At 37.1% G+C, this 57,671-nt stretch carries 53 protein-coding genes (2 of these 53 only partly in view); 31 read left to right on the top strand and 22 right to left on the bottom strand.

Annotated features, from left to right (window positions below; genetic code table 11):
• Both R2Q70_RS17430 and topA read right to left on the bottom strand, forming a co-directional pair.
• Positions 1-71, bottom strand: the start of a protein-coding gene (locus R2Q70_RS17430) for a hypothetical protein (RefSeq protein WP_010602288.1). Its footprint begins 334 nt before the window's first position; 71 of the gene's 405 nt are visible here — the first part of the coding sequence; its start codon is at positions 69-71; its stop codon lies beyond the left edge, outside the window.
• Between the two features lie 95 nt (positions 72-166).
• Positions 167-2,731 carry a type I DNA topoisomerase gene (topA, locus tag R2Q70_RS17425; RefSeq protein ID WP_316808823.1) on the bottom strand — a complete coding sequence of 855 codons (2,565 nt, stop codon included), beginning with the start codon at positions 2,729-2,731 and terminating at the stop codon, positions 167-169.
• Positions 2,732-3,301: 570 nt separating this feature from the next.
• Here topA and R2Q70_RS17420 point away from each other — a divergent pair.
• On the top strand, positions 3,302-3,817 hold the full coding sequence (locus tag R2Q70_RS17420; RefSeq protein WP_316808822.1) for a glutathione peroxidase: 516 nt from the start codon (positions 3,302-3,304) through the stop codon (positions 3,815-3,817).
• Positions 3,818-4,006: 189 nt separating this feature from the next.
• On the opposite strand, the gene aqpZ is transcribed toward R2Q70_RS17420, so the two are convergent.
• From aqpZ to R2Q70_RS17405, 3 genes are all read right to left on the bottom strand, one after another.
• On the bottom strand, positions 4,007-4,714 hold the full coding sequence (gene aqpZ, locus R2Q70_RS17415; protein ID WP_316808821.1) for an aquaporin Z: 708 nt from the start codon (positions 4,712-4,714) through the stop codon (positions 4,007-4,009).
• A gap of 261 nt (positions 4,715-4,975) precedes the next feature.
• A complete protein-coding gene (locus tag R2Q70_RS17410; protein WP_316808820.1) occupies positions 4,976-5,812 on the bottom strand; it encodes an MBL fold metallo-hydrolase in 837 nt (278 codons plus the stop codon).
• A gap of 45 nt (positions 5,813-5,857) precedes the next feature.
• Complete coding sequence (locus R2Q70_RS17405; protein ID WP_316808819.1) at positions 5,858-6,301, bottom strand: MarR family winged helix-turn-helix transcriptional regulator; 444 nt, start codon at positions 6,299-6,301, stop codon at positions 5,858-5,860.
• A 171-nt stretch (positions 6,302-6,472) separates the two neighbouring features.
• On the opposite strand from R2Q70_RS17405, the gene R2Q70_RS17400 reads away from it, so the two are divergent.
• A complete protein-coding gene (locus R2Q70_RS17400) occupies positions 6,473-7,702 on the top strand; it encodes an MFS transporter (protein WP_316808818.1) in 1,230 nt (409 codons plus the stop codon).
• On the opposite strand, the gene R2Q70_RS17395 is transcribed toward R2Q70_RS17400, so the two are convergent.
• Complete coding sequence (locus R2Q70_RS17395) at positions 7,699-8,715, bottom strand: LacI family DNA-binding transcriptional regulator (RefSeq protein WP_316808817.1); 1,017 nt, start codon at positions 8,713-8,715, stop codon at positions 7,699-7,701. The two genes, R2Q70_RS17400 and R2Q70_RS17395, sit on opposite strands and share 4 nt — an antisense overlap.
• Positions 8,716-9,055: 340 nt before the next feature.
• Between R2Q70_RS17395 and R2Q70_RS17390 the strand changes: the two genes are divergently transcribed.
• From R2Q70_RS17390 to R2Q70_RS17370, 5 genes are all read left to right on the top strand, one after another.
• The gene (locus R2Q70_RS17390; protein ID WP_316808816.1) at positions 9,056-10,885 is read left to right on the top strand and encodes a glycoside hydrolase family 2 protein; all 1,830 of its coding nucleotides are present in this window, start codon (positions 9,056-9,058) and stop codon (positions 10,883-10,885) included.
• Between the two features lie 177 nt (positions 10,886-11,062).
• Positions 11,063-12,541 carry a glycoside hydrolase family 30 protein gene (locus R2Q70_RS17385; RefSeq protein WP_316808815.1) on the top strand — a complete coding sequence of 493 codons (1,479 nt, stop codon included), beginning with the start codon at positions 11,063-11,065 and terminating at the stop codon, positions 12,539-12,541.
• 21 nt (positions 12,542-12,562) lie between these two features.
• A complete protein-coding gene (locus R2Q70_RS17380) occupies positions 12,563-13,387 on the top strand; it encodes an SDR family oxidoreductase (protein ID WP_316808814.1) in 825 nt (274 codons plus the stop codon).
• Positions 13,388-13,413: 26 nt separating this feature from the next.
• Positions 13,414-14,583 carry a mannonate dehydratase gene (uxuA, locus tag R2Q70_RS17375; RefSeq protein ID WP_316808813.1) on the top strand — a complete coding sequence of 390 codons (1,170 nt, stop codon included), beginning with the start codon at positions 13,414-13,416 and terminating at the stop codon, positions 14,581-14,583.
• A gap of 81 nt (positions 14,584-14,664) precedes the next feature.
• Positions 14,665-14,901, top strand: a complete 237-nt coding sequence (locus R2Q70_RS17370; RefSeq protein ID WP_316808812.1) for a hypothetical protein — start codon at positions 14,665-14,667, stop codon at positions 14,899-14,901.
• On the opposite strand, the gene R2Q70_RS17365 is transcribed toward R2Q70_RS17370, so the two are convergent.
• The gene (locus R2Q70_RS17365) at positions 14,902-16,062 is read right to left on the bottom strand and encodes a DUF4185 domain-containing protein (protein WP_316808811.1); all 1,161 of its coding nucleotides are present in this window, start codon (positions 16,060-16,062) and stop codon (positions 14,902-14,904) included.
• Between the two features lie 173 nt (positions 16,063-16,235).
• On the opposite strand from R2Q70_RS17365, the gene R2Q70_RS17360 reads away from it, so the two are divergent.
• Entirely contained in the window at positions 16,236-17,321 is a 1,086-nt protein-coding gene (locus R2Q70_RS17360) for a metallophosphoesterase (protein ID WP_316808810.1), read from the top strand.
• Here R2Q70_RS17360 and R2Q70_RS17355 read toward each other — a convergent pair whose 3' ends face one another.
• Positions 17,322-18,464, bottom strand: a complete 1,143-nt coding sequence (locus R2Q70_RS17355) for a HAMP domain-containing sensor histidine kinase (protein ID WP_316808809.1) — start codon at positions 18,462-18,464, stop codon at positions 17,322-17,324.
• A gap of 157 nt (positions 18,465-18,621) precedes the next feature.
• Here R2Q70_RS17355 and R2Q70_RS17350 point away from each other — a divergent pair, with 157 nt between their 5' ends.
• A complete protein-coding gene (locus R2Q70_RS17350) occupies positions 18,622-20,094 on the top strand; it encodes a glycoside hydrolase family 130 protein (RefSeq protein WP_316808808.1) in 1,473 nt (490 codons plus the stop codon).
• A gap of 81 nt (positions 20,095-20,175) precedes the next feature.
• Here the strand turns inward: R2Q70_RS17350 and R2Q70_RS17345 are convergent, their stop codons facing one another.
• Positions 20,176-22,446, bottom strand: coding sequence for a glycosyltransferase (locus tag R2Q70_RS17345; protein WP_316808807.1), 2,271 nt, complete (start codon positions 22,444-22,446; stop codon positions 20,176-20,178).
• 136 nt (positions 22,447-22,582) lie between these two features.
• Between R2Q70_RS17345 and R2Q70_RS17340 the strand changes: the two genes are divergently transcribed.
• Positions 22,583-23,353, top strand: a complete 771-nt coding sequence (locus tag R2Q70_RS17340) for a Ku protein (RefSeq protein WP_316808806.1) — start codon at positions 22,583-22,585, stop codon at positions 23,351-23,353.
• A 135-nt stretch (positions 23,354-23,488) separates the two neighbouring features.
• On the opposite strand, the gene R2Q70_RS17335 is transcribed toward R2Q70_RS17340, so the two are convergent.
• On the bottom strand, positions 23,489-24,607 hold the full coding sequence (locus R2Q70_RS17335) for an alpha/beta hydrolase (RefSeq protein ID WP_316808805.1): 1,119 nt from the start codon (positions 24,605-24,607) through the stop codon (positions 23,489-23,491).
• A 146-nt stretch (positions 24,608-24,753) separates the two neighbouring features.
• Between R2Q70_RS17335 and R2Q70_RS17330 the strand changes: the two genes are divergently transcribed.
• Positions 24,754-25,122, top strand: a complete 369-nt coding sequence (locus tag R2Q70_RS17330; protein WP_316808804.1) for an STAS/SEC14 domain-containing protein — start codon at positions 24,754-24,756, stop codon at positions 25,120-25,122.
• Positions 25,123-25,139: 17 nt separating this feature from the next.
• Entirely contained in the window at positions 25,140-25,292 is a 153-nt protein-coding gene (locus tag R2Q70_RS17325; RefSeq protein WP_316808803.1) for a hypothetical protein, read from the top strand.
• Between the two features lie 194 nt (positions 25,293-25,486).
• Here R2Q70_RS17325 and R2Q70_RS17320 read toward each other — a convergent pair whose 3' ends face one another.
• Positions 25,487-25,852, bottom strand: coding sequence for a response regulator transcription factor (locus tag R2Q70_RS17320; RefSeq protein ID WP_316808802.1), 366 nt, complete (start codon positions 25,850-25,852; stop codon positions 25,487-25,489).
• A gap of 146 nt (positions 25,853-25,998) precedes the next feature.
• Here R2Q70_RS17320 and R2Q70_RS17315 point away from each other — a divergent pair, with 146 nt between their 5' ends.
• The 4 genes from R2Q70_RS17315 (at position 25,999) to R2Q70_RS17300 (ending at position 29,663) form a co-directional block, all read left to right on the top strand.
• Positions 25,999-28,209: an ATP-binding protein gene (locus R2Q70_RS17315; RefSeq protein WP_316808801.1), complete on the top strand. Its 2,211-nt coding sequence runs from the start codon at positions 25,999-26,001 to the stop codon at positions 28,207-28,209.
• Complete coding sequence (locus tag R2Q70_RS17310; RefSeq protein ID WP_316808800.1) at positions 28,210-28,629, top strand: response regulator; 420 nt, start codon at positions 28,210-28,212, stop codon at positions 28,627-28,629. It abuts the gene before it with no gap.
• Between the two features lie 86 nt (positions 28,630-28,715).
• Positions 28,716-29,300: a biliverdin-producing heme oxygenase gene (locus R2Q70_RS17305; RefSeq protein WP_316808799.1), complete on the top strand. Its 585-nt coding sequence runs from the start codon at positions 28,716-28,718 to the stop codon at positions 29,298-29,300.
• Positions 29,301-29,483: 183 nt separating this feature from the next.
• The gene (locus R2Q70_RS17300; RefSeq protein WP_010602585.1) at positions 29,484-29,663 is read left to right on the top strand and encodes a hypothetical protein; all 180 of its coding nucleotides are present in this window, start codon (positions 29,484-29,486) and stop codon (positions 29,661-29,663) included.
• A gap of 276 nt (positions 29,664-29,939) precedes the next feature.
• On the opposite strand, the gene R2Q70_RS17295 is transcribed toward R2Q70_RS17300, so the two are convergent.
• Positions 29,940-30,974 (bottom strand): HmuY family protein, encoded by a 1,035-nt coding sequence (locus R2Q70_RS17295; protein WP_316808798.1) that lies wholly within the window; start codon positions 30,972-30,974, stop codon positions 29,940-29,942.
• A 15-nt stretch (positions 30,975-30,989) separates the two neighbouring features.
• Positions 30,990-33,068, bottom strand: coding sequence for a TonB-dependent receptor (locus tag R2Q70_RS17290; protein ID WP_316808797.1), 2,079 nt, complete (start codon positions 33,066-33,068; stop codon positions 30,990-30,992).
• A gap of 101 nt (positions 33,069-33,169) precedes the next feature.
• Between R2Q70_RS17290 and R2Q70_RS17285 the strand changes: the two genes are divergently transcribed.
• A complete protein-coding gene (locus tag R2Q70_RS17285) occupies positions 33,170-34,102 on the top strand; it encodes an AraC family transcriptional regulator (RefSeq protein ID WP_316808796.1) in 933 nt (310 codons plus the stop codon).
• A gap of 27 nt (positions 34,103-34,129) precedes the next feature.
• Here R2Q70_RS17285 and R2Q70_RS17280 read toward each other — a convergent pair whose 3' ends face one another.
• On the bottom strand, positions 34,130-35,143 hold the full coding sequence (locus R2Q70_RS17280) for a LacI family DNA-binding transcriptional regulator (RefSeq protein ID WP_316808795.1): 1,014 nt from the start codon (positions 35,141-35,143) through the stop codon (positions 34,130-34,132).
• A 143-nt stretch (positions 35,144-35,286) separates the two neighbouring features.
• Between R2Q70_RS17280 and R2Q70_RS17275 the strand changes: the two genes are divergently transcribed.
• The 9 genes from R2Q70_RS17275 to R2Q70_RS17235 all read left to right on the top strand — a co-directional run bounded on the left by R2Q70_RS17275 (position 35,287) and on the right by R2Q70_RS17235 (position 43,421).
• A complete protein-coding gene (locus R2Q70_RS17275) occupies positions 35,287-36,639 on the top strand; it encodes a Gfo/Idh/MocA family protein (RefSeq protein ID WP_316808794.1) in 1,353 nt (450 codons plus the stop codon).
• A gap of 121 nt (positions 36,640-36,760) precedes the next feature.
• Positions 36,761-37,855: an MBL fold metallo-hydrolase gene (locus R2Q70_RS17270; protein WP_316808793.1), complete on the top strand. Its 1,095-nt coding sequence runs from the start codon at positions 36,761-36,763 to the stop codon at positions 37,853-37,855.
• Between the two features lie 53 nt (positions 37,856-37,908).
• Positions 37,909-38,271 (top strand): hypothetical protein, encoded by a 363-nt coding sequence (locus tag R2Q70_RS17265; protein WP_316808792.1) that lies wholly within the window; start codon positions 37,909-37,911, stop codon positions 38,269-38,271.
• A gap of 44 nt (positions 38,272-38,315) precedes the next feature.
• The gene (locus R2Q70_RS17260; RefSeq protein WP_316808791.1) at positions 38,316-39,113 is read left to right on the top strand and encodes a hypothetical protein; all 798 of its coding nucleotides are present in this window, start codon (positions 38,316-38,318) and stop codon (positions 39,111-39,113) included.
• Positions 39,106-40,026, top strand: coding sequence for a tRNA (adenosine(37)-N6)-dimethylallyltransferase MiaA (miaA, locus tag R2Q70_RS17255; RefSeq protein WP_316808790.1), 921 nt, complete (start codon positions 39,106-39,108; stop codon positions 40,024-40,026). The genes R2Q70_RS17260 and miaA overlap by 8 nt, the downstream gene beginning before the upstream one ends.
• Positions 40,027-40,147: 121 nt before the next feature.
• A complete protein-coding gene (locus R2Q70_RS17250) occupies positions 40,148-40,678 on the top strand; it encodes a hypothetical protein (protein WP_316808789.1) in 531 nt (176 codons plus the stop codon).
• Positions 40,679-40,829: 151 nt separating this feature from the next.
• Positions 40,830-41,372, top strand: a complete 543-nt coding sequence (locus R2Q70_RS17245) for a hypothetical protein (RefSeq protein WP_316808788.1) — start codon at positions 40,830-40,832, stop codon at positions 41,370-41,372.
• Between the two features lie 96 nt (positions 41,373-41,468).
• Positions 41,469-41,999 (top strand): DUF3347 domain-containing protein, encoded by a 531-nt coding sequence (locus R2Q70_RS17240; protein ID WP_316808787.1) that lies wholly within the window; start codon positions 41,469-41,471, stop codon positions 41,997-41,999.
• A gap of 132 nt (positions 42,000-42,131) precedes the next feature.
• Entirely contained in the window at positions 42,132-43,421 is a 1,290-nt protein-coding gene (locus tag R2Q70_RS17235; protein ID WP_316808786.1) for a citrate synthase, read from the top strand.
• 65 nt (positions 43,422-43,486) lie between these two features.
• Here the strand turns inward: R2Q70_RS17235 and R2Q70_RS17230 are convergent, their stop codons facing one another.
• The 5 genes from R2Q70_RS17230 to R2Q70_RS17210 form a co-directional block, all read right to left on the bottom strand.
• Complete coding sequence (locus R2Q70_RS17230; RefSeq protein WP_316808785.1) at positions 43,487-44,614, bottom strand: DUF3667 domain-containing protein; 1,128 nt, start codon at positions 44,612-44,614, stop codon at positions 43,487-43,489.
• Positions 44,615-44,631: 17 nt separating this feature from the next.
• Positions 44,632-46,017 carry a nucleoside permease gene (locus R2Q70_RS17225; protein WP_316808879.1) on the bottom strand — a complete coding sequence of 462 codons (1,386 nt, stop codon included), beginning with the start codon at positions 46,015-46,017 and terminating at the stop codon, positions 44,632-44,634.
• A 177-nt stretch (positions 46,018-46,194) separates the two neighbouring features.
• The gene (locus R2Q70_RS17220) at positions 46,195-46,809 is read right to left on the bottom strand and encodes a bifunctional nuclease family protein (protein ID WP_029204471.1); all 615 of its coding nucleotides are present in this window, start codon (positions 46,807-46,809) and stop codon (positions 46,195-46,197) included.
• Positions 46,810-46,877: 68 nt separating this feature from the next.
• Positions 46,878-47,846, bottom strand: coding sequence for an electron transfer flavoprotein subunit alpha/FixB family protein (locus R2Q70_RS17215; protein WP_316808784.1), 969 nt, complete (start codon positions 47,844-47,846; stop codon positions 46,878-46,880).
• An 83-nt stretch (positions 47,847-47,929) separates the two neighbouring features.
• On the bottom strand, positions 47,930-48,667 hold the full coding sequence (locus R2Q70_RS17210; RefSeq protein WP_316808783.1) for an electron transfer flavoprotein subunit beta/FixA family protein: 738 nt from the start codon (positions 48,665-48,667) through the stop codon (positions 47,930-47,932).
• Between the two features lie 131 nt (positions 48,668-48,798).
• On the opposite strand from R2Q70_RS17210, the gene R2Q70_RS17205 reads away from it, so the two are divergent.
• The gene (locus R2Q70_RS17205) at positions 48,799-49,134 is read left to right on the top strand and encodes a tetratricopeptide repeat protein (protein WP_316808782.1); all 336 of its coding nucleotides are present in this window, start codon (positions 48,799-48,801) and stop codon (positions 49,132-49,134) included.
• A 50-nt stretch (positions 49,135-49,184) separates the two neighbouring features.
• On the top strand, positions 49,185-50,402 hold the full coding sequence (chrA, locus tag R2Q70_RS17200; protein WP_316808781.1) for a chromate efflux transporter: 1,218 nt from the start codon (positions 49,185-49,187) through the stop codon (positions 50,400-50,402).
• Positions 50,403-50,470: 68 nt separating this feature from the next.
• Here chrA and dnaB read toward each other — a convergent pair whose 3' ends face one another.
• On the bottom strand, positions 50,471-52,036 hold the full coding sequence (gene dnaB / locus R2Q70_RS17195) for a replicative DNA helicase (RefSeq protein WP_316808780.1): 1,566 nt from the start codon (positions 52,034-52,036) through the stop codon (positions 50,471-50,473).
• A gap of 266 nt (positions 52,037-52,302) precedes the next feature.
• Between dnaB and rlmB the strand changes: the two genes are divergently transcribed.
• Complete coding sequence (gene rlmB / locus R2Q70_RS17190; RefSeq protein ID WP_316808779.1) at positions 52,303-53,076, top strand: 23S rRNA (guanosine(2251)-2'-O)-methyltransferase RlmB; 774 nt, start codon at positions 52,303-52,305, stop codon at positions 53,074-53,076.
• A 63-nt stretch (positions 53,077-53,139) separates the two neighbouring features.
• On the top strand, positions 53,140-53,889 hold the full coding sequence (locus tag R2Q70_RS17185; protein ID WP_316808778.1) for a DUF5995 family protein: 750 nt from the start codon (positions 53,140-53,142) through the stop codon (positions 53,887-53,889).
• Here the strand turns inward: R2Q70_RS17185 and R2Q70_RS17180 are convergent.
• The gene (locus tag R2Q70_RS17180; protein ID WP_316808777.1) at positions 53,886-54,977 is read right to left on the bottom strand and encodes a mannose-1-phosphate guanylyltransferase; all 1,092 of its coding nucleotides are present in this window, start codon (positions 54,975-54,977) and stop codon (positions 53,886-53,888) included. The genes R2Q70_RS17185 and R2Q70_RS17180 overlap by 4 nt on opposite strands.
• 14 nt (positions 54,978-54,991) lie before the next feature.
• Positions 54,992-55,960, bottom strand: coding sequence for a KpsF/GutQ family sugar-phosphate isomerase (locus tag R2Q70_RS17175; RefSeq protein WP_316808776.1), 969 nt, complete (start codon positions 55,958-55,960; stop codon positions 54,992-54,994).
• A gap of 91 nt (positions 55,961-56,051) precedes the next feature.
• On the opposite strand from R2Q70_RS17175, the gene recQ reads away from it, so the two are divergent.
• A protein-coding gene (gene recQ / locus R2Q70_RS17170) for a DNA helicase RecQ (RefSeq protein WP_316808878.1) crosses the window boundary here: on the top strand, positions 56,052-57,671 show its 5' portion. The gene runs 570 nt beyond the window's last position; 1,620 of the gene's 2,190 nt are visible here — the first part of the coding sequence; its start codon is at positions 56,052-56,054; the stop codon falls past the right edge of the window.

The following is a 57,671-nucleotide window of genomic DNA, read 5'->3' as shown; positions in this document are numbered from 1 at the left end:
GGAGTTTCGCTCATGAGCACAACAGCCATTGCAATATCTTCTACGGTATTTTCAGGTAAATCAGCTTTCATTTGGATAAAGGATAAAAGAGCAAAGCATAAAGACTGCGATTTTTAGGTTTAAAACAATTAATCTTTAATCTTTGTTCCTTACTCTTTGTTCAAAATTATTTCTTTTTCGCAACCGCTTTTTTCACTGCCGGCGCTTTCTTTTTTGCAGGGGCTTTTTTCTTTGTTTCAAAAGCATTTGGCACTTGCTCCACAATCATCTTTTTGATTACTTCCAAATCAACATCAGCCAACTCTTCAGCTGTATATTTTTGCTTTGTGGCCTCATTATTTCTTAACTTCAGCATTAATTTACCGAAACGAATAAAAGGTCCCCAGCGGCCATTTTCAATTGAAATTTTTTCAGCATCCCAAACTTTAATAAAGCGGTTAGCTTCTTTCTCCACTTTTTTACTGATCAGCGTCTCAATATCTGCTTGTGTTAAATTGTCGAAATCGTAACCTTTAGCCGGAATATTGATAAACAAATCGTTCCATTTAATAAACGGACCGAAACGGCCTTTGCCTTTCGTTACACCCAAGCCTTCGTAATAGGCAATAGGTGCATCCGCATCCATTTTCTCTTGTATAATCTGTACTGCTCTTTCATAAGTTACCGAAAGCGGCTCTTCGTTTTTAGGAAGTGAAATAAAAGCATCACCCCATTTCACATATGGGCCAAAACGGCCAACGCCAACCATTACTTCTTTGCCTTCAAAATCAGGTAGTTGCATTGGTAGTTTGAACAATTCCAAAGCATCACCTAACTGAATGGTAGCCACTGATTGATTACGCATTAAACTTGCATAACGTGGTTTTTCTTCTTCATCGAGCTCACCAATTTGAACCAGTGGTCCGAATTTACCAACCTTGGTATACACATTTTTACCGGAAGCAGGGTCAACACCAAGCAAACGTTCGCCCGTAGCACGTTCAGCTGTTTCCAGCGTCGTTTCTACTTCAGTGTGGAAAGGACTATAGAAAGAGTGTAGCATTTTAGTCCACTCTTGCAAACCTTGCGCAATCTCATCAAATTCTTTTTCAACCTTCGCCGTGAAATTAAAATCAACAATTCCTTTAAAGTGTTCAACCAGGAAATCGTTTACCACTTCACCAATATCAGTAGGAAAAAGCTTTTGTTTTTCTGCTCCGGTAATTTCAGATCTAGCATCTTTGTTTACTTTTCCGTCGGCTAAAATAATAGCAGTAAATTTACGCTGTTTACCATCCCGATCTTCCTTAACAACATAACCGCGGTTTTGAACCGTAGAAATTGTTGGGGCATAAGTAGAAGGGCGGCCAATGCCTAATTCTTCTAATTTTTTAACTAAACTGGCCTCTGTATATCTTGCCGGTGGACGAGAATAACGCTCTGTGGCCTGCATTTCTTTCAAAAATAATTCTTGTCCTTTGGCTAATGGAGGTAAAATCGAACCGCCTTCTTTTTCATCACCTTCTTCATCATCAGTAGATTCTAAGTAGACTTTTAAGAAGCCATCAAATTTTAATACTTCACCTTCAGCAACTAAATGTTCTTTGCGGGTTGAAGCTGTAATCTGTGCGGTAGTTTTTTCAAATAACGCCTCACTCATTTGTGAAGCAATGGAACGTTTCCATATTAAGTCATACAAACGTTTTTCCGAAATATCGCCATCAACCGTATGGCGATCAAAGTAAGTAGGGCGGATGGCTTCGTGTGCCTCCTGAGCACCTGCCGATTTTGTTCTGTACACCCTTTGATGGTGGTATTTATCGCCATAGGCCGATTTAATTTCAGCCGCCGCGGCGTTTAAAGCTGTTTCAGATAAGTTTACTGAATCCGTTCTCATGTAGGTGATCTTACCGGCTTCGTATAAACGTTGCGCAACCTGCATGGTTCTCGCTACCGGAAAACCCAATTTCCTCGAGGCTTCCTGTTGCAATGTAGAAGTGGTAAACGGCGCCGCCGGATTGCGTTTGGCAGGTTTGGTTTCTAAACTGTTGATGTCGAACTTAGCGTTTGCACAATCTTGCAAAAATTTCTCAGCATCAGCTTCGCTTTCAAAACGATGTGGTAATTCTGCTTTAACAATTTCTTTGCCTTTACCTGTAGAGAACTGAGCTGTGATTTTAAAGGCAGCAGCTGCATTAAAGTTTTGTACTTCTCTTTCCCGATCTACAATTAAGCGTACCGCAACAGATTGTACACGGCCTGCAGAAAGCGATGGTTTTACTTTTTTCCATAAAACAGGAGAAAGTTCGAAACCCACCAGTCGATCTAAAACCCGGCGAGCTTGCTGTGCATTTACCAGGTTATAATCAATATTGCGTGGACTATCAATTGCCTTTAGTATAGCAGGTTTGGTAATTTCGTGAAAAACAATACGTTTGGTTTTCTCTTGTTTTAGTCCAAGCGTTTCAAAGAGGTGCCAGGAAATGGCTTCTCCCTCGCGGTCTTCATCGGATGCTAACCAAACCATTTCGGCTTCCTTAGCAAGTTTCTTCAATTCAGCGACGAGTGCTTTTTTATCAGCCGGAACTTCGTATTTCTGTGCGAAATCATTCGCAATATCAATCGCCATATCGCCTTTGGCTAAATCCCGAATATGGCCGTAGCTCGATTTCACAAGGAAATCTTTGCCTAAATAGCCTTCTATAGTTTTAGCTTTTGCGGGTGACTCGACGATTAATAAATTTTTGGCCATGAAATAACGATTTTGTGCAAATAAAGCTATAATTAAAGCATAAATCCAAACATGAGCTAAATTTTATACAAATTATTTTCCAAAATCCCATCAAATTCAATTGATTTTTGAAATTTCATCAGCTTAAATTTTTAGTGGATCGTAATTTTTTGGAAAGCAATTTCAGTACAGTTTTCGCCAGGCTTTGTCCCGCCCTATGTTCCAAATCCTCAACCTCGTACCTCGGTTTCCGGGTTTTTCACGCGGTCGGGTTTAGGTGGCCAATGTAGTTTAGGTTACAACAGCTGCATGGCGTATACCTATTAACCGTTAATAATGAAAACACCTACTACGTTGCAAATTCGGTTGACTGGTTTTAAAAAACTGCAGGATGTAAACTAAACCCGATTGTACGGATGCCATTTTTCATGGCAGGAGGGAAAGCGGGGCGGTTATTGCCGATGGAAATATGACTTTCGTTTTCTAATATTAAAACTTAAAGTGCTATTATTCATTTTGGCATTTAATTTACAATCAAAACCTGTAACAAAAACTATTTGTGCCTATATTCGTATATAAAAAGAAAAAACGATGATCAGCACTATTTTAATTCTGTTAAATTTTTTGATGCCTACGCCACCAAAAAATGTTTACGATTTCAGCTTCAAAACCATTGACGGTAAAGAAGTAAAACTTTCTAAGTTTAAAGGAAAGAAAATTTTAATTGTAAATACCGCTTCGAAGTGTGGTTACACACCACAATATGAAGATTTAGAAAAACTTCAAAAACAATATGGTAAAAAGGTAGTGTTAATCGGATTTCCAGCCGGAAATTTTGGCGGACAGGAGTTTTCTACCAATGCCGAAATTAAAGAGTTTTGTACAGGAAAATATAACGTTTCATTTTTGATGGCTGAAAAAACCAGTGTTAAAGGCGATGATATCAGTCCGTTGTTTAAATACCTTACTACGCAAACCGGTACGGAAGAACAAGGTGATATTAAATGGAACTTTGAGAAGTTTTTAATAAACGAAAAAGGGGAGTTGGTTCACCGTTTTCGTTCTAAAACAAAGCCGACTGATGAGGCCATTGTAAAGAACCTATAAAAAGGTTGGAAGGTGTGAGGTGTAAAATGGAATGATTTTCTTTTGCATTTCGCAATAAAAAAGGTAAAATAAATTGGATCATATTCAATTCATTTTACCTTTTTTTTATAAATAAGATTTTGTAAATATAGATGCCTAAAGATTGTTAGGCTCATTATCCACTTCACATCATCCTCTTTACATCTTAAACTAGTTTTTTTCTAACACAGTTTTCCAAACTACTGCACTTAAAACTGCGCCAACAACCGGAGCTGCTACAAATAACCAGATTTGTTTGATGGCTTCACCGCCTGCTAAAACCGCAGGGCCAATACTACGTGCCGGGTTCACAGAAACACCTGTAACTTTAATGCCAACGATATGAATTAAAACCAATGAAAGCCCAATAGCTAAACCAGCGAAACCGCCATTAATGTTTTTAGTTGAAGTAGCACCGAAGATGACCAGTAAAAAGATAAATGTAAATACAGCTTCGGCAACAAATGCGGCTGTAGAATTGTATTCGGCTAAATAGCCTTTACCCCAACCGTTTGAACCCAATGCCCATTCTTTCATTTCGAAATTTGCCTGGTTGCTTACAATTAAGTAAAGTAGGCCAGCTCCCGCAATTGCTCCCAAAATCTGGGCTATAATATAATAAGCTGCTTCGCCGGCTTTCATTCTTCCGGCCACAACCATTCCAATTGAAATGGCTGGATTAATGTGGCAGCCCGAAATGTGGCCGATTGCATAAGCCATTGCCACAACAGATAAACCAAAGGCAAAAGAAATCCCCAGCAAACCTACACCAGTTGTGCCATCTGCACCGGCGATGACTGCGCTACCGCATCCCATTAAAACTAATACTAATGTGCCTAGAAATTCGGCACTGAATTTTGAGAATTTACTCGTCTCCATGTTATTTTTTTGTTAAAGGTTAAAAAAACAATAGGGGGAGATTTGCGGCAAATGTAAGTGAAATATTACAAATTTGAAAGTTAGTTCCCTTCAGGAAGGATTTAGCGTGGCTTGAAATTTTTATTAAAAAGAAAGGGGCTTAAAATTTAAGCCCCAAATAAACCAAACAAACTATTTATGAAGTATAGATATAACCCATAACCTTAAAAAATGTTTGTGAAAATATTTTTTTGTTATAATTTTTTTAGCGTTTCAAGAAAATTAAAAAAGATTCAGTTGATCTGGCTGGTAAGCCGCCGGATTAAATTGATAGGCAGGTATTGTTGATTTGCTTTTGCTTACATAAAATACTTCTGTTTCCTGGTATCGCGAAGCTACTTTTACAAAAGTATCACCTGCAACATCCCTGAATATATTTTCAACCAACATAGGGTCGTTGTTGTCTTTTGATAAATGACTCAGCAACAAATGACTCATAAATGCTGGTTTATGATTTTGAAAAAGTTCCAGCGCCTGCGTATTGCTCAAGTGTCCATGTCCGCTGGTTATTCTTCTTTTCAGAAAGTAAGGATAGCTACCGTTGGCTAACATTTGTGCACAGTAATTGGCTTCAAGAAATGCCGCATGGCAGGTTTTGAATTGACTGATTAAACGATCGCATACCGAGCCAATGTCTGTAAAAACACCAACCCGAACATCATTACATTCTATAGTAAAACTATAAGGATCTGCGGCATCATGAAATTTGGAAAAGGCAAATACGTTAAGGTTTCCTATTTTGATTTTTTGCAGGTGCGAAATCGGAAAAATGTTTTCTTCATTTAACAGGAGTCTGCTGCTTTTGTAAGTTGGTGTGCTAATGTAAACCGGTAAGTGATGTTTCTTTGCAAAAACGCTTAAACCCTTAATATGATCGCTATGTTCATGAGAAATGAAAATCGCTTTGATTTTCTCAAGGGATAAGCCTAAGCGGTTAATTCTCAGTTCGACTTCTTTGCAAGTTAATCCAACATCAATTAAAACAGCCTCGTTTTCGTTGCCAACATAGTAACAGTTGCCGTTACTTCCCGAATTTATTGATGTGAAATATAATGCCATTTTGAAACCGCAAGTTACGGCTAATTTGCATAACGATAAAGTAAATTAAACCTTAGTTCCGTTATATTCCACCAATCGAGAAAGTAAAGGTAGAAATGCCTGGATAAGTGTAATCTCTTCTGCTGAGAATATTTTTTCCATGGTTTGTACGAGCCATTCTTCTTTGATTTTTCTACTGGCTATAATATGTTTTTCTCCGAGTTTAGTTAAGCTGATAAAAACCTTTCTCTTATCGTCTTCGCTCGGTTGTCGCTCAACGCATTTTGCCTCAACTAACCGATTGATGATTTGAGAAATTGCCTGTTTGGAAACCCGCTCCATTTCGGCAAGTTCAGTGGAAAGCAGCATGCCGTGCTGTTCTAATAACGACATAGTAATTAATTCTGCGTTGCTAAATTCAGAGCTCACATTCTGTTTTCGCAATTGTCGGGTGAGGCGTGTAACAGTGCTCCTTAGTTTAGCAGCAATTTCCTGAGTGGGTGTTGGCATTTTTTTAGTAAATAAACTTTACAAATATAGTGTTATTTAAATTTAAAGTTCTTCATTTATTTATAGATTTATATGATTTTGTGATGTTTTAATGATAAAATTAGTTATTATTGGTTTTGTCAACTCAGTTGAAATTTATAATTTTGTAAAGTTACTTTACTACTTTGATATATGACAATTTTTCGTTCACTCAGACATTATAATTACAGGTTATTTTTTTCAGGTCAGGCCATTTCGTTAGTTGGTACCTGGATGCAACGTGTTGCAATTAGCTGGCTAGTTTACCGCTTAACAGGCTCAGCTTTTTTGCTTGGACTCATCACTTTCCTCAGTTTAATTCCATCATTGGTGCTGGCGCCTTATGCCGGCAGTTATGTAGACAGGCACAATAAATACAAGATATTAATCATAACACAAGTGATTTTGATGTTGCAGGCCGGTGCGTTAGCTTTGATGATTTGGTTTAAGGTTTACGATATATTTTGGATTGCTGCACTTTCTTTGGTGCAGGGTTTGGTAAATGCATTCGATGTAACGGCCAGGCAGTCGCTGATGGTTAACTTAATCGATGATAAGGAAGATTTGCCGAATGCCATTGCATTGAATTCATCTGTTTTTAATGCGGCAAGGCTAGTGGGGCCGGCATTGGCTGGTGTGATTTTGAGTACTTTGGGCGAGGATATCTGTTTTCTGATTAACTTCCTTAGTTTTATTGCTGTGCTTGGTTGTATGGTGATGATGAAATTAAAATTAACAGCCCATGTTAAATCAAAAGAAAATATCTGGATTGATCTTAAAAAAGGCTACGATTATTTGAAAGCATCTCCAGATTTGGCATCAATGATTTTAATGATGGCGGCATCGAGTCTTCTGGTGATTCCATTTACCACTTTATTGCCTGTTTTTGCGAAGGATGTTTTTAACGGAACGGCTACAACGTTTAGCTGGTTTGAAAGTGCTGCCGGTTTTGGTGCCTTTTTCGGAGCGATTTATATGGCCACCCTTAAAGTGAAACAAAATCTTCAGAAAATAGTGATGGTTTCAGGGGTGCTATTGGCTGTTTCTGTAGTGGCATTGGCTATTAGTCCGTCGCTTATCCTGGCTTTAATTTGTACCGGTTTGGCTGCACTTGGCTTAATGGCGCAAACGTCATCTATCAATACCTATTTGCAAACACATGCTGACGATTTAATGCGTGGAAGAACCTTGAGTTACTACATCATGGCTTATCAAGGAGTTTTGCCGCTTGGAAGTTTGCTTATGGGATATCTGGCACACCAGTTTGGGACACAAACCGTGGTAGCTTTTGAGGGGATAGCGGGTTTGCTCATTGTTGGCGCTTTTGTTTATAATGAAAAGCATCGTAATGAGATAAGAGGAAATGGGATTTCATTAACCTAATGAACCACCAGCTTGCAATCAACCATTACTTTTTGATAATTCTGGATTTCAATTTCATCGTTAATCAGCTGCAATAGCAGCCTCATCGCATTTTCTCCTACAGATTCAGGGTTTTCTTCAACAGATGCTATCGGAGGAAAATCCAGATAGCTGATAACAGATGTGTTTCCGAAACCGATACACTCGATTTTATCAAAGTTGGGATGTTCAATTGATTTTAAATACTTAATGGCATCAAATAATATTGGCTCCTTAAAAGCAACCAGTGCTGTGGGCGGGTTTTCTGAATTTGCAAAAAGGCTTTGAATGGCGGTAATTGTATTGTCCCGGTCGAAATCAGTGTAGGCAACCAGATCAGATGAAAATGAAACATGATTATTCTTTAAGGCATTGATGTAACCATTAAACCGGTCATGCGTAAAACTGATCATTTTCGGTCCACCTAAATACGCAATTCTTTGATGACCTCTATCAATTAAAAATTGTGTTGCCTCATAACATCCCTGAAAGGTATTTCCTAAAACTTTATGGCAGTTTAAGTTGAAACTTGGATTTCTGGTGTAATAAACAACAGGTGTGCCCATATTTTCAAACTGGTCAAAGTGTGAAAAGTTTTGAGTTTGCTTAGATATGGCTACGATCAATCCATCAACACGGCTCTTCAAAAGTCTGTTCGCAGATTGAATTTCCTTTGCCAAATCATCGTGGGTTTGACTGATGATGATATTATATCCGTTTTCTGTGGCAAATTGCTCAACCCCGTAAATGCTCCTCGTAAAAAAATGATCAAGCAGATTGGGCAGAATAACTCCTATAATCCGCGATTTTCTTTCTTTTAGATTTATAGCTGATTTATTTGGCGTAAAACGTAACTCCTTCGCCATCTCCTGAACACGTTTTTTGGTGTACTCATTTATGGTTGGATAATTATTTAGTGCTTTTGACACTGTTGAAACTGACATTTTTAGCTTTTCAGCAAGAAATTTCAGTGTTATAGGAGTATTTTGCTTCATCTTGTCCAATCGCTATTGCATAGATAAGGAAAATTTCTCAATTATTTCAAACGTTTGAAATGTCTGTACGACTCGATTTATTGCCCTCTTGCTACAGAATAAAGGATTTTTGATCTGTAGTTTTTATAGATTCGCCAGCTCAGGCAGGATGTATAATCAAGAACATACATACCGGAGTTTTAAAGTTTGAATCGGTTATGTACACGTAATGTTGTATATAAAACATTGATAATGAATTGTATCTAAATTTTGCTCAAATTTAGTCGGGCGGTGGAAACACCGTCCGTTAATTAATTGTTAGTTTTGAAAAGATCAATTAATTAACAAAACCAGATTATTTATGCTAAAATCAACCTATCGAATTATTTTAATCTGCTTATCGCTCTTCACATCAATGGGTTACGCCCAAGTTAGCACCATTCAAAATATTCAAGGTAGAAACATCCAAAGCCTGAATGGTAAATGGAATTATATTATCGATCCTTATGAAAACGGTTATTATGATTACCGGCATCAACCATTCGATCAAACTAAAACAGGAACAGGCGGCTTTTTTGATGACCGCGAGCAGAAAGATAAATCGGAACTGATTGAATATAGTTTCAATGGTTCACCACATATGAATGTGCCTGGTGACTGGAATTCACAGTCTGAAAAACTAGAGCTTTATGAAGGCACAGTTTGGTTACGTAAAAAATTTGATGCCAAGCCAGAAAAAGGGAAAAAATATTTTATCTATTTCGGTGCTGTAAATTATGAGGCTCATGTTTATCTAAACGGGAAAAAACTTGGCATACATAAGGGTGGTTTCACGCCATTTCAATTTGATGTAACCAATAAACTTAAAACTGGCGAAAATTCAGTTGTGGTAAAGGTAGATAATACCAGGAAGCCCGATGAAATTCCAACAACCAACACCGATTGGTGGAATTACGGTGGCATTACCAGAGATGTATACCTGGCAGAATTTCCTGATCATTTCATTAGTGATTACAAATTGCAGTTGGTTAAAGGCAATAATAACCTGCTTAATTTTTCTTTGAAATTAGCAGATCCAACTGCCGGTCAGGAAATTACCTTATCGATTCCGGAATTAAAGTTGGAGAAAAAATACAAAACTGATGGCGAAGGGAAAATAGATGATGAGTTTACATGGAATAACTTAAGTCTTTGGTCGCCAGAAAATCCGAAGCTTTATGAGGCAAATATCAAATCAGATAAAGAAAGCATTAATGATAAAATAGGTTTTCGTACCATCGAAGCAAAAGGCGACAGTATTTTGTTAAATAACAAATCGGTTTTTCTCCGCGGGATATCGCTTCACGACGAAAATCCATTAATCGCAGGTCGTTTACGCTCTAACGGTGATATGAGGATGATGCTGCAGTGGGCCAAAGACATGAACTGTAACTATGTTCGCCTGGCACATTATCCGCACAATGAAGAAATGATCCGTTTGGCGGATGAAATGGGCTTAATGGTTTGGGCAGAAGTACCGGTTTATTGGACCATTAACTGGACCAATCCAGCCACCTACGCAAATGCCAAGCAACAGTTAACAGATTTAATCGTTCGTGATAAAAATAGGGCAAGTGTAATCATCTGGTCTGTGGGTAATGAAACCCCTTTAAGTGATGCCCGTTTAAGTTTTATGAGCAATTTGGTAGAAACCGCACGCAGTTTGGACGATACCCGGCTAATTGCTGCTGCGCTTGAGGTGCATCGTGAAGGCAATACCATGATTTTGAATGATCCTTTAGGTGAAAAGATAGATCTGGTAAGTTTTAACGAATATGCCGGTTGGTATTTTGGTGGCGTTCCAAGTGAAATTACAAAGTATGATTTCAATATCAAATACAATAAACCTGTGGTGATTAGTGAATTTGGGGGCGATGCTTTAGCTGGATTTCACGCGGATGAAAATACCCGTTGGAGTGAAGAATACCAGGAAGCGCTGTACAAAAATCAAATTACGATGTTATCCAAAATTAAATCGCTCAAAGGAATTACGCCATGGATTTTGACAGATTTCAGATCGCCTCGCCGGCAACATCCGGTTTATCAAAATTTTTGGAACCGCAAGGGTTTAATTTCAGAAACCGGCGAAAAGAAGAAAGCCTATTTCGTTCTAAAAAATTTCTATAGGGAAATGCAGGAAAAATATAAATAAAGTTGAAATATGATTACAGATGATAGCTGCTGAATGATAAATAGTTAACTATGCTGTTTAGAAATGATACGTAATAATTATTATTTTGTGACTTTATTGAATGATTTATTCGGAAATTCGAAGTTCAAAATAAGATTTTGCGCCGCTGATTTGGCGTATAACGTAAATAAAATAATAATGAAACAAAATTTGAGCATTTTATTGATTTTGGCAACCGCACTTACTGCAACTGCACAAAACAAAAAAAACGTAAAAACAGTTGCGAAAACTGTTCAAACGTATGCTGTCGGCAATAAGAAAGTGATAGTTTACATTACTGCCGAAAAATCTGATTATCGATTGAGCAAAACAGAAACTTTGAATTTTGTTGAAAATAGGCAGCCTTTCGAAACCGAGCCAACCATCTTTGTTGATCCTACGATAAAATATCAAACATTAGTAGGTATTGGCGGTGCGTTAACCGATGCTTCTGCAGAAACTTTCGCCAAGCTTTCAAAAAAAAATCAACAGGAATTATTATCCGCTTATTACAATAAAGATAAGGGAATTGGTTATACGCTTGCCCGTACCAACATTGCAAGTTGCGATTTCTCAAGCGGAAGCTATACTTACGTTCAGGATAATGATAAAGATTTGAAAACCTTTAGTGTAGCACATGATGAGCAATTTAAAATTCCATTAATTAAACAAGCAACCGCTGCAGCTGGCGGTAAGCTTACGCTATATGTAAGTCCTTGGTCGCCACCAGCCTGGATGAAAGATAATAACAGCTTAATTAAAGGCGGACATTTATTACCTGAATATCGTCAAAGCTGGGCAAATCACTATGTTAAGTTCATTAAAACTTACGAAGCCATGGGCATGCCAATCTGGGGTTTGTCAGTTCAGAATGAACCGATGGCAAAACAGGTTTGGGAATCATGTGTGTACACGGCAGAGGAGGAACGCGATTTTATTAAAAACTTCTTAGGCCCAACGCTTCACAAATCAGGTTTAGCATCTAAAAAATTAATCGCATGGGATCACAACCGTGACCAGATCTTTCAGAGAGCAAGTACCATTTTAAACGATAAAGAAGCTGCAAAATATGTTTGGGGCATCGGTTTTCACTGGTACGAAACATGGACGGGCAGCGGAATGCAATTCGGAAATGTTCGCCAAACACATGAAGCCTATCCTGAAAAGGCCTTAATTTTTACTGAAGGATGTAAAGAAAAGTATGATGTTAAAAAGCTGGATGACTGGACATTGGGTGAGCGTTATGGATATTCAATGATAAATGATTTTAATGCGGGTACTGCAGCCTGGACAGATTGGAACATCCTCTTAGATGAAAATGGTGGACCAAATCATGTAGGTAACTTCTGTTTTGCACCCGTACATGCTGATGTTAAAAATGACAAGTTAATATATACCAATGCCTACTACTATATGGGGCATTTCTCAAAATTCATTCGTCCGGGTGCCAAGAGAATTGGTACAGCCTCTAGCCGCGATGTATTACAATCGACAGCTTTTTTAAATGCTGATGGTAAGTTGGTCGTTGTGGTAATGAATCAAACAGATGAAAAATTAAAGTATAGTTTATGGATTAAAGGGCAGGCTGCAACAACAACGAGCTTACCGCACTCCATTGCCACCTTAGTGGTGGATTAACCAAATAGAAAATCTAAACAAATGATAAAAAATGTCGAGAGCCTGTTTTCTCTAAAGGATAAAGTTGTGGTTGTAACCGGCGCAACTGGTGTTTTAGGAGAAGCATTTATTACCGGACTTACTGCCGCCCAGGCATCAATTGTAATTATTGGCAGAAATGAAGATGCAGCAAAACTTAGGGCTGAAACCGTGGCCCAGGCTGGTGGAAAAGCAATTTACATCATCGCCGATGTGCTAAACGAGCAAGATTTAATTGCTGCGAATGAGGAAATTATTAAAACCTTTGGCCGGATTGATGCACTGGTGAACGGTGCTGGTGGTAACATTGCCGAAGCCGTGGTTCAACCTACCAGTGGTATTTTCGACCTTAACATTTCTGCACTTAAACAAGCTTTCGATTTAAATCTTTTTGGAACATTGGTGCCTACGCAAATTTTCGGTAAAGAAATCGCTAAAAATGGCGGAAGCATTGTAAACATATCATCAGTTTCGGCTACCCAGGCAGTAACCCGGGTTTTAGGTTATTCTTTGGCTAAATCATCTATTGACAGTTATACCAAGTGGATGGCGGTTGAATTGGCCAACCGTTATGGCGATAAAGTAAGAATGAATGCAATTGTGCCTGGCTTTTTTATCACTAATCAGAACAGAGCTTTGCTTACCAATCAAGATGGTTCTTTAACCTCAAGAGGAGAGGCCATCATATCTAAAACACCGTTTAAAAGATTCGGTGATCCGGAGGAATTAATTGGCGCCTTAATTTACTTATTAAGCGATGCCTCAAAATTTGTAAATGGCGAAAACATTACCGTTGATGGCGGCTTCTGTGCTTTTTCCGGAGTTTAAAAATCAAAAAATCTGAATAACCACATATGAACTACAAAAAATTAGAGCAAACCTGGCGTTGGTATGGACCTATAGATCCGGTAAGCTTACAAGATGTTAAACAGGCTGGGGCAACAGGCATTGTAACTGCGCTTCACCACATTCCACATGGTGAAATTTGGCCTTTGGAAGATATTCAAGAACGAAAAGCCATTATTGAAGCTGCAGGTTTAACCTGGTCTGTGGTAGAGAGTGTGCCCGTTCATGAAGCCATTAAAACCCGCAGGGCGGATGCAGAACATTACCTGGAAAACTACAGAACCTCACTGCGTAACCTTGCTCAATGTGGCCTGAAAACGGTTTGTTACAACTTTATGCCAGTGTTAGATTGGACACGTACGCAGTTGGATCTGGAAATGACGGATGGGTCAAAGGCCTTATATTTCAATTGGATTGATTTAGCGATTTTTGATCTTCATATTTTAAAGAGAGAAAACGCAGAGGCAGATTATGCCGAATCTATTTTAAAAAGGGCAAATGAAAAATTTGCTACCCTTACTGAAGCCGAGTTGGCAGATTTGCGGGTAAACGTACTCATGGGTATTCCTAACGAAAAAGAAATTGAACTCGAAACGTTGAGAACAAGTATTAATGAATACGCCGCTATCGGAACGCAGGGTTTAAAAGAAAACTTAAAATATTTCCTTTCTTCAATTGCTGATGTATGTACCGAAGAAGGGATTAAAATGACCATTCATCCGGATGATCCGCCTTATCCTATTTTAGGTTTACCACGAATTGCAAGCACATTGGAAGATTTTGAGTACATCATTAAAGAGGTAGATAAACCATTCAATGGCGTTTGTTTCTGTACCGGATCTTTAGGAGCAGGAATGAAAAATGATGCTTTAGAAATATTTAACGCGGTGAAAGAGCGTGTTTATTTCGCACATTTACGCAACGTAACGAAAGATGAGGACGGAAGTTTTTATGAAGCTGATCATTTAGGCGGCGACGTAAATATGTACGAAATTATGAAAGCCTTGTCTGATGAAAATGCCAAACGCGATCAGGCAATTCCTTTCCGCCCGGATCATGGTCACCAAATGCTGGATGATTTGGCGAAACAAACCAATCCAGGTTATTCGGCAATAGGCCGATTACGTGGTCTGGCTGAGTTACGCGGCTTAGAAGTTGGAGTAACTGGAAATTACTAATTATATCAAACAAAACCTGTTCATCGAGCAGGTTTTGTCTTTTAGTTTAAGTTATGGCTTGAAATTTGATCATTCTATAATATGGATAACAAATCAACTCCCGGAAAACAAATTCTAAAACCTTCAGTAATTCATGATGATTTACCTGAAGTGAAGAAGCCCGAACATTTGCGGACGACTGTACCTGATCATGATGATTCGTTACCTGAAAATCCAGAAAGAAATTACCATCACGATGAGCTATTCAAATCATCCACATCCAGCCATGATGAAATCAAACATGCAGATGATGATGTGTGGAATGGGGAAGATGCATAATTATCTTAAGCCAATATCAGCTTTCATCAAATAAACATTATATGGTTCCCATTGCGACATGGTAAAGTATAATTGATCTTCACTGTTTCTCAGTGGATAAATATATGGACAGTATAAACCTTTAAATTGGTTCACATCTGCAAGTATTTTCAAATCACTCCATTTCCCGTTAATTTCTTTTGCATCGCGATAGGCCAGTGCATGAAACTTGCTTTTTGCTAATGGATTGTAAGCGGAATCGTAACTGTAAGCAATTATCCATTTCTTATATTTCTGATGGAAAATCAGTGATGCTTCCCCAATCGGTCCAGGAATAACAACCGTTGCCTTGCTTTCATCTCCTTTCACCCATTTATTGGTATTGTCGTTCCAATATTCATAATGGCTAAGATTTAGCATATCCTTTTCTTTGATTCTGGCAAGATAACCGGGCCCACCACGGCCAGATAAACTCCCGATCATGAAAACATAGCCGTCTTTTTTGGCATAACAAACTTGCGAAAATTTACTGTCACCTTTAAAATTTACCTCATTTTTTCTGGTCCAGGTTTTCCCATCATCATTAGAAGCATACAAGGATGAAAAATTGGTTAACCATCTGCCATTTCCGCCAGCCCAATCATAAATGTTCATGTAGTGCACATAATCAGTATTCTTAACTCTGATTGCAGCGGTAGGGATGGAGGTATTGTATTTTTGAGGATTGGTTTTTCCACCTGCACAAATCTCCCGGGCACTTCCGCTCTGATCAAGGGCCATCGAATCAATGGTAATTCCATCCTCGAGATGATCGTCGCTAGAAAATGCCAGAACATTCGATCGCCAGTTGGCACCATTGCCACCTCCTTTGCCATCTTTCTCAGCAATAAACGCTCTGCCATGGGTATCACCGAAAAAAATCCCAACTTTCGATCCTTTCATTTGCCAGAAAATACCCAAATCGGTTCCACCAACATCATAGGCCTTTGCGGTATTGTTCGGGCTGGGCAAATTTTCATCCTTTAGAGGTGTTCCCGTTAAACGAGCCACTTTTGTTACATTTGATAATTGTATGCCTTTTAATTGAGGTGTTTGTGCCAGACCAATAGAACTGAAACCTAAACATATTCCTATAAACAAGGTAAAAGGTTTTAGTAAATTAACTGATTGATTGTTTTTCATTTTAATTTATACTTGGTTAGTTTTCTAAAGTAGAAATATTTGAGGGAACAGAAACTTATATCAAGTAAATGTTACTTACTTGTGCTGTGGAGATAAAGGCGGGATCTCACCAATTATTTAAATGAAACGTTTGCTGATATTTTTTGTTATTTTACTCACATCATTGCAATTGAATGCGGAAACTTCTTCAAAAATTATTAGGTAAGTGGGTGATCAGGCTATCGAACAAATTTGGCTCAAGACCTAATCAAAAACGCATTCACGATGCTTTGACTAAGCTGTACGGTACAATTTCGAATTCGCCCGGTAAACGAGGTATTGTTTTCGAATTTAAAGAGGCTGATAAATTTATCATTTTTTCCGATCAGCATAAGAGAGGAAGAGATTACGCCGATGATTTTTCGCTTGCGGAACAAAATTATTTAGCTGCGCTGAATCATTATCGGAAAAATAATTTCCATTACATCAATTTGGGAGATAGTGAAGAACTGTGGGAAAACCTAATGGAGACGGTCATCAAGCATAATCAGGCAACGTTTGATGCAGAAAGAACTTTTATAGAAGCCGGCGCCTTCACAAAAATTTTCGGTAACCATGATTTGTATTGGGACAATGACCCGCTGGCCGGTTTCAACTTGAACCGGATTTATGGTCAAAAGGTTCCAATTTATGAGGGCGCTATTCTAAAAACTACCATTGATGATAAAACTTTAAATATTTTTCTTACTCACGGCCATCAGGGAGATTTACAAAGTGATGGGAATTGGTTCAGTAAGTGGTTTGTGAGTACCATCTGGGCGCCACTACAATCATTTTTGCGTATTAACCCAAATACACCTGCTTACGATAGCCAGCTAAAAACGGAGCATAATAGTATGATGTATAGCTGGCAAGCTGAGCAAACAAATACTTCTTTGATTACAGGGCATACCCATCAGCCGGTTTTTGCTTCTTTAACCCATTTAGAAAGAATTTATTTGAAGCTGAATAAAGCAACCCTTGCGCAAAATAAGGAAGAGATCGATCTGCTAAACCAAGAGCTAAAAAAACGAATCAAGCGGGGTGATGAAGCACCAGAATTTAAGCAATATCAACCCGGATATTTTAATAGTGGCTGCTGCTGTTTTAGCGATGGCGATATCACTGGAATTGAAATTGAAAATGGTGTAATAAGGTTAATAAAATGGTCATTTCTAAAAACTGGTTCCCCTGAAAGAATTTTATTGGAGGAAATGAAATTGGCCGAATTGCTGGACTAATTACTTGATAGGCAGCTGTACATAAAATGTTGTACCCATGTTTTTTCCTTCGCTTTCTGCCCAAAGTTTACCTTTATGCATATCGACAAACATCTTGACGAGGGTTAGCCCTAAACCATTTGAATTTTCATTTTGTGTAGGCTGGGCACTTAAGGTAGCAAACTTTATAAATAACAATTCCAAGTCTTCTGGAGTTAAGCCAACACCTTGATCCTTTACCGCGATGGTAATCCGGTTATCTTCCATTTGATGAGAAAACGAAATCTTCTTTTCAGGTTCAGAAAATTTAATAGCGTTATGTATTACATGGTAAAATAGTTCAGTGAGCTTATCAGTATCACCAAAAATTTCAAGCCCGCTTTCCATTTCAAAAATAAAGGTTTGATTTTTTTTCTTCGCGAAAGATTCAAGATGTTGAGAAGCCAGCTTCAAAATTTGGCTTAAATCTACTTTTTCCTTTTTGGGCTTGAATGATCCGCTTACCTTTTTTGCAGCGCTTAAAATTTCATTCAGGCTCTCAACCATTCTTTTAGCCTGCAGATTAATTTTTGAAGTAATTAGCTTCGCTTTTTCGTCGATGTTTGGCATTCTGCTTACCAATTCCGACTGAAGAGATATGGTAGTCATCGGATTTTTTAAATCATGGATCAGTACATGAAGACGGTCATCCTGTGCGGTTAAAGTTTTTCTAATAGCAATGCGGGTTTCAAGCTTATCAATAACCAGTTCTGCCAATTGCATCAGCATTTTTTTCTGTTTTTCTGATGGATTTTTAGCTTCATCCCCGAATACATAAATTGCCCCGATGTTAAAACCTTCTGGAGATTTTATAGGTGCCGCTACTAAAGAATCGATAGTCTGGTTGTTAGGATCATGGTCGATGATTAAAACATCATCTTCCAAAATAGCCTGTGCTATTAAACTGTCATTTCGTTGTGTTTCAATCGCTTCGCCAACCCGCGACTTCACAAAAATAACTTCATCTGCAATAAAGCAAATTCCGGCATTTTTAGCGTCAAATATGTCCGCTGCTAAGGTGCTGATCAAGTCAAATGATTGTTCAGCAGGAGAATCTAAAATTTCGTAATAAAACAGTTTTCTTAATCTTAAATCGTCGTTTGCCGGAATAATATTTTTGAGCATGATCTTGTTTTATATTGATGAAGATTCGCTTTTGAACGATTCTTGTTAAAGGTAAAGAATCTCATCAAAACGATAAAAAATAGAAACAATTAAGTCGTAATTTAGTTAATATACTATTGCCTAAAACAATCGAATAAACTATCAAAAAGCTTAAATAATGAGATTATACATAGAACGAAAACCCGTAAAAGTTCATCCTGATACGAAACGGGTAATTGCCCGTTTTTTTTTCAATGGAGAAGAAAGAGCACTTGAAGTCATCAGGAAGGTTTTAGAGTTTTCGGATGAGAAAGTTTTTTCTTTAATATCGCCCATCCTTCAGGAATATTCTAAACGACACCGGAACATCACGAAGATTTTAAATCGTCACTGCAAAAAACTAAAAAAACAATTTGCGATATTAGGGACTGATCTGGAAGATCTGGATCAATACACGCGACTATTGATTGGCGCTTATTTTACGCATGAATATTCAATAGAATCAGCAGCTTTTTTTAACCCCAGCATAGTCGATGATCCTGATCAAACCGACTTAGTGGAAGGTGAAAAGCGTGTGATCATTAGTTTTAGAGCTGTAGGAGAAGGTCATATCTCATCTATCGTTTTTCGTAGAGCTTTAATCGATAAAAATAACAACATCCAGGTGTTGCCGGTAGGTGATTATGTAGATGAGGCAGAAGTGGTGAAAAATGCCATATACGTCAAAAAGCTTTTCTTAAAAAAGGCAGCTTATGCACAAATTGATCCTGCTGTTTTAGAGGAAATTGAAGCCCAGCTAGATGAAAAATTTGAATACACCAGCCTAAGTAATATTATTAAAGATTCGAAAACTTTATATAAGGATAACCCCGCGAAACTAGTTGAGTTTGATAAAGTGCTTTGGTTATCAGACACTTATCATACCATTAGTTTTTCTAAAGATACAGATATTTCTGACCGTGTTATTTTCCCGATTTCGGAATTTGAACGAAAAGGAATTGAAGATGCCCGCTTTGTAAAATTTATTAGAGATGATGGCAAGGCTGTTTACTATGCAACTTACACTGCATTCGACGGTTCATTGATTATCCCTAAGCTTGTACAAACGGAAGATTTTTATGAGTTTAAGGTGATTCCGCTTTATGGCGATGGTGCTCAAAATAAAAATTTAGCACTTTTTCCTCGTAAGATAAATGGAAAATATGTAATGATGAGTAGGATAGATGGCTGGAATAATTATATCATGTTTTCTGATAAGGTAAATGTATGGGAAAATCCGATCCTTTTAAAACAACCCAGATACGATTGGGAACTGGTTCAAATTGGAAACTGCGGATCTCCGATTGAGACGGATAAAGGTTGGCTTGTTATCACGCATGGAGTAGGGCCAATGAGAAGATATTGTATTGGCGTGGTTCTTTTAGATTTAAATGATCCAACTAAAGAAATAGGACATTTAATCGAGCCACTAATTATCCCGAATAATGATGAGCGTGAAGGTTATGTTCCGAACGTGGTATATTCCTGCGGATCAATCATCAGCAATGGAGAATTAATTATTCCCTACGGATTATCAGATTACAGTTCATCATTTGCTACCGTAAACCTTGAATTATTACTAAACAGGTTATTAGAGAATAACGACAAGTAAAGAAGATATCATCTATCTTTAGAAGCAAAAAAGGCTGATTCATTTTCATGAATCAGCCTTTTTAATTTGCGAGACAATTTGTTATGCCAATTTATCTACCTCCACCAACGGTGAAGCCAAGGTAACATATTCAGCCTCGGCAGCCTTTAACACCGCAAGGTGAGAGATGAAATATGCCAATGTACTTTCAGCACCTTGATTTCTATTCACGCTGTTGTATTGCAAACCATCGGCACAGCCATTGGTTTCGAAATCATACAACGGAATGTGTAAACTATTTTTACCTAAAAACCATTCATAACTGGTGTGCATCATATTCAGGTATTTAACTTCTTTCGTAATTTCAAAGGTTTTAGCATATAACAACACCATTGCCATCGTTTCTATAGCCTGTTGATCATAAATTGGATTTTTACCATGCTTTTTCATCCAGCCTGCATTTCCCACCGGATTTAAATACCCGTTTTCGAATGAGAAACTATTTAAAAATTCTATGCTTTCCATTGCAATTTGATATGACTCCTGGTTTCCGGTTACCTCATAATGGTGTAGCAATGCCAATGGTAAAATGGCATTATCATAAGTTAGAATGTCTTCAAACCAAAGCCAATCTCCATCTTTGTTGGCATGATATGACGCCACAAGCGATTTAGCTAGCTGGTTAATTTCAGTAATTAACAATTCGTCGCCCTGATGCACGCTCAAGAAATTGGCAATTCCGATGATGGTGTTGGCTTTTCCCCGTAAGTACTTTAAATCTTTAAAGTGGGTAACGGAATGAGAAAATAGTTCTCTTCCAAATTCACGGTAGGAGTTATTTGGTGCAACGGCAATCAAATATCCCAATGACCAAATGGTACGTCCAAATGAATCTTCCGAACCGACTTCGTCAAGGTAATTTCTGTTAAAACTCAGAAAGTTTCTAAAATTTCCATCTTCACATTGCATGTACTGAATAAAGCTCAGATAAACCGGAATCAATTTTAATGCTTTTTGATTTTTATCCTGCTCAAAGGCCATCAGCGCCATAATTAGTGCCCGGGCATTGTCATCAATACAATAACCTTCTTTTAAGTTTGGAATTCCGAAGCGGGCATGCTGAATAATTCCGGTATCATCAGTCAATAAAGAAACATGATTTAAATTTAAAGCAGGCATACCCTCTACATCAATAATTGGAGGTATCGTTCTTTCAGGTTTTTTTTCGGCAAGCAAGGCATCTTCGAGCACGTTAATGTATACGTTACCAATCGCTGGCCATCTTAAATTTAAGCCATATTGGTAAGCATTTCTTTTAAGTTGCTGATGTTTGCTTTCATCATCTAAAAGCTCATTAACAATTTGCGACAATTGTTTATCGTTTTTAAAATCGAATAATTTGCCACGATTATCAGCAAGTAACTCTTGAGCATGCCAATACGGAGTAGAAACTACTGCAGCGCCGGCTCCAACAGCATAAGATAATGTGCCACTTGTGATTTGTGCTTCATTTAAATATGGCGTTACATATATATAACAAGCAGTTAGATATTGGTGCAACTCCTCTTCAGAAACAAATTTATTTACGAAAGCGATGTTGTTTTCTACACCTAAGTCTTTGGCCAGTGCTTTTAAACTGTCACGGTATTCTTCACCATTATGTTTCACCACACCAGGGTGTGTATTGCCTAAAATGACATATAAAACTTCAGGATGTTTTTCAGCAATATTTGGGAGTGCCTTGATCATGGTTTCCAAACCCTTATTCCTGCTCATCAGTCCGAAAGTGAATAGTACTTTCCTGTTTTTGAAAAGTTCACTTTGCGCCACTTCATTGTTTAAAATAGGTTCTAAATCAGGAACGCCATGTTCAATTAATTTAATCGATGACTGTGGTATTTGGTAAATGCTGGTAAGAAATAATACTGCTTTTTTACTCATTACCACAATTTTCGAAGATTTCAGGGCAATCTCTTTAATAATGGTTTGCTGCATGAAACTAGGTTCTTTTAAAACCGTATGCAAGATGGTAATGAAAGGCTTTTTCAAGCGATTTATCAGCGACAATAAAAACACACCACTATTTCCCCCGAAAATTCCAAATTCGTGTTCTATAATTACAGTGTCGATATCGCTTTCGTTGATAAAGTTGGCGGCATCAATATAATCTTGCTGATTTTGTTGACGGATCACAAACTTGACCTCCTTCGGATATGCATGCTCATCAAGATTTTCCGATTCATTCATCGCAACAACAAAACTTTGCTGAGCATTGTAAGATGGATTTAAGCTTAAAGCGTTAACTAAATTCTGGTTGAATGTTGCTAACCCGCATTCGCGTGGAGGGTAAGTGGAAATATATGCGATCTTCATAGGTACCTAAATAGATTAATGTACTTAATTAACATTATGGATCACAAATGGTTTTGAATCGGACCATTTTCGGGTGATTATGACAAAACAATATGAATTCTGTGCTTGTTTACTATAAAATTTAAACATTATAGCTATGAGATCGATTTGGAAAGGCTCAATTGGGTTTGGTTTAGTCAACATTCCAGTTAAGTTATTCTCCGGAGTACAAACTACGCATCTGGATTTTGATATGCTTGATGAACGCGATCACGAAAAAATTCGCTACCAGCGTGTAAATGAAAAAACACATAAGGAAGTTCCCTTTGAGAAGATTGTAAAAGGTTATTTTCTAAAAGATAAATATATCATCCTTGAAAAGCATGATTTTGAAGAGGCATCGCCAGAAAAAACCAAAATTATTGAATTAGAGAATTTTGTTGATATCAAAGAAATTAATCCGATTTATTACGAAACCTCATATTATACAGAACCGGAAAAGCAAGGCAAAAAAGCTTACGCCTTACTGCTTAAAGCCTTAGAGAAATCAGGCAAAGCTGGAGTTGCCCGTTTTGTGCTGAGAAACACTGAAAATCTTTGTGTCATTCATCCGATGGATGGTGTAATCGTGATCACAAAAATCAGGTTTGAACAAGAAATCAGGAGTTTATCCGAAATTACAAAGGTAACTGATATTACGATTACCAAAAAAGAAATGGATGTGGGATTGGCTTTGATTAAACAATATAGTTCGAAATTCGATTTGAGTTCATTTAAAGATGATTATAGTGATGAACTTTTAAAGATGATCAAAGCGAAAGCTAAAGGAAAAAGAGCTACAGTTAAGAAAATGAAACCGCAAAAAGCAACCAGCGATGATTTGTATGATCAGTTGATGCAGAGTTTGGGTTCGAAAAAAGGTGCTTAGGGTGAAGAGTTGAAAGTTGAAAGTGAAAAGGAGAACGTACAAAGTAAAAAGTGAAAAGTAGAAAGTGAAAAGTAAAAAGTAAAAAATAAAAAGTATAAGGCCATGAGTTGATGTTCAACTCATGGCCTTATTATTTTATTTAAATGCGGCTTTTAATTGTTCAGCTGCGTAAGCTTGTGCAGCTTTGGCTTCAGGAACAACGATGGCCATTCCAAAAAACTCATGTGTTACACCTTCGTAATTTCTGCTGTTAACTTTTACGCCAGCATCAGAAAGTTTATTGTCCAACATGGTGCCATCATCATGTAGAGGATCGATTTCTGCTGTGATAATGGTAGTAGGAGGTAAGCCTTTTAAATTAGCATTTACCAATGAAATTTTCGGGTTTTGAGCCTCAATCATCGTGGTTAAATATTTTTCAGTAAACCAACCCATCATTGCTTTATTTAACGGCTTTGCATTGGCATAAAGTTTATATGATTCAGTATTCATATTTGCCTGTGCAATTGGGTAAACCAAAACTTCATGTACAGGGATCATTATTTTTTTGTCGCGGGCAGCTATAGATACATTTGCAGCTAAATTTCCACCAGCACTTTCGCCAACTACTGCTATTTTAGCAGGGTCACCTTTAATAGTTGCAGCATTTTTTACCACCCATTCATAAGCTGCAAATGCATCATTATGTGCAGTTGGGAATTTATTTTCAGGAGCCAATCTGTAGGCAACCGAAACGACAACTGCGTTTACCTGCTCAGCTAATCCTTGGGCAGATGCGTTGTAAACATCGAGGTTTGCAATTACAAAACCTCCGCCATGATAATACACAATTACTGGAAATGGACCGTTGCCTTCTTTCGGGGTGTAGATTCTTACATGAACCTTGCCACCCGCTACATCAATATCTTTACCGCTTGTATCTACCTTTGGCGCAGGAACCGTGATGTTGTTTTCTTTTACTAAATCCATCACAGCATCTGTAGGGGTATGATTTTTACGTGCTGCAGCGGGATCCAAGGTTTCAATGGGCTTATCGCCATAACTTGCAAGCTTTTCTATTACGGTTTGCATTTCAGGTTTGATGGTTTTTCCCCAGTCTGGGGCTGGTCCTGCGGGTTTTAAAGCCACAACTTTAGAAGTATCAGCCATAGTAGAGTCTGTTGTAGTAGCCGAATTGTCGCCACTGGTACAGGCCGTAATTGAAATTGCCACAGCAAAAACAGCCGAAGAGATTTTTAATAATCTGGTTTTCATAGGGTTAATTTTATAGTTTTTTTAAATGTTGTTTCTATAACAGTATCAGCGATATAAGAGTTTTTTTACGTTTACAACTTTTTAGAATTTTCTCTATTCCAAACATCTACCGCAATTTTCTTGTTCTATTAAAAAACTGATTAAATATGTTGACAGAAATAACAGGATTACCAGACAATGTATTTGGTGTAAGAGCAACCGGGGAAGTTACCAGTGAAGATTTGAAGAATGTATTACTTCCGGGTTTGAAACGTACCGCAGATCGCTTCGATGAAATTAGATATCTACTTGTTTTAGACACCGATGTAAAAAACTTTACCGCAGGTGCATGGGTTCAGGATGCAAAAGCTGGCTTACAAAATTTCACCAAATGGAAGAAAATTGCTGTGGTAAGTCATGAAAAAGGCGTGGAGTGGTTTAGTGACATATTTACAATTGCAACACCAGGTTCATCAAAAGGCTTTAAACCTGAAGAAATAGAAGAGGCCAAAACATGGTTAATAACTGAAGATTAATAAATAAACAAAATACTATGAAAAACTCAAAAACATCGGCTGAAGATAGCAAGGCTACAGCGTCGAAAAGTGAAAAAGCAAAAGGTGCTGATGAAAAAGTAACTTCAGCAAAAGATGCGAAAAAAGTAGATGTTACTAAAGATGCAGGCACCAGAAGCAAGAAAAAGTAATCATTTTATATGCTGATAAGCTTCAGCTCAAAGGCTGTGTCGTTCTACGAAAAAAGCAATTGGATTGTGGCTGATGCACAATATTTTTTTTTGAAATTTGGCCACTTTAACAGCTGAAATAATTTTTTTAATGCTGTAATTTTAAAACGCGTAGTATTGGGGCTATATTTTTTGTATTAGAAATAATAGCAGTATTACTTAATTAAAGCATAAATTTTATCCATTAATTCATCAATGTTGAATGGCTTTGCCATAAAATCATCGGCTGATATGCCATCTAGCATGTAATTTGTCGAATTATAGCGAGCCGATATCATCAATACCGGAATGTGATTCGTAGAATCAGTTTCTTTTAATTCTTTTAAAAGTACTCTGCCATCAATATCAGGTAGCATAATGTCCATGATAATTACATCAGGATTGAAATCCTTAACATGATTTATAAAATCTGCACCTTTGTTTAAACCGGCTACGTTGAAAGCCTCGCTTTCTAAAATAAGAGTGATAACATCTAAAATTGCATGGTTATCTTCAATAACCAAAATGTTTTTCTTTGCCAAGGTTTGGATGATTGTTTAAATTTCGAACAAATATAAAATAAAAAATAAATCCCAAAACCGAATATAGCAAATTAGAGTCATTCTAAAAGAAGTGTTATCTTGGTTAATTCGAAAAATCTGATATTTTTGTAAGACCTAATCCTATTATGAATAAATTTTCTGTCGATTTAACCAATTGTGATAAAGAACCCATCCATATTCCCGGCAAAGTTCAGTCTCATGGTTTTTTAATCGCTATTGATAAAAGCAGTCTTGCCATTACTTATTTGAGCGAAAATACAGCTGATTTTTTGAATGTTCTCCCGAAAGAATTATTAGACAAACCAGTTTCACTATTATCCGAACTTATCAAACAAGATCCCGTTTTCAATGTCGAAGACCTGTTAGCTCTTGGAATCATCAGAAAAAGTTTCGATGCCATTAGTCCACATCCGGTAGAAATTAATGGAGAGCCTTTTTATTTAATTATCAGTTCATCGGTAAACGACTGGTTATTGGAGTTTGAGCCAGTTACCCTACAATATGATATTCAAAGTTTAATCGGACGCTCAGCTTCTGTGATGCTGCAAGGTAAATCGGTATCAGCCTTGCTGAAAGGTGCTGCTGTAGAGGTTAAGAAATTAATTGGTTACGATAGGATCATGATCTACAAATTTTTGGATGATGGGCATGGAGAAGTTGTGGCCGAGGAAAAAAATGATGACCTTGAACCATTTTTTGGTTTACATTATCCTGCATCTGATATACCAAAACAAGCCCGCGAACTCTATAAACTAAACTTAACCCGGTTAATTGCCGATGTTAATACCAATGATGCTCCGATTTTAACCTACAAAGAAAACACGCCCCTTGATCTGACAAATGGAAGCTTAAGAGCCGTTTCACCTATCCATATTCAATACCTAAAAAACATGGGTGTTGACTCTAGTTTTAGCATTTCTTTACTTGCCAACGGTGAGTTATGGGGATTAATTGCTTGTCATAATTATACGCCAAAGTTTATAGATTATAAGGCCAGGGAAGGATCTAAGTTAATTGGAGAAATTCTTTCGTCAGCTTTAGAATATCGGCAGGCTGAAGAGGATTCGGAAATGGTAGAGCAATTTAAGGATACAGCTTCCGTACTTTTGGAGCATTTAAACAGAGATAAATATTTGGTTGATGCTTTAACAAGGCATAGCAAAACCCTTTTAGATGTTACAAAGGGATCTGGAGTTGCAATTATTTTTGAAAATGATCTGAAAACCATTGGAAATGTACCAGATGAAAATTCAATATGGGAACTTGCAGATTGGCTTAAAGAAAACAATGACGAATCCATTTATTATACTCATCGGTTATCAGAAATTTTCCATCCAGCTAAAAGATATAAAGACATTGCGTCAGGAATGTTGGCATGTTCTATTAGTAAAGATCCGGATGAAGTTATTATCTGGTTTAAACCTGAACAGATTTCAACTGTAAACTGGGCAGGAAATCCCGAAAAACCTGTAAATCCATCAGAAAAGGGTATAGCAAGTTTATCTCCTAGAAAATCGTTCGAAACCTGGTCGCAGGTCGTAAATAATACTTCTGATAAGTGGCTTCCGGAAGAAATAACTTCCGTATTAAGGATACGCGAAATCATTGTAACCTATATCAACAAAAAAGCTAACGAAATCCGGTTGCTAAATGAAAAGTTACAAGCCGCCTATGAAGAGTTGGATACATTTAGTTATACCATATCTCACGATTTAAGGACGCCATTAACATCCATTAAAACCTATGCCGAATTAATGCTAAAAAACAAAAGCATTGATGAAGGTGGCCGAAAAATGCTTGATCGCATTTTGAATGGTGCAGGCAAAATGAATTTCCTGATTAAGGAAATCTTAAATCTGGCGAGAGTTGGGCGCTCGGAAATCGTCTATGAAACGGTGAACATGCAGGTTTTGCTTAAAGAAGTTAGTACTGAAGTATGGGCGGCTTTTAAAGCAGACAATACCGAACTGGTTTTAGGCCAACTGGTAGATATTAAGGGTGATAAAACAATGATTGCACAAGTATTTACGAATTTAATCAGCAATGCAGTTAAATACTCATCAATGGTTGAAAAACCAAGAGTTGAGCTCTCTGCGTTTGTTGATAGCGGCGAAACGATTTATGCAATTAAAGATAACGGTATGGGAATTGATAACCGTTATTACGACAGGGTTTTTGAGCTTTTTAAGCGTATGGACAATGTTAAAGAAATTGAGGGAACAGGAGTGGGCTTAGCCATCGTAAAACGTATTGTTGAAAGACATAACGGACGCGTTTGGTTTGAAAGCAAACTAAATGCAGGTTCTACATTTTACGTAGCCTTTAAGAATAGATAAATGAATACACCAGATATTTTTTACGTGGAGGATGATATGGACTATGCGTTTTTTATGCAAAGTGCCGTACAAGAAGTTAAAGATACTTTGAATTTAAGTATTGTGGAAGATGGAACTGAAGCTTTGGAAAAGTTGCAGGCCTTTGCCGATACTAAAACAAAGCCTAAATTAATTTTGCTGGATTTAAACCTGCCTGGTTTATCAGGTTTGGATTTGTTAAAATTCATTAGAGATATTCCTTATCTTAAATCGGTACCTGTAATTTTATTTTCTACCTCAGATAATCCTGACGACGTGAAAGCATCAATAGAATTTGGTGCAAATGCTTATTTAACTAAACCTGATGGATACGATAACTTAGTAAAATGTGTCCATTCTGTTCACGATTTTTGGTTTAACCAACATCTGCGGTTAAATTAATTTCGATAAATTATTAAAGATTCGAGTTTTATAATTCGAATCTTTTCTTTTTTAATAACCTTTTAAATGATAGATAAAATCCAGTTATGATTGCCAATTTATTAAGAACAAAAACAGCAGGAGGCCATGAATCGCTAGAGTCGCTAATGTTTGTTAATGAAATTATGAACAATTCGTTGAGCATAGAAAACTATAAAAAACTCTTAACGATAAATTATATTATCCACCAAAAATTAGAAAATAAGTTGGCAAATATGTTAGATGCTAATTTAGCAGAACAACTTGATATGAAAAATAGGTTGAAATTGTCTGCGCTCGAAAAAGACCTTGCATATTGGGATATTGATCCACTAACCTTACCTGAGCTAAATTTCGATTTATTTATACCTGAACAAAACAATGCAGCGGTTTTAGGAGCCTTATATGTTCTTGAAGGAGCGACATTGGGTGGCAATGTGATTAAGAAGCATATTTTGGCTAATCCTAATTTTGCCGGCCACGAAGATGGTTTAAATTACTATGGCGTTTATGGTGAGGAGTTAAGTTCAAAATGGAAAACTTTTGTTTCTGTTCTTAATGAAACTGTCACTGAACCTGATTATGAGCGTTGCATAAACAGTGCAAATGGAACCTTTAACAATTTGATTCAGTTGTCAAAACAACTTGGTTAGATAGGTTAAATTTAGGTGATATATTTCAAATATTACTTCTATAATACTTCCAGGGCATTTTTTCGATTGTTAGAATGTGCAAAACTTCTTCCAAATTAATATTTGCTTTCTCTTGTTAATTCAAGGTAAATATGTATTATTGAAAAAAATAAATTTTTTAAACCTTAAAAACATCAATTAGCGATGGAAAAATTCTCAAAAGTTAAAGCTGCTGTTGCTGCGATTGAAGCAGATGTAGAAAAATTTTATAATGCTGGCAATGCAGCTGCTGGTACTCGTGTGCGTAAAGCAATGCAAGATCTTAAAGTTTTAGCACAAGAAATCCGTGCAGAAGTAACTGACAAGAAAAACTCTGGAAAATAATATTTCGTGAGTATGAACGAAAAGGTCTTGACTATGGTCGGGACCTTTTTGCGTTTAAGCTAATTTGATGTGATCATCTTGTCGAAAGGAACGCTAATTAGCAGTGTCTTATTTATTGGGATTGAATATATTTCCAGTATCAACTGAATAATATTCAAATTTATAGCTTTTTCTAAGACTCGAAACAGAACCCCTATAAAAAGATAAAGCTCCCCATCGCGGGGAGCATCTATCCAACTAACAAAACATATTTTTTAATTTGAGAGCATTGAAAAACTAACCTTTTTTAACCAGTTTATATTCAAATACAGGTTTGCCACGTTCGCCACCGTCGCTTCCAACTCCCATACTTACAAATCTTAATTTATAAACATTACCTGCGCCATCTTTAAGCACATAAAAGCGATCCGTTCTAATACCTGTACCTGTGGTTGACCTCCATTTACTTCCAATTGCATCTCTTGTATTAAGGAAGGTTACACCGGATATATTACTTTCGGCAAAAGTTGCGTAAGTTAATGTGCTTGTCGCCACAACTTCAGCAGCAGAAACTCCTGCAAGGTTATTGGTTGCAATATAATCCTGGAACCAATATGGTGAGCCCAAGCCTGAATTATAAGTACCGTAACTCCAAGAAAAATCCCACTCGGCTTTTTTGGGCTCAACATTAACCGTTTTATTATTTTCTAACGAAACAAATACCAGGTTGAAGTCGGTACTTTTAGCAACTTCTAAAGTTTTGATGGTAGTCTCACTTAATCTTGCATATTGCAGTTTATAGCCTGCACCATTACGCGTTATTTTAACTTTAAACCATTTATCCTTGTCTTTACTCCCCTCAAAACTGATTAAAAAAACTTTGTTTTCAGCGTCAGTAGCACTAATTTCAGGAAGAGCAGTTTTCGTGATATCGCCATCCCAGTTATCCACCAAAGTAGCTGTTGAAGCATCTGTGATGTCATGGTTTAGGTTTGCAGTTGTGCCGGGATCAGCAACAGTAACAGTTGCAATATCGGTTTTTGAAGTAGTAACTGCTGTAGTTTGGTAAGCTGCATTTAATATTACTCTAAATCTGCTATCAGATGTTAAACCAAAATTAAAACTTTTTCTATCAACCGGTGTCGATTTATCAGTGCTTAAATCTGCGAAAACGATGTTTGCATAGTTTGATTCAGCAGTTTTACCACTTAATGTAAGTGTTGCGCCATCAGAAGGTGGTACAACAATAAGAGGTTCTTCAGTTGTTTTTTTACAAGCAGTAAAAGAGATCGCTAAAGCAGCGATGGCAATCATTGAGTTAAGTTTATTCATGTTTTTATTTTGTGATTATTTATTCCAGTTAAAGATTATTCCGAGCACGTACGAGCGACCATAGCTATAGGGTACAGCTCCACCACCTGTACTGTGTGCACCACCCGAAGCTGTCGAAGTGTTACTTAATCGGGTAACGTTAAATAAGTTTTTTACGCCGGCATTAATTGTAAGGTATTTATAAAGGCTTTTGTTAATCATTAAATCTGCCAAACTGAAACCCCCAATTTCAACCAATTGATAATCCGTAGCACTATTTCCTGTGTTTTGATAGCTAGGTACGGCTCCTGAGTATTTGTAAAACAGACTCACATTTCCATGAATTTTTGGGAAATTGTAAAGGATAGTTGCCGTAATTTCTGGCGACCAGGCAAATTCCGGAATGGCCAAATCAGTATTGTTTTCCAGCTGATCATTGTATCTTCCGATGTAAGAGGCACCAATTGTAGCATTAAGGTTTTTATAAATAATGGTGTTATCTAAAGTAAAACCTGTTGTTTTATATTTAAGTACATTAAATAATGAAGTCATAGTTGCATCTTGCGATGATTGCGCAAATGTGATGCGGTTTTTGAATAGGTTGTAAAAACCGGCAAACGTAGAACGGAATTGTAATTCAGTAGTATTTAATCCTGCCCAGGTTAATGAACCATTAAAACTGTTTGATTCTTCTGCCTTAAGATTCGGATTGCCGATAATGTTATGACTGGCATCAACAAAATCATAGTATAGTTCTCTTAAAGCAGGCGATCTGAAACCTCTTGCATAGGCTAATCTCAAATCAAAATTTTCGTTTAAGGTAAATTTAGTATTTAAGGATGGAATGACTGGTGGAGCAGGATAAATGGAATTTTTGATCAATCTTAACCCTGGCCTGATGTTAATTCCTTTAGTAGGTTTAATTTCTGATGATAGGAAGAAAGCATAATCATTAATCACAGGTGAACCACTTATTCTTTGTCCACTTGCAGCATCTCTGTTATATTCAACTCCTGGCTGGAAAGAAACCTTTGGACTCAGCGTATATAATGCAGTAGCTCTAAATATAGTAGAGTTGAATTTTGCAGTATCCTGTTTTCCCTGTTCGGCACTTAAAATATCAGCACCTGTACTAAAATTGTGGTTTATTGTATGGGTTAACCGTTGTAAATCAGAATATCCGGCAATTGCCGTAATTTGCAGTTTGGAGTTTATTTTCCATTCCGATTGTAATTGATTGGTGTATCGCTTGGTCTTGTATGTCTGCCATTCTGCAATATAATTTAGCGTATTCATCCCTCCACGACTAATGATTTCCTCTTGCAAGCCATCTAAGCGATACCATATACTGAATTTTTCATTTCGGTAACCAATTTTGGTATTGGCCAGCCATTGTTCTTTGGGTTTCCAGCGGTTGCCGCTAGCTAAGTCTTGATCAACAATCTCTCTTGATGTGGTACTAGGTTTAATGTTCCAGCCCCCAAAATCATTATGTGTTAGGCCAACCAAAGCGCTCCAACCGTTATTTTGCCAACTTACGCCAACATTTTGAATATGATTTCCTTTATCAGAAAAAGCACCGTATTCCTCTCCAACGGTTTCTTCCTGTATTCTTGCAGTAACATTTAAAAGAGATTTTCCTGCTTGCTTTGTAATAATATTGATTACCCCAGCCAAAGCATCTGATCCATAAACTACCGACATTGGACCTTCAACAATTTCAATACGCTCAATGGTGTTAATATCAATTTGATTTAAACTCTCGCGGGTGTCCGATCGGTCAATCATTGGTACACCATCTAAAAGTACCTTAACATTTCTGCCAGTCATACCCATAACCGTCACATCAGTTGTTCCAAGTGTTAAATCGTTACTAAACCTAAAGCCTAACTCCGTATTTAAAACCTGCTGTAAATTAACCGCACCACGTAACCTTATTTTTTCTGAACTAATGGTTCTCACATTATAAACTGAGTGTTTTAACGATTGCGGACCAAACTGACCAGTAACCACAACTTCTTTTAATTCGTTTGCCTTCGCGGTATCTCTTTTAATTTCCTGAGCCACAGATATAAATCCGAAAAGGGATAAAACAATCGATAAATATATTTTCATTTATTTAGACTAATTATAAATAATTGTGCAAATTTGTGCATAATCATCAAATGGAGATAACGTTAAACGGATAATTAATGCCGTAATACGGATTAAATAAAATGGAAACCAAATTATCAGAACTAGAAACTGGAAACATACTTTATACACATAGTTATGCAGGTGATTTCAAAACGGAATCAGATGTTGAAGAGGCGAAAAGAATATTTCGCGGAGAAAAGTATCTAATGAAGATAAGCGAAAGTTGGTTTGATGGAATTCACCTCAATCTAATTGAAATTGAGCCAGTGAATGGTGTTGATTTTTTGTACAGCACCACCCAGGGAAATATTGGTTTTTTGTATTGTTTAAAAGGTATGGTTAACTATTATTGTAATCAAAAAAAAAGTGCCATATTTTCAATTGGAGAAAAACAACAAACCATTATCGATGGTGAATTAGATGATGTTGTTCTCTGTGTTTCGGAGAAAACGACATACATTTATATTCAACTTACCAAAAGCTACTTTGTTAAAATAGCAAATACCGAATTTAAACGCGAGAATTTAGCATTTACTAAAATTATTGCTCCAGAAATAGAGCTACTATTGCAGGTGCTCATTAACTCTCCTCATCAAGGGAGACTGAAACGCATATTCATTGAGTCGAAAATTTTCGAACTCATTATCTTTTACATCAGCCAGAAAAAGAAAAAATCAGCTTTTTTACTCAAGAAAGAAGACGTTGAAAAAGTTTTGATAGCGAAAAAAATTGTTGAAAGCGATCTACAAAATCCAAATTCATTATTAGAACTTTCCCGAAGAACAGGAATAAATGATTTTAAATTGAAAAAGGGGTTTAAGGAACTAACCGGTTACACTGTTTTTGGTTATCTCTATAAAATAAGGATGGAAAAGGCTTACCATTATTTGAACCACGACAAAAAGCCTGTTAACGAAGTTTCGTTTCTGGTTGGATACAAAAATCCTCAGCATTTCATTGCTGCTTTTAAAAAGTTATATCATGTATTGCCTGGTAGTTTGAATAAGCATTAATTTTTACACAAACGTTTGCTTTCAATATTACTTTACCTCGTTAATGATCAAATCAGCTTCAACAACGGTATTAAAAAATGCTTGATTTTCAGGATTAGGATTTGTCATCAAATCGAGAAGTATGTTAACTGCTTTTTGTCCCTGCACATACGGATATTGCTCAACCGAGGCAATTGGGGAATTATCTATATAGCTAATAATTGGCAGGTTTGCATAACTTACAATGTCAAAGTCGTTAATTACATTTAATTGTTTGAAATGTTTAATTAGAAAGAGTGCCACATAATCATTAAATGCGACAATTGCCGTTGGTTTCCTTTTGTGGTTTAAAAATGCGTCTGCGGCCTCGATAGTTCCCTTTTCTGTTAAATCGCAGTTCACAATTAATGATGGATCAAATTTAAGTCTGTTGAAATTAATAGCCTGTATGTAACCGTCTTTGCGTTCTTCGCTTGCATAAAGCGTAGCCGGGCCGTTGATCATCCCAATACTTCTATGCCCTTTCTTCAACAAATAGTTTAAAGCCTTGGCCGTAGCGGTTTCCAAACTACACGCTACATAATGTACATTTTTTGATGGCGGAATGCGATCGAAAAATACGACTGGAATATTAAAGGAGTTCAGTTTTTCAAAATGATCAAAGTTAGATGTATCATTACTAATCGATACCAATAAGCCATCTACACGTTGATTTTTCATTTTTTCAACCAACTTAACCTCTTGTTCATAGTTATCATGAGATTGAGCAAAAATAACAGTATAATTTTTCTTCAATGCCTCGTCTTCAATAGCCGATATGGCCGTTGAAAAGAAATGCTCGGAGAGTTCTGGTAGAATTACGCCGATGGTATATGTTTTGCCCTTCTGGAATAAAATAGCTGCGTTATTTGGTTGATAATTTAACGATTTTGCGAGTTGCTTGATTTTTTCCCTGGTAACTGCTCCGATGCTCGGATGATCATGTAGGCCCCTGGATACACTAGACGGGGATATTTTCAAAATTTTGGCGATTTCCTTTATCGTTGTTGGTTTTGATTGCATTGCACTGCTAAACTACTTTTTCGTTTCGTAAATTACTAAATTAATCAAACGTTTGCGTTGTTTTTTTCCTTCTTTTTTTTCTGAAGGTATTTAAATATTGATATTTTCGATTAATAATCAAACAACAAGCAATAGTAAAACTTATGAACAGAAGACAATTTGTAAGAAATGCCGGTTTAACAACAGCAGCCCTGGCAGCGGTTCCAGATCAATCAATTTTTGCTGCACCAGCCAACGAGAAAATTAAAGTAGTAATGATAGGTGTTGGTTTAAGAGGCCAAAATCATATGTACTTACTTTTAAATAGAAATGATGTTGAGTTAGTGGCTATTTGCGATGTGGATGATAGAATGTTAACAAGATGTAAGGCCATTATTGCTAAAAGCGGAAAACCTATGCCTAAAATCTTCACAGGTAGTGAAAATGCCTGGAAAAAAATGCTTGAACTAAAAGATATCAAAGCCGTTGTGATTGCAACACCGTGGGAGTTGCACAAACCAATGATTCTCGCTTCAATAAATGCGGGTATTAAATATATAGGAACCGAAGTAGTACTAGGCATAAACTTGCAAGATCATTGGGATGTTGTTCATGCCGCCGAGGCAAGAGATGCGCATGTAATGATGTTAGAAAATGTTTGCTATCGCAGAGATGTTCTTGCAGCACTGAATATGGTACGTCAGGGTGTGTTTGGAGAAATGATACATTTCCAGGGAGGTTATCAACACGATTTAAGAGAAGTAAAATTTAATGATGGTATCAACCCATACGGCCATGGGGTTGAGTTTGGTGAAAAGGGTTTTTCGGAAGCAAAATGGAGAACCAATCACTCTGTTTATCGCAACGGAGATTTATATCCTACACATGGCATTGGGCCAATAGCGCAAAGTATAGATATTAATAGGGGTAATCGTTTTTTGAAACTGAATTCTTTCGCCACTAAATCCCGGGGTTTGCACCAATACATCGTCGACAAAGGTGGCGCTACACATCCAAATACAAAAGTAAATTTTAGGCTTGGAGATATTGTAACCACCTCTATTGATTGTGCGAACGGTGAAACCATTATTTTGCAGCACGATACAAACTTGCCGCGGCCTTATTCATTAGGTTTCCGTTTTCAAGGTACTAAGGGTTTATGGATGGATGTTAATAAAAGTATTTACGTAGAAGGGGTGAGCAAACCGCATGCATGGGATAATGCTAAAGAATGGTTAGATAAATATGATCATCCATTGTGGAAAAAATATGGTAACGATGCGCAAGGTGCCGGACATGGCGGTATGGATTTCTTCGTTATTAATGCGTTTATTGAGGCAGCGAAACGTAATCAGCCAACGCCGCTTGATGTATATGACGCAGCAGCATGGAGTGCCATCACGCCATTGAGCGAGCAATCGATAGAGTTGGGTAATGAAACGGTAGAGTTCCCAGATTTTACAGGCGGTAAATGGATGAGCAGGAAACCCATATTTGCCCTGAATGATGATTATTAATTTTTTTTAATTGCATAGCATAATAAGAAGCTCCATTTCGGAGCTTTTTTTGCTTTTCGCTGACGTTATGATTTGATACATAACTAGCCAAATATGTACATTGCCCAAAAATTTACTTTACATGATTACCCTTTATACCATACTCATATTAACCGTTCTATTTTTAATCATCACCAATCTTCCGGTATTTGGAAGACTCCCACGGGGATTAAGACTCGAAAAAATACATCATTTAGGAAACTATCGTGATGGAGCTTTGCAAAATGAAAGCTTTACACCAATGCAACCTGAAGGCGTAAGTTTCTTCAAGGTTTTAAAAGCTTTTTTATTTGAGAAACATCCGAATAAAATTCCAGACAAACCCTTAAAATTTACCCAGCCAGATTTTAATGGTAAACCAGCAACAGCTGCTCCTGAAGTGATCTGGTTCGGGCATTCATCTTATTTGATTAAAATAAATGACCTAAGAATTTTGGTTGATCCGGTGTTCAGCAATACACCTTCTCCGTTTTCATTTATAGGAAGTAAAGCTTTTCCCGGAACTTCTTTTGCAAAAGCTGATGATTTCAAAAATATTGATGTGCTGCTCATCACCCACGATCATTATGACCATTTAGATTATGAAAGCATTAAAAAAATTGCACCAAATGTGAGCGAGATTATTACCTCAATTGGGGTAGGTGCGCATTTAGAAAGATGGGGGATAGCAAGTGATAAGATAAATGAATTATGCTGGAATGAATCCGAACAAATAAATGTAGAACTAAAATTCACCGCCGTTCCTGCCAGGCATTTTACCGGACGAAAATTTAAACGCAACCAAACGTTATGGTCGGCTTTTGTATTGCAGTATAAAGAATGGAAATTATTTTTAGGTGGAGATTCTGGCTACGACTCGCATTTTTCGAAAATTGGTGAGGAGTTTGGCCCATTTGATCTGGCCTTTTTAGAATGCGGTCAATACAATGCGTATTGGCCACACATTCACATGTTCCCCGAAGAAACCGTTCAGGCAGCTATTGATTTGAAAGCAAAAGTTTTAATGCCAGTACATTGGGGTAAATTTAGTTTAGCCATGCACCCTTGGAATGATCCAATTAACAGGGTAGTAAAGGCAGCAGCTGAAAAAAATCTTAAAATTGTTACGCCTCAACTTGGCCAAACACTAATTTTGAATGATGAGATGCCTACATCAAATTGGTGGGTTGAAGAATAAATTCGTAAACAATATTAGCAATCTTGTGTTTAGAAATTAAATCAAAATGTTTTATGAAAACTGATCTTGTAGAAATTTTTCAAACAATAAGAGCTGGTTTACAGCCATACGCAACTCGAGGTTATACCGTACATGAAAACTCCGAAACAGGCTATGATCTTTACAGCGAAAAAAATATTGAAGCTGAAGGTGGCAAAACTACAGAAAGGTTTTTTGCCGGGATTTACATCAACGGGAGCGTGGTTGAAGTAAAAGTAAACACAAATGAGTTTTCTACTTCGAACCAAAGTTTAGCAAGTTTTGGTGAGGATGTGGCAGGTTTAAAATTAACTGAACTTGATGACGTGAAATTGAAGGAAGTTGAAACGCTGATTGAAATTATTCATGTCCATTTTAAAGAAAAGGAATGGATTTAAAGTTCTTTCGTTAATTTTGTGCAATACCACAATCACAACGATCATTGAGCAACCTAACAACAAAAGAAAATACATGGCATCATCAAGTAATTTCAGCCCTGGCTGAATTTAATTTGGGAAGCCATTTTTTTTTGCTTGGTAATTTTAGCCTTGTCACAATTAAACAACATCAGCTTATCATTCATTTAGTGAGGCTAAATAACTGTTTTGATCCAGCCGAACTAATAGCGTTACAGTTAAATTATTCATCCAGGGGTATCAAACTTATCCATTTGTGGGAAGATGTTTGGATTAATAAGTCCAGGCAGGTATTGGCAAGAATCCTCTCGCTGCTTGGCTTGAATAAGAAAATACATGGCCGTAAAACGAAAGTTCAGAAATTAGATAAAGCTATTGCTGAAGCTTTTTTAAATGAAAATCATCTACAGGGTTATGTAAGCTGCAGGTATAAATTAGGATTATTTGAGAATGATAATCTCGTTGCGGTGGCTACGTTTTCGGCACTTCGCAAAATGTCACATAGCTTAGACTATAAATCAGCTGAGCTTATTCGGTTCGCTGTTAAATCCGGTTATTCCGTTACAGGTGGTTTAAGCAAACTCTTGAAGTATTTTTTTAATCAATACAAAGCCAATGATATAATGACCTACGCAGATCGCGATTGGTCGGTAGGTGAATCTTATCTTACTTTAGGGTTTGATCAAACCGCTGTTTTAGCCCCGCATTATTTTTCTATAAATGAGGATATGCAAAGAAATATTGTTCAGGCAGACGAATCGCTGCAAAAACAAATCTTTAATACAGGAAGCCTGAAGTACATATTGAAAAATAAACATGACTGATTTTAACCTCATCATTATTTTAGGTGCAACTGCCTCCGGGAAAACCAGGCTAGCTGTTCAGGTAGCCCATGCACTAAATGGGGAGATTATCAGTGCAGATAGCAGGCAGGTCTTTAAAAAAATGGACATAGGAACTGGTAAAGATTTGCAGGAATATAGCATTAACGGTCAAAACATCCCTTATCATTTAATAGATATCCTTCAGCCAGGAGAACGATACCATGTTGATGCCTTTAAAAATGACTTCTACCGTGTATTCGAAGATATTTTAAGCAGGGGTAAAATTCCTATTTTATGCGGCGGAACAGGTTTATACATTCATAGTTTGCTGCAAAACCAGCGCTATACCGCTGTTCCGATAAATGAACTATTAAGGGCTGAACTCGAAAAGGAAACAAAAGAAGAACTGATTAGCAGGCTCCAAAAGTTTGAAAATACAGATTATGTGGACCTCAATTCAAAGAAAAGACTCATTAGGGCCATCGAGGTTGCTGAATTTTTAACAGCTAATACGCTAGAAACCGTTCAAAGGCCAGAAATTAAACCGATAATTTTTGGATTAAATAACGACGTTGGAATCACCCGGGCGAAAATTTTAACAAGACTGGAGGAGCGGTTAAACGGCGGAATGATTCAGGAAGTTCAGGATCTTCTAGATGAAGGAATAACTAAAGAAATTTTAATTTTTTATGGCTTAGAATACAAATTCGCTGTTAATTATTTAAGTGGTTTGTTATCGGAAGATGAATTTAAGCTACGACTTGGGATTGCGATTTGCCAGTATGCTAAACGACAGAATACTTTTTTTAAAAAGATGGAAAAGGACGGTGTATTGATAAACTGGCTAAATTCTTCTCTAACAACAAACCATTTAAAACAGCAAATCTTAAATAAAGTTTTAAATAAGAATTAATTTATTTTAGTAGCCAGATTATAACGAATTTAAGTTAACGGCTTAAACAAAATAGCTCTTTTGGCACAGGTTTTGTAATTGTCGAGGTATATTAATTTAACTCAAAATTCAATATCTTATAATGAAAACAATTACTAAAATTATTGCTACCTCAGCAGCTGTTGTAGCTTTATTCTTTACAACAAACGTTAATGCACAATCGAAAAAATTAGGAATAGGAGTAAATGTGGGTGCAGGAACAAATGATGCATATGGATTAGCTATAGGTGGAGATTTACGTTATCAGTTTGATGTAGATAAACAATTATCTATTCCGGTAACTGCTGGATATACACATTTAGTTGGAAAAGATATCGAGGGTACAAATCTGAAATTTAGTGATTACGGTTATATCCCTGTTAAGATTGGTGCTAAATATTTTTTCGATACAACTGGATCTGGACTTTATGGACTTGCTGAAGTGGGAGCTGGATTTGGCGTAACACCAAGTAATGCAGGTACGGGCTTTATATATTCCCCTGCTATTGGTTACTCTTGGAGTAATGGAATAGATCTAAGTGCTAAATATGAAGGTAATACTGCTAAACCTGATTTTGCTGTTAATCCTCAAGGATGGTTTGGTATTCGTTTAGCTTACGGATTTAGCCTGTAAATAGTAGGTAAATAATTCAGGAAGCCTCAACATCTGTCGAGGCTTTTTTTATTTATATAAATTTCTGAAAAAAATGAAAATTAATAAATCTGTTTAGCACCTGTTATCGTATATACACTCAAACCCTTTTATTAACTTAAATATATCTAACATGAAAACAATTACTAAATTATTCGCAACAGCGCTTACTGCTTTTGCAATTTTCACTACAACAAATTTGAACGCACAGGAAATGACTACAATGTCTACCAATAATGGTATGGCGTTTAAAGTAGGCGTTGGTTTAAACGGAGGTTTATTCAGAAAAAGCTCTCCAATGGAATACTCTTACGGAGCTGATTTAAAATTACAATGGGATTTAACTAAAGATGTAGCAGTTACAGCATCTGGTGGTTATGCGAAATTGAAAGGCAGAAACAACTCTTTGGATTTCGATTTTATTCCTGCAAAAGGTGGTGTTAAAGTTTTTGCAATCGAAAGAATGTATCTTGCAGCAGAAGCTGGTGCAGGTTTCGGAATCGAAGATGGTGCAAAAACTAACTTTATTTACACTGGCGGTTTAGGTTATGAGTGGAATAATGGTCTTGATATCGGTATCAGATATGAAGGTTATGTAAATGATAGTTCTTCAACTACCTATTTCAGACAAACTGGTCAGTATGCTGTGAGATTAGCTTATAATTTCAAATTATAATTAAATCATCATATAATTCGAAAGCCTCGCAATTTGCGGGGCTTTTTTTATTGATTTAATATTAAAATTGCTATTTTGAGCCGAAAACCAAATACAATGAAAAAAATCTTAGGCATCGCCATATTAGCTACCATATTTGCCTGTAATCAAGCAGAGAAAAAAACTGAAGCCGTTTCAGATTCAACAGATAACAAGACAACAAGTGCTGCAACCAAAGTTGAAATTAAAGATGAAAAGAAACTTGCAATTTTGAATGAGTATGAAGATCTTAAGAATGCCCTTGTTGCATCTGATGCTACTAAAGCGCAAAAATCAGCACTGGTTCTTGAAAAAAGTTTAGCTAATTACGAAGGCTGTGAACCTACTGCAGAGATTGCTGCTAAAATTGCTTCTAACAGTGATATTGTTGCACAACGCAAGAACTTTACGGTATTAAGTGCAGATGTAATCGCCTTATTTAAAACAACTGAAATTGAATCTGGTACACTTTACGTACAACACTGCCCAATGGCAAACAAAGGAGATGGGGGAGATTGGCTTTCAACAGCAAAAGAAATTAGAAATCCTTACTATGGAGATGAGATGCTGGAATGTGGTCGCGTTGCGGAAGAAATTAAAGGAAAATAACCATAAACATGCAGAAAATTAAGCATGATTGTTACGTCGGTTTGACCGATTATTCATATTAATTTAACAGATTTGTTATGCATGTATATTAATTTTATATAATTTAGAAAGCTATAAACACAATACAATAATATGTCAGATATTGCAGAGATTAAAGTTGATGGTAAGACAGTAGAATTGCCAGTAATAACAGGAACAGAAGATGAAAAGGCTATTGATATTTCTAAACTTAGAGATCTTACAGGCTTTGTAACCTTAGATACTGGTTTTAAAAATACTGGTTCTACAAAAAGTAAAATCACTTTCTTAGATGGTGAAAAGGGGATATTAAAATATAGAGGTTATTCTATTGAGGAGCTGGCTGAAAAGTCGAGTTTCCTGGAAGTATCTTATTTAATCGTTTACGGTGAACTGCCAACTCAAACGCAATTAGATGCATTTCAAGCAGAAATTAGCAAGCATACTTTGATTCATGAGGATATGAAGAAGTTTTTTGATGGTTATCCATCAAGATCTCATCCAATGGGTCAGCTGGGTTCGCTAATATTCTCGCTATCTACGTTTTATCCAGAGTGTTTGAAGCCAAATCAAACTGCCGAAGAACAAAACTTAACCATCATTAAGTTATTGGCTAAATTGCCTACAATTGTTTCTTTCATTTATAAAAAATCATTAGGTCATCCACTTATTTATCCAAAAAATAAATATGATTATGTTACCAATTTCCTTTGGATGACATTTGGCCAACGTACCGAAGATTATGATGTAAATCCAATTGTTGTGAGTGCAATGAACAAGTTGCTTATTCTTCATGCAGACCATGAGCAAAATTGTTCCGCATCAACCGTTCGCATTGTAGGTTCTTCAGACTGTAACCTGTATGCTTCAATTTCTGCTGGTATCGCTGCACTTTGGGGTCCGCTTCACGGTGGTGCAAACCAGGCCGTTATCGATATGCTTGAATTAATTAAAGCTGATGGTGGCGATACTGAAAAATGGATTAATAAAGCTAAAGATAAAAACGATCCTTTCCGCATGATGGGATTTGGTCATAGAGTTTACAAAAACTTTGATCCTCGTGCTAAAATCATTAAAAAAGCTTGCGATGATATTTTAGAAAACTTAGGAATTGATGATCCGATTTTAGAAATCGCTAAAAAACTGGAAGAAGCAGCATTAACCGATCAGTATTTTATCGACAGAAAACTATATCCAAACGTAGATTTTTATTCAGGTATCATTTACAGGGCATTAGGTTTCCCTTCTGAAATGTTCACTGTGTTATTTGCATTAGGCCGTTTACCAGGATGGATTGCACAATGGAAAGAAATGCATGAAAACAAAGAGCCAATTGGCCGTCCTCGTCAAATCTATGTTGGCGAAACCGATAGGGATTTTGTTAGCATTGAAGATAGAAAGTAAATTAATACGGCATAAAAAAACCAGGTTTTGATAAACCTGGTTTTTTTATGCCGTAATGTTTGAAATTATGTAGCTACATAATAAATCAGATTCAGCATAATCATTTCTGTCAACTTCAGTGATACGTAATAAAGAATGACAATTAAGAACATCTTGCCTATTACCTTTTTGCGCTGATAAAATACTTTTAAAGCATTAAACATATACCAGCAAATCCAAGCAAATAAAGCAATTTTAATAATGGTAGACATCATACTTTCGGCTCCAAAAACATACTTCATAAATGGCCTTGTTAATATTGATACAATAAAATAGGCGGTCATTCCATGAATAGTAAATATTAGGTGGTCTAAGTAGTAGATATGATTTTTTCTAAAATTCCACATGATAAACAACGCCAAGAGTGGCATCAGCAGAAAGTATTGTTTTGGACGGTTATGCTCCAAAGTTTCCTGTATAACTTCCGATTTCTCTCCGATAGTGATGGCACGTTTCTTTATTAAACGATCGAACCAATTATCCTGATCTTGTGGCTGAAGTGTTTTTTGTCTGGCGAGATAGGCTGCATAGGTACTGTCATTACGGTCATCGTGAATTTTGCTGAACGTAGAGATTACCTCAGTTAAAGAATCTGATCTGGTGGCTTTATTTTGCTTTTTAAGATTTTCCAAAGCAGTTGTTTGTTCCTTAAAACCTAGACTTTTAAATTCCTCACGATCTAAATCCTCAGCAATCCGAGAGGTGGTTTCTTTCACAATGCCAGGGGCAGCATTGGTTAATCCGGCCTCCCTGAGTTTTTTCTGTACAGTATCGAGCGTGGCCTTTCTTTTCTGTGATTGAGCAGCGGTAACGGGTTTGTGCTTATTTTCCCTGTCCACATGCTCCGGAGAATACGCAACCAAGAAATATACAATTGATACAAATATGTACATACTTACCGGGTTGATGTACCTTGCCCTTTTTCCTGCAAGGTAATCAAGCGTTACTTGTCCGGGTTTGGTTAAAAGCGGAACAAGTGTTTGAAAGAATTTATTGTCGAAGTGAAAATAATGGGCAATACTGTGGCTGATAAAACCCCAAAAACTTTCTTTTAATTCTAAATTTGGTTGACCACAACTGCTGCAATAATGAGTTTCGACATGTGAACCACAGTTTAAGCAATTGTGTTCTTTTCTATACTTACCAGCTGACATAAGGGATTTCGAGATTGTTAATGAGTAATGGCATCAATAGCCTTTTCTTCGGCTTTAGTATGTTTGTGCTTAAATAAAATAGCAAATAAAACGGTAATCACCAGCGCATAAATGGTAAATGATAACCAGATGCTGTGCCAATCTTTCATATGGATGGTTTTGTCGAATGATCCATTCTCCAGAATAGAAACGCCTTGAGTTTTAACAAAATTAAGTAAATGGCTATTGGTTGTTTCCGATCCTACAAAATCGGAAGTTGCCTGAATGTTATTGAAAGATTTGGTGAAATATTTGTCAATCATCCAGCCAGAAACCAAACTGCCGAACACGGCACCAAATCCATTGGTCATCATCATAAACATTCCCTGTGCCGATGAACGCGTTTTTGCTGTTGTAGAGGTTTCAACAAACAGTGATCCTGAGATATTAAAGAAATCGAAAGCCATACCATAAACCACACAAGATAGGATGATCATCCAGAGGTTACCTGCCGGGTTACCATATGCAAATAAGCCGAAACGAAAAACCCATGCAAGCATTGCAATAATCATTACCTTCTTAATACCGTAACGTTTTAAAAAGAAAGGAATAGCTAAAATGAAAAGGGTTTCTGATACTTGCGAAATCGACATGATGATGGTTGAATACTTCACCACAAAAGAATCAGCATATTTTGGAAAGTTCTTAAATTCGTCCAAGAACACGTCGCCGTAAGCATTTGTTAGTTGTAGCGCACCACCCAAAAACATGGAGAAGATAAAGAATAAAGCCATTTTGTAGTTGGCAAATAATTTGAAAGCTTCAAGACCTAAGGTTTGCATTAAGGAAGCTTTTTCTGATATTAATCTACTTGGTTTACATTTTGGCAAGGTAAACGCGTAAACTCCTAACAATAAGGCTCCGGTTCCAGCAATATAAAACTGATAAGCGCTTGCTTTATTTCCGGTTAAGTTGGTGATCCACATGGCTGCAATAAAACCAACAGTTCCCCATACACGGATAGGTGGGAAATCTTTCACAACATCTAAATTTCCTGATTTTAAGGTGGTGTATGAAATGGAATTGCTAAGAGATATTGTTGGCATGTAGAAGCACATTGCCGCCAAAATTGTCCAGAAAAATGCATTTGGGCTTTCTACTTGTGGAAGATAAAACAATACAGCCGCATATAAAATATGAAGTATGCCATAAAGTACCTCTGCATTTACCCATTTATCTGCAATGATACCAGTTAGTGTCGGCATAAATAGCGATGCAAAACCCATTGTGGCAAAAATGGCTCCGAACTGCGTACCATCCCATTGTTTTGTGCCAAACCAGTAATTTGCAATAGTGATAAGCCAGGCGCCCCACACAAAAAACTGCATAAAGCTCATCAAGGTTAAGCGAAACTTAACGTTCATCATATTTGTTCGTTTGATTTTTGAAAGTAAAGGCTGAATATAGAACTATTTTAAAACATAATTCAAAAACGAACCCAAATTATTTTACACAATTTGGGTTCATTTGAAAATTCTGGCAGTAATATTGAAATTCGTTAGTGAAATTGCTAATATCACTTCTTTTGAAAGATAGTGATACTAAGATGTTCCTCTTTTATTTAATTCATCTCTCAATCTTGCTGCTTTTTCATAAGCTTCTTCTGCAATGGCTTCCTGAAGTTTTTGCTGCAATTCTTCGAGCGTTAAATCTCCGAAACCTTGCTGTTTCGATGAAGTCGGTGTAATATCTGCATCGGGTTCTTTAGCGATGGAATCCATATTTTCCAGGAAAAGAAAATCGTTTCCTTCTATTACAATTCCGGCTGAAGCCAGAATAAATTCATAGGTGTAAATTAATGCGTTAAAGCGCACAGCAAGTGCAATTGCATCAGATGTTCTGGCATCAATTTCATGCGTATTTTTACCATCGCTACAAATCAACTTGGCATAAAACACGCCATCCACTAAATTATAAATGATAATTTCCTGAATGTTGATATGAAAGGTATCTGCCATTGACTTAAACAAATCATGCGTGAGTGGCCTGCTTGGCGTCATCTTCTCGATTTCGATGGCAATGGCCTGGGCTTCGAATGCTCCAATGATAATCGGCAATCTTCGGCGACCGTTCACTTCTCCTAAAACAAGGGCATAGGCACCAGATTGTGTCTGGCTGTAAGATAAACCTACAATATCTAATTTTACTTTCTTCATATTTCCAGATGTCATGTTGAGCTTGCCAAACAACTTACTATTATTTCGGCAGGCTCAGGTTGACATGATTATACTTTGTGTGCTTTTAAAGCTTCAATTAATTTAGGTACTACTTCAAAAGCATCGCCAACAATTCCGTAGTCGGCAACTTTAAAGAACGGCGCTTCCGGATCTTTGTTGATTACTACAATCACTTTTGATGAGCTTACGCCTGCTAAGTGTTGAATTGCACCAGAAATACCGATTGCAATATAAAGATTGGGGCTAATTGCGATACCTGTTTGACCGACGTGTTCAGAATGCGGTCTCCAATCTGCATCAGAAACTGGCTTTGAGCATGCAGTCGCAGCGCCCAATAATCCAGCCAACTCTTCAATCATTCCCCAATTTTCTGGTCCTTTCAAACCTCTGCCGGCAGATACTACTAATTCTGCATCTGGTAACGACACTTTATCAGTTGCCCGAACAATGTCTTTGATAACAGTTCCTAAGTCTGATTGTTTAATGTCAGCAGAAAAGTTTTCAATAGCAATTTCTACGGCATTTTCTTTAACACCAAAAGCATTTGGGTTCAGTGCAATTACTTTATTTGCCGAGGTTAACTCGGTAACAGCAAATGCTTTCCCTGAAAAGGCGGTCTTTTTTACTGAAAATTTGCTATCATTACTTGGAAGCTCAACCGCACCATCAGCCAAACCTGCTTTAAGTTTTACTGCAATACGAGGAGCTAGGCCTTTACCAGAAAAAGAGTTTGATAATACCACAATATCAGCCGTTTCTTTCTCAGAAGCTGCAGCAATTACACTTGCATAAGCTTGGTTAACGAAGGTTTTTAGCTGCTCGGCACTCACGTTTAAAACTTTAGAGGCTCCATATTTACCTAATTCTTTCAATTCGGTTTCAGCAACATCACCGATAGAAATGGCAGTTAAGTTAGTTGATTGTTGATCAGCAATTGCTTTTGCATAGGAAACAGCCTCAAAAACAGATTTCTTAAACTTACCTTCAGCTTGTTCTACAAATACTAGTACAGACATATATTTATTTCTTTATCCTAAAAAAGGATCATGTAAACGATTTAATTACTTAAGTTCAAATCCCTTTCAGGGAATTTATTGGTTTATATAACTTTAGCTTCGCTGTGAAGTAAGCCAATTAAAGATTCGGTTTGATCTGCCGGAATTAACTTCACTGTTCCGCGTGGGGCAGGGGTTTCGTATTTGGTAATTTTAGTTACTTCTTCAAGCGCTACAGCATCTACAACTGTTAAAGGTTTTGTACGGGCACTCATGATACCACGCATATTAGGAATTTTAGGCTCAGCAACACCTTCTGCGCAGCTTGCTACAAATTTTCCAGTAACCGTTACTACTTCCTTGCCACCTTCAATTTCTCTCTCTACCGTTGCCGTATTTCCATCAACATCTAATTTTTTAATAATCGAGATAGAAGGGATATCTAAAAATTCGCCAACCATTGCAGCAACCTGATTTCCGTTATAATCAATTGATTCGCGTCCGGTTAAAATCAAATCGAAATCTTTTTCTTTTGCATATTCTGCAATCTGTTTCGCAACGAAGTAAGCGTCGCGAGGCGCTGCATTTACACGAACGGCCTCATCTGCACCTATCGCTAATGCTTTTCTAATGGTCGGATCGTTGGCAGCTTCTCCAACATTGATTACGGTTACAGTTCCCTTCCCACCTTCAGTTAGTTCAATTGCTCGAGATAATGCAATTTCATCATACGGATTAACAATATATTGTACACCCGCAGTATTGAATTCGGTATTATCATTAGTAAAAGTTATTTTTGTCGTCGTGTCGGGCACGTTACTGATACAAACTAATATTTTCATATGTTAATAGTGGTTTTTTAGTGAATATGAAATGCTCAGGGCTTAATAAAAAAGCTACCGATTTATCATATTAATTGTATTATTTATATAAGGTCTTTCTGCAAATTTAATTAAAAAAGCAAGGAAATAAAATGTCATCAAGCCGTTTAGCAAAGTTATTGGATTTTTTAGAAAATGATCCGAATGATCCATTTATACTATATGCCTTAGCCACAGAGTATAACACTCAAAATGATAAGGAAAAAGCATATTCTTTTTACCTTCAGTTAACCGATAAACATCCGGATTATGTTGGTACTTATTATCATTTGGGCAAACTGTTAGAAAAAGACAATCAAAAAGATAAGGCTATTGAAATTTATCAGAAAGGAATGATTGTAGCCCGAAACAAACGTGATATGCATGCTTTTTCTGAACTTCAAGGGGCATACAACACTGCGGCAGGTTTAGATTATGAGGACGATTAAACTTCATCATCATCTACAAATAGATAATCTTTCAGCAATCATCCAATTTAATGCAGGCTAAACCCATCTCTGCTAAAAAGCAGTGGCTATTTATCAGAAACGTTGTATTTTTTACCTTCACTTCGTTTGGAGGTGCGCAGGCGCATCTGGCTTTATTGTTGAAATACTTTGTGCAAAGCACCAAATTTATTTCGGAAGAAGAATTGTTGGAACTTAATGCGCTTGCTCAGGTTTTACCCGGCCCAGCATCTACACAAACGCTAGTTGGTATAGCCTGGAAGGTAGGAAAGTTGAAACTGGCTATCATCACCTTTCTGATCTGGATTTTACCGACTGCCGCAATAATGACTTTTGCCGCGATCAGCTATGCACTTCTGGATCAAAAGCAGAAGTTTAATGATATCCTGGAATATATTCAACCCATTGCCTTAGGTATTGTAGCCTATGGTGCATGGAAACTAGGCAAGAAAGTGTTGTCATCGCAAGTATCTATATTTCTGGCTATTGGATCAGTAGTAGCAACTTTCGTACTCAGAAATGCCTATGTATTTCCTTTGGCAATACTGGTTGGTGGAATTATCTCATCAGCAATTGAAACACCAAGTGAAGAAACCGAATTAAGGGTGCGTTTATTTTCAAATCTAAACCCGAAGAAATTAATATATTTTATAGGTGCCTTACTTCTTTTTGCTTTGGTTGGTGCCATTATTAACCGAACTTCTCCATTTAGTTTGCCAATTCGTTTGCTGGAGAATTTTTACCGTAACGGTATCCTAGTTTTCGGTGGCGGTCAGGTGCTGGTTCCGCTGATGTTTACGGAGTTTGTCGAAATGAAGCACTACTTACCTTCGTCAGGATTTTTATCGGGTTTTGCACTTCAGCAAGCACTTCCCGGACCAACCTTTTCCTTTACCAGCTATTTGGGTGCTTTAAGCATGAGAAATTTCGGTTATGGCATGTGGGGACAAATACTTGGCGGTTTAATTGGGGTAATTGGCATTAATTTACCAGGATTAATTTTGGTATTGTTTATTGTTCCTTTTTGGGATGACTTGAAAAAAATCTCTAGGATCCGCTATAGTCTTTCGGGTATAAATGCCGTAAGCGTTGGATTCATTATAGCCGCTTTTATTCTCTTACTGATTCCGATGGGTTTCAATCTGGTGTTTATCGGGATAATGATCGCAACTTTTTTACTGCTAAATTTTACAAAGATTAGTCCACCGGTTATCGTACTTGCAGGTATTTTAATAGGCTATTTGTTTTAACGGATTTTCAGATTTTAACCCACAAAAAAAGGGAAGCTGTTCGTTTCCCTTTTTGAAGTATATTTTAATTAAAACGGTGGATCATCATCACTGTAATCGTCCATTTTTGAAGGACGGATAATCACGTTACTTTGTTTTTCAAAATCTTGCGATGGATACATTCCTGCTGAAGGATCTGCTGCTGCAAATGATGTTGGCGCAGTAAAATCTTCTTCCAGATCTGTAAACTTTACAAACTTACCAACGAAACGTAATGGTACAATACCCGTTTCACCGTTACGGTGTTTGGCAATAATTACCTCGCCAATACCAGCTTGTGATCTTCCTTGCTCGTCTTCTGTGATTCCGTAATATTCAGGTCGATAAAGGAATAATACCATATCCGCATCTTGCTCTATAGATCCCGATTCACGTAAATCGGAAAGCATTGGTCTTTTACCTTGTAAACCAGGTCTGCTCTCCACCGCACGACTCAACTGTGATAGCGCCAATACAGGCACATCCAGTTCTTTAGCTACAGATTTTAATGCCCTCGAGATACTACCAATTTCCTGCTCACGGTTACCGCCACCTTTTCCACCTTCGCCTTTACCATGCATTAACTGTAAATAATCGACAATAACAAGTTGAATATCGTACTGAGATTTTAGTCTTCTGCACTTTGCTCTAAACTCGAAAATATTGAGGGCAGGCGTATCATCTATTAACAAAGGCGCTTCAGTTAAGCGGCCAATTTTACTATGTAATTGCTGCCATTCCCATTCTTGTAAATTACCTTTTCTAATTTTTTCCTGTTCAATTTCGGCTTCGCCGGATATTAAACGATTCACTAACTGAACGGATGACATCTCTAATGAGAAAACTACCGTAGGTTTTTGAAAATCAACAGTTGCATTTCGGGCGCAGGTAAGTACGAAGGCTGTTTTTCCCATCGCCGGACGGGCAGCAATAATTACAAGATCTTGTTTTTGCCATCCTCCGGTAATTCTATCTAAACCGGTAAAGCCGGTAGGAACCCCTGTCAACCCATCTGTCTTAGTTCTAAGCTCTTCTAATGTTGCTAAAGATTGTTTAATGATATCGTCCATCTTTTGCGTATCTCTACGTAAATTATTCTGGGCAATATCAAATAATCCCTTCTCTGCATGATCCAATAAATCAAAAATATCCGCTGTATCCTCATAAGCGGTAGTAATGATATCAGTAGAAATTCTAATTAATTCTCTTTGAATGTATTTCTGAGAAATGATACGGGCATGAAACTCAATGTTAGCTGCCGATGCTACGCGATTGGTTAGGTTGGTTATGTAATATGCACCACCCACCATCTCAAGTGCACCCATCTGGCGAAGCTCTGCAGTAACGGTTAAAATATCAACAGGCTTCGATTTTTCAAACAACATGTGAATGGCTTCGAAGATCTTTTGATGGGCCTCCTGATAAAAAACTTCGGGTTTTAAAATGTCGATTACTGCTGATAATGCATCTTTTTCTAGCATTAAGGCTCCTAAAACCGCTTCTTCTAAATCTAACGCCTGTGGCGGCAATTTACCCATTGTACTTACCGTATTGCTGAGCCTTGCTTTCCTCGCTGTTAAACTGTTTTTTCCGCCTTGTTCGTTATCCATACTCATGGTACAAAAGTAGTTAAATTTTGACGCGATTGTTTTAACAAGTTACTAGCTGTTTGTTAACAAATTGAAGTTTAATCAGATTAATTTTTTTTCGGTTTTTCGGAAATTATAAAATCTTTAAACAATTAAATGTTAAAAAGGGAATAGGGGTTGGGAATACGAAATAAGTTCTTTTCCCTATTTAGTATTCCCCATTCAATTAATCAATTTCCCAATTGCAACAGAATTCCCGTCAAAACAATTACTTTTGCAAACAATTTCAAACCATGGATAATTTTAGAAGACCTCAGCGGGTAAAGGAAAATAATGAATTCGTTTTCGGCATTAGAGCAGTAATTGAAGCTGTTAAAGCTGGAAGAGATATTGAAACCATTTATCAACAACGCGGTTTGGGTGGTGAGTTATTTCTGGAGTTGAAGGCGCTTTTGAAAGATACTTTGATTCCTTTAAATTCTGTTCCAATAGAAAAACTGAACAGAATGTCGCAAAAAAACCATCAGGGTGTAATTGCGGTAATCTCTCCAATTACTTACCAGAATATAGAAGATATCGTTCCTGCGGTTTTTGAAAAAGGAGAGGTGCCCTTGATATTGGTGTTAGATAGCGTAACTGATGTTCGAAACATGGGGGCTATTGCCCGTACGGCTGCATGTGTTGGTGTTCATGCGATTGTTGTTCCACTAAAGAATGCGGCTCAAATAAATGCTGATGCAATTAAGACATCTGCAGGAGCTTTATTTAACATTCCTATTTGCAGGCACGCGAACCTCCACAAAACCTGTTTGTTCCTGCAAGATAGTGGCTTGCAGATTGTAGCTTGTACTGAAAAAACCAGCGACCTAATCTATGCCCCCGATTATACCATGCCAACAGCAATTATTATGGGTTCGGAAGATGAAGGTATATCAAACGATCTTTTAAGGGTAGCTGATCACTTGGCCAAGATACCGATGGCAGGAAAAATCGAATCTTTAAACGTATCTGTTTCTGCTGGTGTAATTTTGTACGAAGCTGTAAGACAACGGACTACTGCTGTTTAAATCTTAGTTTGATTTCTGAATTGAAAATATTATTGTGTATTTTTATTTAGAAATCAAACCTAAATGCTCCCTGCAAAAAACATTATTGAAGTTATTTCATGTCTGGATGAAATTATCGACATCAGCCTGGCGAAAAAATCCCGTGCAGGTTACTTTGCATGTTTATATCGAAAGATGACTATTGCAGTGCAAAATGGGATTAACAACGGATTATTCTTTGACGGGCCAAGAATGGAGCAGCTGGATGTAATTTTCGCAAATCGTTACATCAATGCTTATTTCTCTCACACTAAAAATACTCCATTAACAGCATCCTGGAAATCTGCTTTCACTGCAACAGGCCAACCATACACTGTAATTCAACATTTGCTCATGGGCATGAACGCTCACATCAACCTTGATTTGGGAATTGCAGCAGCAGAAACTGCCAGGGGTATTGATATACAGCTGATTAAAAAAGATTTCGACTTGATTAATAATATCATTGGTAGCCTAATCAATATTGTACAGCAAGATCTGGAAGAGATATGTGCTCCAATGAAACTGCTGAAATATGTAGATAACAATAGTAAAGAATCGGTAATTAACTTTAGCATTACTGCAGCCAGAAATACGGCCTGGGCTAATGCGCAGGCACTTTCTGCAGTACTGCCAACTATGTACGATGGATACATCGTCAACTTAGATAGGAAAATTGATGTTGTGGCCAGGAATATTATCAACCCTAACTTTTCTCAAAGTATGATTTTAAGAGCAGTTAGGGCTTTTGAACCAAAAGATGTTGGCGTAATTATTAAATTTTTAAGTGATTAGATAAATTTATTGCCAAATCTAGATTTTACTTCGGCTACAAATTCTTTTACTTTCTGCTCTTCATTTCTCGGGCAAATCATAAGCATATTATTATTTTCCACCACGATGTAATCGTGCAAACCCTGGAGGATAACCAGTTTATCTTTAGGTACGTTCACCATGCAATTAGATGAGTCAAACATAATCACTTGCTCCGAAGGGATAACGGCGTTTCCAACATAATCTTTTTCTGCCATCTCATATATGGACGCCCAGGTACCTAAGTCAGACCACCCAAAATCAGCAGGTAAAACGTATACATTATCTGCTTTCTCCATGATACCAAAATCGATAGAAATGTTCGTACATTGCAAATAGGCATTATTGATGAAATTCTTTTCACGATCGGTATTCATCTCTGATCTACCTAAGTTGAAAATTTCATACATGTCTGGCAAATGTCTTTCAAAGGCTTTCAGGATCGATTTCGCTGACCAGATAAAAATACCTGCATTCCAGAGAAAATCTCCACTTTGAATAAAAGACTTTGCTAACTCAAGATTAGGTTTTTCCGTGAAGGTTTTAACCTTATGTAAATCAGTATCAGTGTTTAAAACATATTCGGTATGTTGGATATAGCCATATCCGGTATCAGGCCTGTTCGGTTTTATACCGAGCGTAATCAGGCAATCATTTTTAGAGGCTGCATTTAAAGATTGACTTATCGATTCTATAAAGCCATCAACATTAGCAATAGTATGATCAGACGGCGCCACAACAATTGTAGCGGCAGGATTAAGCTCATAAATTTTTAAACTCCCATAGGCCACGCATGGAGCAGTATTCCTAAGTAGAGGTTCAGCTAATATTTGATTATCAGACAGATCAGGTAATTGCTCCTTAACCAGATCAGAATAAATCTCGTTCGTAACAATAAAAATATTTTCTGGTAAACAGATTTTTAAAAATCTTTCGTAAGTACTTTGAATTAAAGTTTTACCTACCCCAAAAAAATCGATAAATTGTTTAGGGTATTCAGTTCTGCTAACTGGCCAAAAGCGACTTCCGACCCCTCCAGCCATGATCAGTGCGTAATAATCTTTATTCATTTTATGTTTTAAAATTACACGATACCTTCATTTAAAAGATCATGCAAATGGATAATTCCAAAGTAAGTGTTTTGTTTTAGAACTAACAACTGTGTAATGTTATTTTCCTTAATTATGTGTAGTGCTTCTACGGCAAGAGCGTCGGCTTGGATACTCTTTGGTTTTTTACCCATAATGTCTTCAGCCTTTAATCCTGCAATGGTCATGTTATTTTCAAGCATCCGCCTGATGTCTCCGTCGGTAATTACTCCTACAACCTGATCCAACTCATCTACAACAGCGACAGCCCCCAAACGGTTTTTACTGATTTCAATTAATACATCTTTTACCGCTGCCGAAGGACTTATAGATGGTTTTTCATTCGAGAGCGCAAGGTCTTGTGCCCTGAGGTATAGCTTTTTACCCAATGATCCGCCAGGATGATATTTCGCAAAATCAGCTTCATTAAATTCTCTGCATTCCAGTAAACAAATCGCCAAGGCATCTCCTAGTGCCAGTTGTGCTGTCGTACTCGTAGTCGGAGCTAAATTATGCGGGCATGCTTCTTTTTCGAAAGATGTATTTAGTACTAAGTCGGCTTGTTCCGCAAGAAAAGACTCCAGTTCCCCAACCATGCCTACCAGTTTGTTGCCTGCCGATTTTAATAAGGGTACCAATACTTTTATTTCAGGCGTGTTTCCACTTTTTGATAAGCAGATAATCACATCGTTACGCTGTATCATGCCCAAATCGCCGTGAATGGCATCTGCAGCATGCATAAATATTGCCGGAGTACCTGTTGAATTAAAAGTAGCTACTATCTTCTGAGCGATAATGGCGCTTTTTCCAATACCGGTTACAATCACCCTACCATCACATTGAAGAATGGCAGATACCACTTTTTCAAAATCATCGTTTATGTTTTTTGCAACATTTAATATTGCTGCTGCTTCAAGCTCTAACGTGCTTATAGCCGATTGGATAATATATTTTTTACTTTTCAAAGAGAAAATAATTGTTTGTTGATACTTGAAATTCTTGTAAAATTATGTTATTTTGGATACAAAAATAGCATCGCATATTTTATTACACAAAATGGACGTGAAAAAGTCGTTATTTGATAATCTGCAAAATTTTTTCGGGTTTGATAATTTCAAAGGTGATCAGGAGTCGATCATTACAAATATTTTAGAAGGCAATAACACTTTTGTGATTATGCCAACGGGCGGAGGGAAGTCTATTTGCTATCAATTACCTGCTTTAATGAGTGAAGGAACTGCTATTGTGATTTCTCCGTTAATTGCGTTAATGAAAAATCAGGTAGACCAGTTAAGAGCATTTGGTGGAAATGATAGTATTGCGCATTTTCTTAATTCGTCCCTAAACAAATCTGAAATTACTCAGGTAAAATCTGACCTGTTAAGCGGGCAGACAAAATTATTATACGTTGCTCCAGAATCTTTAGCCAAGCAAGACAATATCGAATTTTTAAATCTGATTAAGATTTCTTTCGTTGCTGTAGATGAAGCGCATTGTATTTCTGAATGGGGGCATGATTTCAGACCAGAATACCGAAAAATTAAACAGGTTATTGCTGGTTTAGGTAATAACATTCCTATTATAGCACTTACCGCTACCGCAACGCCCAAAGTACAACAAGATATTATGAAAAATCTTGGGATGACTGAGGCAACACTTTTTAAATCATCATTTAACAGACCAAACTTATTTTATGAAATCCGCCCCAAAAGGGACATTACGAAGGAAATTATAAAATACATTAAGTCTAACCCAGGCAAATCAGGAATTATTTATTGCCTAAGCCGGAAAAAAGTTGAGGAAGTTGCCGAAGCGCTGAATTTAAATGGAATTAGTGCTTTGCCTTATCATGCCGGGTTAGAACCAAAAGTTAGAGCAGAAACGCAAGATAAATTCCTGATGGAAGATGCTGAGGTAATTGTAGCCACAATCGCTTTCGGTATGGGTATTGATAAACCCGATGTTCGTTTTGTAATTCACCATGATGTGCCTAAAAGTATGGAAGGCTATTATCAGGAAACTGGCAGAGCCGGTCGTGATGGTGGAGAAGGGGTTTGTATAGCTTTTTACGCTCAGAAAGATGTAGATAAGCTTGCTAAGTTTATGAAAGATAAACCGGTTTCTGAACGCGAAATCGGCACACAGATATTAAAAGAGGTAATCGATTATGCTGAGTCCGGTGTTTGTCGCCGTAAGCAGATTCTACATTACTTCGGCGAAAACTTTAATGAAACGGGCTGCAATTGCATGTGCGATAATTGCAAAAAGCCTAAAAAACAGTTTGATGCTGAAGAACAGTTATCAACCTTATTAAAGTTTATCGAAAAAACAGGTGAAAAGTTTGATGATACCCATTTGTTAAACGTTTTTCTAGGTTTGGAAACTGCTCAAACTATTGCTTACGAGCATAGCAAGGTGCCTGAATTTGGGATTGGCAAGCAGGATGGGGAATTACTTTGGAAATCAGTGATCCGCCAGGCGGTTTTGAATAATTACCTTTTCAAGGATATTGATAATTATGGTTTATTAAAACTAACCAAACAGGGCAGAGATTTTATTATTAATCCTTACAGTTTAAAATTTGTTTTAAATGAATTGATTGAAACTGGCGTTGTGGATGATGAAGACGATGTTAAACAAGGGACAGGTGCTTTGGATACACATCTCCTTCAGTTG

Source organism: Pedobacter agri (genome assembly GCF_032678665.1).
GTDB lineage: Bacteria > Bacteroidota > Bacteroidia > Sphingobacteriales > Sphingobacteriaceae > Pedobacter > Pedobacter agri_A.
The sequence above is the reverse complement of the archived record's forward strand: the minus strand, read 5'-3'. Positions and strand labels throughout refer to the sequence as shown.

Bases quoted from the DNA above. Each gene is read 5' to 3' on its own strand.
- topA (WP_316808823.1), bottom strand. From the start codon at position 2,731: ATGGCCAAAAATTTATTAATCGTCGAGTCACCCGCAAAAGCTAAAACT.
- R2Q70_RS17420 (WP_316808822.1), top strand. From the start codon at position 3,302: ATGATCAGCACTATTTTAATTCTGTTAAATTTTTTGATGCCTACGCCA.
- aqpZ (WP_316808821.1), bottom strand. From the start codon at position 4,714: ATGGAGACGAGTAAATTCTCAAAATTCAGTGCCGAATTTCTAGGCACA.
- R2Q70_RS17410 (WP_316808820.1), bottom strand. From the start codon at position 5,812: ATGGCATTATATTTCACATCAATAAATTCGGGAAGTAACGGCAACTGT.
- R2Q70_RS17405 (WP_316808819.1), bottom strand. From the start codon at position 6,301: ATGCCAACACCCACTCAGGAAATTGCTGCTAAACTAAGGAGCACTGTT.
- R2Q70_RS17400 (WP_316808818.1), top strand. From the start codon at position 6,473: ATGACAATTTTTCGTTCACTCAGACATTATAATTACAGGTTATTTTTT.
- R2Q70_RS17395 (WP_316808817.1), bottom strand. From the start codon at position 8,715: ATGAAGCAAAATACTCCTATAACACTGAAATTTCTTGCTGAAAAGCTA.
- R2Q70_RS17390 (WP_316808816.1), top strand. From the start codon at position 9,056: ATGCTAAAATCAACCTATCGAATTATTTTAATCTGCTTATCGCTCTTC.
- R2Q70_RS17385 (WP_316808815.1), top strand. From the start codon at position 11,063: ATGAAACAAAATTTGAGCATTTTATTGATTTTGGCAACCGCACTTACT.
- R2Q70_RS17380 (WP_316808814.1), top strand. From the start codon at position 12,563: ATGATAAAAAATGTCGAGAGCCTGTTTTCTCTAAAGGATAAAGTTGTG.
- uxuA (WP_316808813.1), top strand. From the start codon at position 13,414: ATGAACTACAAAAAATTAGAGCAAACCTGGCGTTGGTATGGACCTATA.
- R2Q70_RS17370 (WP_316808812.1), top strand. From the start codon at position 14,665: ATGGATAACAAATCAACTCCCGGAAAACAAATTCTAAAACCTTCAGTA.
- R2Q70_RS17365 (WP_316808811.1), bottom strand. From the start codon at position 16,062: ATGAAAAACAATCAATCAGTTAATTTACTAAAACCTTTTACCTTGTTT.
- R2Q70_RS17360 (WP_316808810.1), top strand. From the start codon at position 16,236: ATGCGGAAACTTCTTCAAAAATTATTAGGTAAGTGGGTGATCAGGCTA.
- R2Q70_RS17355 (WP_316808809.1), bottom strand. From the start codon at position 18,464: ATGCTCAAAAATATTATTCCGGCAAACGACGATTTAAGATTAAGAAAA.
- R2Q70_RS17350 (WP_316808808.1), top strand. From the start codon at position 18,622: ATGAGATTATACATAGAACGAAAACCCGTAAAAGTTCATCCTGATACG.
- R2Q70_RS17345 (WP_316808807.1), bottom strand. From the start codon at position 22,446: ATGAAGATCGCATATATTTCCACTTACCCTCCACGCGAATGCGGGTTA.
- R2Q70_RS17340 (WP_316808806.1), top strand. From the start codon at position 22,583: ATGAGATCGATTTGGAAAGGCTCAATTGGGTTTGGTTTAGTCAACATT.
- R2Q70_RS17335 (WP_316808805.1), bottom strand. From the start codon at position 24,607: ATGAAAACCAGATTATTAAAAATCTCTTCGGCTGTTTTTGCTGTGGCA.
- R2Q70_RS17330 (WP_316808804.1), top strand. From the start codon at position 24,754: ATGTTGACAGAAATAACAGGATTACCAGACAATGTATTTGGTGTAAGA.
- R2Q70_RS17325 (WP_316808803.1), top strand. From the start codon at position 25,140: ATGAAAAACTCAAAAACATCGGCTGAAGATAGCAAGGCTACAGCGTCG.
- R2Q70_RS17315 (WP_316808801.1), top strand. From the start codon at position 25,999: ATGAATAAATTTTCTGTCGATTTAACCAATTGTGATAAAGAACCCATC.
- R2Q70_RS17310 (WP_316808800.1), top strand. From the start codon at position 28,210: ATGAATACACCAGATATTTTTTACGTGGAGGATGATATGGACTATGCG.
- R2Q70_RS17305 (WP_316808799.1), top strand. From the start codon at position 28,716: ATGATTGCCAATTTATTAAGAACAAAAACAGCAGGAGGCCATGAATCG.
- R2Q70_RS17300 (WP_010602585.1), top strand. From the start codon at position 29,484: ATGGAAAAATTCTCAAAAGTTAAAGCTGCTGTTGCTGCGATTGAAGCA.
- R2Q70_RS17295 (WP_316808798.1), bottom strand. From the start codon at position 30,974: ATGAATAAACTTAACTCAATGATTGCCATCGCTGCTTTAGCGATCTCT.
- R2Q70_RS17290 (WP_316808797.1), bottom strand. From the start codon at position 33,068: ATGAAAATATATTTATCGATTGTTTTATCCCTTTTCGGATTTATATCT.
- R2Q70_RS17285 (WP_316808796.1), top strand. From the start codon at position 33,170: ATGGAAACCAAATTATCAGAACTAGAAACTGGAAACATACTTTATACA.
- R2Q70_RS17280 (WP_316808795.1), bottom strand. From the start codon at position 35,143: ATGCAATCAAAACCAACAACGATAAAGGAAATCGCCAAAATTTTGAAA.
- R2Q70_RS17275 (WP_316808794.1), top strand. From the start codon at position 35,287: ATGAACAGAAGACAATTTGTAAGAAATGCCGGTTTAACAACAGCAGCC.
- R2Q70_RS17270 (WP_316808793.1), top strand. From the start codon at position 36,761: ATGATTACCCTTTATACCATACTCATATTAACCGTTCTATTTTTAATC.
- R2Q70_RS17265 (WP_316808792.1), top strand. From the start codon at position 37,909: ATGAAAACTGATCTTGTAGAAATTTTTCAAACAATAAGAGCTGGTTTA.
- miaA (WP_316808790.1), top strand. From the start codon at position 39,106: ATGACTGATTTTAACCTCATCATTATTTTAGGTGCAACTGCCTCCGGG.
- R2Q70_RS17250 (WP_316808789.1), top strand. From the start codon at position 40,148: ATGAAAACAATTACTAAAATTATTGCTACCTCAGCAGCTGTTGTAGCT.
- R2Q70_RS17245 (WP_316808788.1), top strand. From the start codon at position 40,830: ATGAAAACAATTACTAAATTATTCGCAACAGCGCTTACTGCTTTTGCA.
- R2Q70_RS17240 (WP_316808787.1), top strand. From the start codon at position 41,469: ATGAAAAAAATCTTAGGCATCGCCATATTAGCTACCATATTTGCCTGT.
- R2Q70_RS17235 (WP_316808786.1), top strand. From the start codon at position 42,132: ATGTCAGATATTGCAGAGATTAAAGTTGATGGTAAGACAGTAGAATTG.
- R2Q70_RS17230 (WP_316808785.1), bottom strand. From the start codon at position 44,614: ATGTCAGCTGGTAAGTATAGAAAAGAACACAATTGCTTAAACTGTGGT.
- R2Q70_RS17225 (WP_316808879.1), bottom strand. From the start codon at position 46,017: ATGAACGTTAAGTTTCGCTTAACCTTGATGAGCTTTATGCAGTTTTTT.
- R2Q70_RS17220 (WP_029204471.1), bottom strand. From the start codon at position 46,809: ATGAAGAAAGTAAAATTAGATATTGTAGGTTTATCTTACAGCCAGACA.
- R2Q70_RS17215 (WP_316808784.1), bottom strand. From the start codon at position 47,846: ATGTCTGTACTAGTATTTGTAGAACAAGCTGAAGGTAAGTTTAAGAAA.
- R2Q70_RS17210 (WP_316808783.1), bottom strand. From the start codon at position 48,667: ATGAAAATATTAGTTTGTATCAGTAACGTGCCCGACACGACGACAAAA.
- R2Q70_RS17205 (WP_316808782.1), top strand. From the start codon at position 48,799: ATGTCATCAAGCCGTTTAGCAAAGTTATTGGATTTTTTAGAAAATGAT.
- chrA (WP_316808781.1), top strand. From the start codon at position 49,185: ATGCAGGCTAAACCCATCTCTGCTAAAAAGCAGTGGCTATTTATCAGA.
- dnaB (WP_316808780.1), bottom strand. From the start codon at position 52,036: ATGAGTATGGATAACGAACAAGGCGGAAAAAACAGTTTAACAGCGAGG.
- rlmB (WP_316808779.1), top strand. From the start codon at position 52,303: ATGGATAATTTTAGAAGACCTCAGCGGGTAAAGGAAAATAATGAATTC.
- R2Q70_RS17185 (WP_316808778.1), top strand. From the start codon at position 53,140: ATGCTCCCTGCAAAAAACATTATTGAAGTTATTTCATGTCTGGATGAA.
- R2Q70_RS17180 (WP_316808777.1), bottom strand. From the start codon at position 54,977: ATGAATAAAGATTATTACGCACTGATCATGGCTGGAGGGGTCGGAAGT.